62 protein-coding genes and 1 pseudogene (2 of these 63 only partly in view) are annotated in these 54,952 nt (G+C 62.5%); 45 read left to right on the plus strand and 18 right to left on the minus strand.

The window, feature by feature from the left end:
- On the plus strand, nt 1-352 hold the 3' portion of the coding sequence (locus EDC31_RS06940) for a DUF2493 domain-containing protein (RefSeq protein WP_010517762.1). 578 nt of this gene lie to the left of the window's left edge; 352 of the gene's 930 nt are visible here — the last part of the coding sequence; its start codon lies beyond the left edge, outside the window; its stop codon occupies nt 350-352.
- Between the two features lie 30 nt (nt 353-382).
- Here EDC31_RS06940 and EDC31_RS06945 read toward each other — a convergent pair whose 3' ends face one another.
- Together EDC31_RS06945 and EDC31_RS06950 are read right to left on the minus strand one after the other, a co-directional pair.
- A complete protein-coding gene (locus tag EDC31_RS06945; RefSeq protein ID WP_018308131.1) occupies nt 383-712 on the minus strand; it encodes a helix-turn-helix domain-containing protein in 330 nt (109 codons plus the stop codon).
- A complete protein-coding gene (locus tag EDC31_RS06950) occupies nt 690-1,076 on the minus strand; it encodes a type II toxin-antitoxin system RelE/ParE family toxin (RefSeq protein ID WP_010517758.1) in 387 nt (128 codons plus the stop codon). Before EDC31_RS06950 ends, EDC31_RS06945 begins: the two co-directional genes overlap by 23 nt.
- Nucleotides 1,077-1,343: 267 nt before the next feature.
- Here EDC31_RS06950 and EDC31_RS06955 point away from each other — a divergent pair, with 267 nt between their 5' ends.
- The 23 genes and pseudogenes from EDC31_RS06955 (at nt 1,344) to EDC31_RS07070 (ending at nt 16,865) form a co-directional block, all read left to right on the plus strand.
- A complete protein-coding gene (locus EDC31_RS06955; RefSeq protein ID WP_023979781.1) occupies nt 1,344-1,784 on the plus strand; it encodes a hypothetical protein in 441 nt (146 codons plus the stop codon).
- A gap of 596 nt (nt 1,785-2,380) precedes the next feature.
- A complete protein-coding gene (locus EDC31_RS06970; RefSeq protein WP_018308129.1) occupies nt 2,381-2,707 on the plus strand; it encodes a DUF736 domain-containing protein in 327 nt (108 codons plus the stop codon).
- Nucleotides 2,708-3,047: 340 nt separating this feature from the next.
- Nucleotides 3,048-3,200, plus strand: coding sequence for a hypothetical protein (locus EDC31_RS17675; protein WP_010518334.1), 153 nt, complete (start codon nt 3,048-3,050; stop codon nt 3,198-3,200).
- A gap of 180 nt (nt 3,201-3,380) precedes the next feature.
- Nucleotides 3,381-3,665, plus strand: a complete 285-nt coding sequence (locus EDC31_RS06980; RefSeq protein WP_018308128.1) for a helix-turn-helix domain-containing protein — start codon at nt 3,381-3,383, stop codon at nt 3,663-3,665.
- 130 nt (nt 3,666-3,795) lie between these two features.
- Complete coding sequence (locus tag EDC31_RS06985) at nt 3,796-4,059, plus strand: DNA -binding domain-containing protein (RefSeq protein ID WP_010518332.1); 264 nt, start codon at nt 3,796-3,798, stop codon at nt 4,057-4,059.
- Nucleotides 4,060-4,197: 138 nt separating this feature from the next.
- Nucleotides 4,198-4,416 carry a transcriptional regulator domain-containing protein gene (locus EDC31_RS06990; protein WP_010518331.1) on the plus strand — a complete coding sequence of 73 codons (219 nt, stop codon included), beginning with the start codon at nt 4,198-4,200 and terminating at the stop codon, nt 4,414-4,416.
- A 19-nt stretch (nt 4,417-4,435) separates the two neighbouring features.
- The gene (locus EDC31_RS06995) at nt 4,436-4,984 is read left to right on the plus strand and encodes a DUF2285 domain-containing protein (RefSeq protein ID WP_018308127.1); all 549 of its coding nucleotides are present in this window, start codon (nt 4,436-4,438) and stop codon (nt 4,982-4,984) included.
- Between the two features lie 222 nt (nt 4,985-5,206).
- Entirely contained in the window at nt 5,207-5,458 is a 252-nt protein-coding gene (locus tag EDC31_RS07000) for a helix-turn-helix transcriptional regulator (protein ID WP_010668883.1), read from the plus strand.
- A complete protein-coding gene (locus EDC31_RS07005; RefSeq protein ID WP_018308126.1) occupies nt 5,455-6,546 on the plus strand; it encodes a replication initiator protein A in 1,092 nt (363 codons plus the stop codon). The genes EDC31_RS07000 and EDC31_RS07005 overlap by 4 nt, the downstream gene beginning before the upstream one ends.
- Nucleotides 6,543-7,181 (plus strand): ParA family partition ATPase, encoded by a 639-nt coding sequence (parA, locus tag EDC31_RS07010; protein ID WP_018308125.1) that lies wholly within the window; start codon nt 6,543-6,545, stop codon nt 7,179-7,181. Before EDC31_RS07005 ends, parA begins: the two co-directional genes overlap by 4 nt.
- Nucleotides 7,178-7,921 (plus strand): DNA-methyltransferase, encoded by a 744-nt coding sequence (locus EDC31_RS07015; protein ID WP_018308124.1) that lies wholly within the window; start codon nt 7,178-7,180, stop codon nt 7,919-7,921. The genes parA and EDC31_RS07015 overlap by 4 nt, the downstream gene beginning before the upstream one ends.
- Nucleotides 7,918-8,160, plus strand: a complete 243-nt coding sequence (locus EDC31_RS07020; protein ID WP_018308123.1) for a ribbon-helix-helix protein — start codon at nt 7,918-7,920, stop codon at nt 8,158-8,160. The genes EDC31_RS07015 and EDC31_RS07020 overlap by 4 nt, the downstream gene beginning before the upstream one ends.
- Nucleotides 8,157-8,657 carry a DUF2840 domain-containing protein gene (locus EDC31_RS07025; protein WP_023979783.1) on the plus strand — a complete coding sequence of 167 codons (501 nt, stop codon included), beginning with the start codon at nt 8,157-8,159 and terminating at the stop codon, nt 8,655-8,657. The genes EDC31_RS07020 and EDC31_RS07025 overlap by 4 nt, the downstream gene beginning before the upstream one ends.
- Entirely contained in the window at nt 8,654-9,211 is a 558-nt protein-coding gene (locus tag EDC31_RS07030) for a S26 family signal peptidase (protein WP_023979784.1), read from the plus strand. Before EDC31_RS07025 ends, EDC31_RS07030 begins: the two co-directional genes overlap by 4 nt.
- 1 nt (nt 9,212) lies before the next feature.
- Nucleotides 9,213-9,551 (plus strand): DUF736 domain-containing protein, encoded by a 339-nt coding sequence (locus EDC31_RS07035; protein WP_023979785.1) that lies wholly within the window; start codon nt 9,213-9,215, stop codon nt 9,549-9,551.
- A gap of 4 nt (nt 9,552-9,555) precedes the next feature.
- Nucleotides 9,556-10,227 (plus strand): lytic transglycosylase domain-containing protein, encoded by a 672-nt coding sequence (locus tag EDC31_RS07040; protein ID WP_023979786.1) that lies wholly within the window; start codon nt 9,556-9,558, stop codon nt 10,225-10,227.
- Between the two features lie 294 nt (nt 10,228-10,521).
- Nucleotides 10,522-12,261 carry a relaxase/mobilization nuclease domain-containing protein gene (locus EDC31_RS07045; protein WP_132126970.1) on the plus strand — a complete coding sequence of 580 codons (1,740 nt, stop codon included), beginning with the start codon at nt 10,522-10,524 and terminating at the stop codon, nt 12,259-12,261.
- Between the two features lie 242 nt (nt 12,262-12,503).
- Complete coding sequence (locus tag EDC31_RS07050) at nt 12,504-12,845, plus strand: ArsR/SmtB family transcription factor (protein ID WP_018308121.1); 342 nt, start codon at nt 12,504-12,506, stop codon at nt 12,843-12,845.
- An 8-nt stretch (nt 12,846-12,853) separates the two neighbouring features.
- Nucleotides 12,854-13,144: pseudogene (locus tag EDC31_RS18590) on the plus strand (arsenate reductase ArsC); the annotation flags it as partial.
- A 189-nt stretch (nt 13,145-13,333) separates the two neighbouring features.
- Entirely contained in the window at nt 13,334-13,771 is a 438-nt protein-coding gene (gene arsC / locus EDC31_RS18075) for an arsenate reductase (glutaredoxin) (RefSeq protein WP_029604264.1), read from the plus strand.
- Nucleotides 13,771-15,066 carry an arsenic transporter gene (locus EDC31_RS07060; RefSeq protein ID WP_018308119.1) on the plus strand — a complete coding sequence of 432 codons (1,296 nt, stop codon included), beginning with the start codon at nt 13,771-13,773 and terminating at the stop codon, nt 15,064-15,066. The genes arsC and EDC31_RS07060 overlap by 1 nt, the downstream gene beginning before the upstream one ends.
- 21 nt (nt 15,067-15,087) lie before the next feature.
- Entirely contained in the window at nt 15,088-15,786 is a 699-nt protein-coding gene (gene arsH / locus EDC31_RS07065) for an arsenical resistance protein ArsH (RefSeq protein ID WP_018308118.1), read from the plus strand.
- Between the two features lie 8 nt (nt 15,787-15,794).
- A complete protein-coding gene (locus tag EDC31_RS07070; protein WP_018308117.1) occupies nt 15,795-16,865 on the plus strand; it encodes an ArsO family NAD(P)H-dependent flavin-containing monooxygenase in 1,071 nt (356 codons plus the stop codon).
- A 91-nt stretch (nt 16,866-16,956) separates the two neighbouring features.
- Here EDC31_RS07070 and EDC31_RS07075 read toward each other — a convergent pair whose 3' ends face one another.
- The 6 genes from EDC31_RS07075 to EDC31_RS07100 all read right to left on the minus strand — a co-directional run bounded on the left by EDC31_RS07075 (nt 16,957) and on the right by EDC31_RS07100 (nt 23,974).
- Complete coding sequence (locus EDC31_RS07075; protein WP_042060141.1) at nt 16,957-20,076, minus strand: efflux RND transporter permease subunit; 3,120 nt, start codon at nt 20,074-20,076, stop codon at nt 16,957-16,959.
- Nucleotides 20,073-21,173 (minus strand): efflux RND transporter periplasmic adaptor subunit, encoded by a 1,101-nt coding sequence (locus EDC31_RS07080; protein WP_243697795.1) that lies wholly within the window; start codon nt 21,171-21,173, stop codon nt 20,073-20,075. Before EDC31_RS07080 ends, EDC31_RS07075 begins: the two co-directional genes overlap by 4 nt.
- Before the next feature lie 272 nt (nt 21,174-21,445).
- Entirely contained in the window at nt 21,446-22,702 is a 1,257-nt protein-coding gene (locus tag EDC31_RS07085; protein ID WP_010667678.1) for a TolC family protein, read from the minus strand.
- A gap of 1 nt (nt 22,703) precedes the next feature.
- Entirely contained in the window at nt 22,704-23,114 is a 411-nt protein-coding gene (locus EDC31_RS07090; RefSeq protein WP_010667677.1) for a FixH family protein, read from the minus strand.
- Between the two features lie 137 nt (nt 23,115-23,251).
- On the minus strand, nt 23,252-23,623 hold the full coding sequence (locus tag EDC31_RS07095) for a hypothetical protein (RefSeq protein WP_018308115.1): 372 nt from the start codon (nt 23,621-23,623) through the stop codon (nt 23,252-23,254).
- A 111-nt stretch (nt 23,624-23,734) separates the two neighbouring features.
- The gene (locus EDC31_RS07100) at nt 23,735-23,974 is read right to left on the minus strand and encodes an SHOCT domain-containing protein (RefSeq protein WP_010667675.1); all 240 of its coding nucleotides are present in this window, start codon (nt 23,972-23,974) and stop codon (nt 23,735-23,737) included.
- 39 nt (nt 23,975-24,013) lie between these two features.
- Here EDC31_RS07100 and EDC31_RS07105 point away from each other — a divergent pair, with 39 nt between their 5' ends.
- Nucleotides 24,014-24,193, plus strand: a complete 180-nt coding sequence (locus EDC31_RS07105) for a MerR family DNA-binding protein (RefSeq protein ID WP_010667674.1) — start codon at nt 24,014-24,016, stop codon at nt 24,191-24,193.
- On the opposite strand, the gene EDC31_RS07110 is transcribed toward EDC31_RS07105, so the two are convergent.
- The 3 genes from EDC31_RS07110 to EDC31_RS07120 all read right to left on the minus strand — a co-directional run bounded on the left by EDC31_RS07110 (nt 24,187) and on the right by EDC31_RS07120 (nt 26,094).
- Nucleotides 24,187-25,236 (minus strand): DMT family transporter, encoded by a 1,050-nt coding sequence (locus EDC31_RS07110; protein ID WP_010667673.1) that lies wholly within the window; start codon nt 25,234-25,236, stop codon nt 24,187-24,189. The two genes, EDC31_RS07105 and EDC31_RS07110, sit on opposite strands and share 7 nt — an antisense overlap.
- 211 nt (nt 25,237-25,447) lie before the next feature.
- A complete protein-coding gene (locus EDC31_RS18370) occupies nt 25,448-25,672 on the minus strand; it encodes a GDCCVxC domain-containing (seleno)protein (RefSeq protein WP_035979039.1) in 225 nt (74 codons plus the stop codon).
- Entirely contained in the window at nt 25,669-26,094 is a 426-nt protein-coding gene (locus EDC31_RS07120; RefSeq protein WP_231367962.1) for a hypothetical protein, read from the minus strand. The genes EDC31_RS18370 and EDC31_RS07120 overlap by 4 nt, the downstream gene beginning before the upstream one ends.
- 76 nt (nt 26,095-26,170) lie before the next feature.
- Between EDC31_RS07120 and EDC31_RS07125 the strand changes: the two genes are divergently transcribed.
- The gene (locus EDC31_RS07125) at nt 26,171-26,593 is read left to right on the plus strand and encodes a MerR family transcriptional regulator (protein ID WP_018308113.1); all 423 of its coding nucleotides are present in this window, start codon (nt 26,171-26,173) and stop codon (nt 26,591-26,593) included.
- Between the two features lie 67 nt (nt 26,594-26,660).
- Here EDC31_RS07125 and EDC31_RS07130 read toward each other — a convergent pair whose 3' ends face one another.
- Nucleotides 26,661-27,017 carry a hypothetical protein gene (locus EDC31_RS07130; protein WP_010667494.1) on the minus strand — a complete coding sequence of 119 codons (357 nt, stop codon included), beginning with the start codon at nt 27,015-27,017 and terminating at the stop codon, nt 26,661-26,663.
- On the minus strand, nt 27,014-27,391 hold the full coding sequence (locus EDC31_RS07135) for a hypothetical protein (protein ID WP_010667495.1): 378 nt from the start codon (nt 27,389-27,391) through the stop codon (nt 27,014-27,016). The genes EDC31_RS07130 and EDC31_RS07135 overlap by 4 nt, the downstream gene beginning before the upstream one ends.
- Before the next feature lie 105 nt (nt 27,392-27,496).
- Between EDC31_RS07135 and EDC31_RS07140 the strand changes: the two genes are divergently transcribed.
- Complete coding sequence (locus EDC31_RS07140) at nt 27,497-27,946, plus strand: MerR family transcriptional regulator (RefSeq protein WP_010667496.1); 450 nt, start codon at nt 27,497-27,499, stop codon at nt 27,944-27,946.
- A gap of 85 nt (nt 27,947-28,031) precedes the next feature.
- Nucleotides 28,032-28,613: a cation transporter gene (locus EDC31_RS07145; RefSeq protein WP_026200112.1), complete on the plus strand. Its 582-nt coding sequence runs from the start codon at nt 28,032-28,034 to the stop codon at nt 28,611-28,613.
- Nucleotides 28,614-28,623: 10 nt separating this feature from the next.
- Here the strand turns inward: EDC31_RS07145 and EDC31_RS07150 are convergent, their stop codons facing one another.
- From EDC31_RS07150 to EDC31_RS07160, 3 genes are all read right to left on the minus strand, one after another.
- Nucleotides 28,624-28,956 carry a YnfA family protein gene (locus tag EDC31_RS07150; RefSeq protein ID WP_010667498.1) on the minus strand — a complete coding sequence of 111 codons (333 nt, stop codon included), beginning with the start codon at nt 28,954-28,956 and terminating at the stop codon, nt 28,624-28,626.
- Between the two features lie 354 nt (nt 28,957-29,310).
- Nucleotides 29,311-30,237, minus strand: coding sequence for a cation diffusion facilitator family transporter (locus tag EDC31_RS07155; RefSeq protein WP_018308112.1), 927 nt, complete (start codon nt 30,235-30,237; stop codon nt 29,311-29,313).
- Between the two features lie 50 nt (nt 30,238-30,287).
- A complete protein-coding gene (locus EDC31_RS07160; RefSeq protein ID WP_010666084.1) occupies nt 30,288-30,731 on the minus strand; it encodes a MerR family transcriptional regulator in 444 nt (147 codons plus the stop codon).
- A gap of 75 nt (nt 30,732-30,806) precedes the next feature.
- Between EDC31_RS07160 and EDC31_RS07165 the strand changes: the two genes are divergently transcribed.
- The 16 genes from EDC31_RS07165 to EDC31_RS07245 all read left to right on the plus strand — a co-directional run bounded on the left by EDC31_RS07165 (nt 30,807) and on the right by EDC31_RS07245 (nt 51,715).
- Nucleotides 30,807-32,966 (plus strand): heavy metal translocating P-type ATPase, encoded by a 2,160-nt coding sequence (locus tag EDC31_RS07165; protein WP_010666083.1) that lies wholly within the window; start codon nt 30,807-30,809, stop codon nt 32,964-32,966.
- A 78-nt stretch (nt 32,967-33,044) separates the two neighbouring features.
- Complete coding sequence (locus tag EDC31_RS07170) at nt 33,045-34,259, plus strand: TolC family protein (RefSeq protein WP_042060140.1); 1,215 nt, start codon at nt 33,045-33,047, stop codon at nt 34,257-34,259.
- A 95-nt stretch (nt 34,260-34,354) separates the two neighbouring features.
- Complete coding sequence (locus EDC31_RS07175) at nt 34,355-35,419, plus strand: efflux RND transporter periplasmic adaptor subunit (RefSeq protein WP_231867349.1); 1,065 nt, start codon at nt 34,355-34,357, stop codon at nt 35,417-35,419.
- A gap of 2 nt (nt 35,420-35,421) precedes the next feature.
- Nucleotides 35,422-38,478, plus strand: a complete 3,057-nt coding sequence (locus EDC31_RS07180) for an efflux RND transporter permease subunit (protein WP_042060139.1) — start codon at nt 35,422-35,424, stop codon at nt 38,476-38,478.
- 1,270 nt (nt 38,479-39,748) lie between these two features.
- Nucleotides 39,749-41,740 (plus strand): conjugal transfer protein TraG, encoded by a 1,992-nt coding sequence (locus tag EDC31_RS07190; protein ID WP_010666656.1) that lies wholly within the window; start codon nt 39,749-39,751, stop codon nt 41,738-41,740.
- A 7-nt stretch (nt 41,741-41,747) separates the two neighbouring features.
- A complete protein-coding gene (locus EDC31_RS07195; protein WP_026200111.1) occupies nt 41,748-42,194 on the plus strand; it encodes a hypothetical protein in 447 nt (148 codons plus the stop codon).
- Between the two features lie 194 nt (nt 42,195-42,388).
- Nucleotides 42,389-43,312 (plus strand): P-type conjugative transfer ATPase TrbB, encoded by a 924-nt coding sequence (gene trbB / locus EDC31_RS07200; RefSeq protein WP_018308109.1) that lies wholly within the window; start codon nt 42,389-42,391, stop codon nt 43,310-43,312.
- 2 nt (nt 43,313-43,314) lie between these two features.
- Nucleotides 43,315-43,647 (plus strand): TrbC/VirB2 family protein, encoded by a 333-nt coding sequence (locus EDC31_RS07205; RefSeq protein WP_018308108.1) that lies wholly within the window; start codon nt 43,315-43,317, stop codon nt 43,645-43,647.
- Entirely contained in the window at nt 43,647-43,922 is a 276-nt protein-coding gene (locus tag EDC31_RS07210; protein WP_010667264.1) for a VirB3 family type IV secretion system protein, read from the plus strand. The genes EDC31_RS07205 and EDC31_RS07210 overlap by 1 nt, the downstream gene beginning before the upstream one ends.
- A gap of 13 nt (nt 43,923-43,935) precedes the next feature.
- Complete coding sequence (gene trbE, locus EDC31_RS07215) at nt 43,936-46,368, plus strand: conjugal transfer protein TrbE (RefSeq protein ID WP_010667263.1); 2,433 nt, start codon at nt 43,936-43,938, stop codon at nt 46,366-46,368.
- Nucleotides 46,365-47,135 (plus strand): P-type conjugative transfer protein TrbJ, encoded by a 771-nt coding sequence (gene trbJ / locus EDC31_RS07220; protein ID WP_010667262.1) that lies wholly within the window; start codon nt 46,365-46,367, stop codon nt 47,133-47,135. Before trbE ends, trbJ begins: the two co-directional genes overlap by 4 nt.
- Before the next feature lie 3 nt (nt 47,136-47,138).
- Nucleotides 47,139-48,578 (plus strand): P-type conjugative transfer protein TrbL, encoded by a 1,440-nt coding sequence (trbL, locus tag EDC31_RS07225; protein WP_018308107.1) that lies wholly within the window; start codon nt 47,139-47,141, stop codon nt 48,576-48,578.
- Entirely contained in the window at nt 48,578-49,261 is a 684-nt protein-coding gene (trbF, locus tag EDC31_RS07230; RefSeq protein WP_018308106.1) for a conjugal transfer protein TrbF, read from the plus strand. The genes trbL and trbF overlap by 1 nt, the downstream gene beginning before the upstream one ends.
- Nucleotides 49,258-50,259 (plus strand): P-type conjugative transfer protein TrbG, encoded by a 1,002-nt coding sequence (trbG, locus tag EDC31_RS07235; RefSeq protein ID WP_018308105.1) that lies wholly within the window; start codon nt 49,258-49,260, stop codon nt 50,257-50,259. The genes trbF and trbG overlap by 4 nt, the downstream gene beginning before the upstream one ends.
- Complete coding sequence (locus EDC31_RS07240) at nt 50,256-51,458, plus strand: TrbI/VirB10 family protein (protein ID WP_010667184.1); 1,203 nt, start codon at nt 50,256-50,258, stop codon at nt 51,456-51,458. Before trbG ends, EDC31_RS07240 begins: the two co-directional genes overlap by 4 nt.
- Complete coding sequence (locus EDC31_RS07245; RefSeq protein WP_010667185.1) at nt 51,455-51,715, plus strand: DUF2274 domain-containing protein; 261 nt, start codon at nt 51,455-51,457, stop codon at nt 51,713-51,715. The genes EDC31_RS07240 and EDC31_RS07245 overlap by 4 nt, the downstream gene beginning before the upstream one ends.
- Here EDC31_RS07245 and EDC31_RS07250 read toward each other — a convergent pair.
- The gene (locus tag EDC31_RS07250; protein WP_010667186.1) at nt 51,678-52,604 is read right to left on the minus strand and encodes a LysR family transcriptional regulator; all 927 of its coding nucleotides are present in this window, start codon (nt 52,602-52,604) and stop codon (nt 51,678-51,680) included. The genes EDC31_RS07245 and EDC31_RS07250 overlap by 38 nt on opposite strands.
- A 214-nt stretch (nt 52,605-52,818) precedes the next feature.
- Between EDC31_RS07250 and EDC31_RS07255 the strand changes: the two genes are divergently transcribed.
- Nucleotides 52,819-53,388 (plus strand): hypothetical protein, encoded by a 570-nt coding sequence (locus tag EDC31_RS07255; RefSeq protein ID WP_010667187.1) that lies wholly within the window; start codon nt 52,819-52,821, stop codon nt 53,386-53,388.
- Between the two features lie 244 nt (nt 53,389-53,632).
- On the opposite strand, the gene EDC31_RS07265 is transcribed toward EDC31_RS07255, so the two are convergent.
- Nucleotides 53,633-54,952, minus strand: partial view of a site-specific integrase gene (locus EDC31_RS07265; protein WP_018308104.1) — the 3' portion only. The gene runs 138 nt beyond the window's last position; only the last 1,320 of its 1,458 coding nucleotides appear in the window; its start codon lies off the right edge, out of view; it ends in the stop codon at nt 53,633-53,635.

The following is a 54,952-nucleotide window of genomic DNA, read 5'->3' on the forward strand; positions in this document are numbered from 1 at the left end:
CAAGGTGGTCGTGACCGGGGGCCTGGACTTCGACGACCATATCCTGATCTGGGACCGGCTGGATAAGGTGCGGGCCAAGCATCCCGACATGGTGCTGCTCCACGGTGGCTCGCCCAAAGGTGCTGAGTTCATTGCCTCACGTTGGGCCGATCACCGCGATATCGTGCAGATCGCCTTCAAGCCGGACTGGACCAGGCATGCCAAGGCGGCGCCCTTCCGTCGTAACGATGCGCTGCTCGACACTATGCCGATCGGCGTCATCGTCTTCCCCGGTTCAGGCATCCAGGAAAATCTGGCCGACAAGGCAAAGCGGCTCGGTATCCCGGTCCTGCGGTTCGGAGGCGGCGCGTGAGCGCTCTCTCCTTCCCCGCAAGCCAGCGTCTCAGGCAAGAACCTCAAGACCGTGCTTCTGAATGACGCTCAACAGCTTGAGCGCCATCCCGCTCGGCCGTTTGGCGCCGCTCTCCCACTTCTCGACCGTGCTTTCGCTCGTGTTCAGATACCGCGCGAAGACCGGCTGGCTGACATTGTTCGCCTCGCGGAGACGCTTGATCTCGATCGGCTCGATCGCAGGGGGCACCACCAGATGGCGCGTGTCAAAATCACGCATCGTCGCCTTGTCGAGCGCGCCGACCTTGTGCAGCATTACCGCCCCGGAATGAATGGCCTCGGAAATGTCGCTCCGGAAGCTATTTTTTCTCTTCATCGCCATGGCATATCTCCGTCAGGTCTCGATCCTTCAAAAGCCGTTCGACCTGTTCCCCGGTCAGCACGGCATAGGCTTTGGCGAGGGTCCGGAAGTCTTCCAGTTCATCGCTATCGATATTGTCCCGGTCCTTCTTCGCGAACAGATAGGCGTAGATCCAGTATCGACCGCCTTTCGCAAGAATAATGCTGCGATGCAGGTTCTTGTTCAGGCGCTTCTTGAAGACACCACCACCCAGATCGACGGCCTGACCCTTCATGACCTCCCGGATCGCTTTGCAGAGTTCATCGTCTTTGATGCGAGCTTTCCGGGCCGCCCTGGCGAACCAGGCGGTCTTGAATGCCCGCTGGGATGGCTCGGCATTGGTCATGACCTCCTATGTAGCACCAGGTGCTATGGATCGCAAGGTTCTTCGCAACGCCACCGGATCACGGGGGAAGGCAATAACGCTCGACCTGATTGACCGCAACGTCCGCATACCAGCGATAGATTTCGATGATATCGTCACCGGCGGGACGTAAGCCGCGCGGATTTTCGTTCCGGTCACCGTATCATCTGCGCTATAATGCGGGTTGCGCCGTGGTGGTGGTGGCAGGCGCGACCGTCCGACATTGTCGGTTGCACGGAGACCGCCGCCATGTTCATCCTTGCTCCCTTCCTGCTCGTCGCCGGCATTGGCTTCCTGTGCTGGTTGTTCTTTACCGTGGCAGTCTTCGCCCTGCCCTGCGCCATGGGTCTGATGGCCGGGTTCTGGGCGTATGGTGCGGGTGCTGGTGTTGTCGGCGGGATCATCGTCGGTTTCGTCGCGGGCGCTGCAACCTTCGTTATTGGCCAAATCGCCTTCGCCTTGGTGCCGTGGATGTGGCTCAAGCTGCTGATCGTCCTGCTCTATACGGTGCCCGCCATTATCATGGGCTACAGCACGACACATGGGATCGCCCAGATGCTGATGCCGTCTCCGGCGTGGCAGCTCTTTTTCTCCATCATCGGCGCGATCGCGGTGGGCGTCACCGCTTTCATCCGCTTTACAACCGTGGCCCCACCCGGACCGTCCGGCGGCAATATCGCGCGGGTCTGACACCGCTCTGGCAACCGGCGAGGCAGGACAGGATCGGGGGCTTTCGCATCTGGCCGCCTCGCTGTCAGGAGGGTATGGCAGGAGCGATCGATGAGGCCCTGATTGCAGCATATTGGCTGAAGGTGCTCTTTCCCTGGAGCGTGGACGTCCAGCGCTTCCTGTCAGCATCGGCCGGTGGAATCCCGGAAGGCAGGGCGTGTCCGTGCGAAACGCAGTCCCGGAACGGGGCGTGTGCAGGGTCGGAAGCAGGGCATGACGATGCCTTCCCCTTCCTGGCCGACACTTGCGTGGGGCGCGGGTGGCCATAGTCTCCGTGATGTGTGCTCTGTCGGGCCGCGCACGCATGCCGCCTCTCAAGATGGCTGATCTAGCCGAAGGTCGGCTGCGCCTCGATCGGCCATGGCGCAACAGCGGTCCATAATTTTCTTCCCCTGACGGCTGCGCCGTCATTCCTCGCGAAACAAGAAAATTCCGTCCCGCCGTCCTCCGCTGCGCTTCGGTCCCTACGGGATGCGCCGCCGCTCGCCTCCGTCTGTCCGATCGCCATCGAGGCCGCAATGGTGCGGGCTCGGTAACAGAGATCACGGAGCAGTATCATGGCTACCATCGGCACCTTCAAGAAAGTCGGCAACGGATATAACGGCGAGATCGTCACCCTCTCGCTCCAGACCCCCAACGTCCGCATCGCCCCCGAGACCACGCGCCTGAACGAAAATGCCCCCAGCCACCGCGTCTTCGTCGGCCGGGTCGAGATCGGAGCGGCCTGGTCCCGGCGCTCCAACGAGGGGCGCGACTATCTGAGCCTCAAGCTCGACGATCCGAGCTTCAACGCCCCGATCTTCGCCAACCTCTTCGATGACGAGGACGGCGAGGGCTACAGCCTGATCTGGTCCCGCCCCAACGGCCGCCGCAACGGCGACTGAGGTGCCAGCGATCCCCCGCCCGGCCGGTCCGGGTGGGGCCTTCGCATGACCGATCGCGAACCGGCGGGTGGGCGCACCAGTCGCGCCGCGCCCAATCTGCCAATGTGTGGGCAAGAAAGGGGAACAGGGCTTCCCTCAGCCTTCCCATTGTACCATGCCCGGCGTGAACCGCCTCAAGGACGCGCGGTCCCCCCAATTTTGCCCGGCGCACCCTACGGGCACACCAGACAAAATCGGCTCCCCCGCGCGCCGCTGGGGCGGTCGCCTGCGGCGATCCTTGACCCGATTCACGCGCGCATGAGGCGACGGCCTGTCTTCGAAAAACGAAAGGAGCAGGACGATGACCACGCTACACGACCAGATCCAGATGCTGCGCGCCGAACTGACCAGCTTTCACCTCAGCCGTCGTGAGCGGGCCAAAATCGAGCGTGAACTGAACCAGGTATGCGCGCAATTCGCAGCAAAATGCCACGACGGGGAGGCCTCCGCGTAAGCGGGGGTCTTTTCGTCTGGTCGCCCGTACCGACGGCGGACCCCACTGACGGTCCTATCAGAAGCAGGACGCCGGTGTTTCCTCACTATCCAACTGAAAGAACGATATTGAATCTCCATTATACGACTATTATAGTCGTATTTCTGGTGTGCATGCCCTGCATGTCGGATGTGATCATGGATGATCACTGGCCGACAGGTAAGGGCGGCACGGGCACTCCTGAACTGGACACAGGAACGGCTCGCTGAAAAAGCCCTCGTAGCATTGACCGCGCTCAAGCGCCTTGAATCCGAGCGTGGCCTTGGTGTCCATGAGGGCACGATCGACCAGGTCCGCCGCGCGCTGGAAGCAGCGGGCATCCTGTTCATCGAGTCCGGGCAAGGGCGTGGTGTCATGTTTCTTCACGAGACTTCCGATCCACAGACGCGACAGGATGCGGGCCGTCGCAGACGCGCGCCGTCCTGATCGGCCTGGCCGCGCAGCCTTCCCACTCGGCCCCGCGTTGTTTTTTGCGTCAGCGCGGAACCGTCGAACGGTCGTCATTCCACGAATTTGTTATCGAACCGATCCAACAGCGCTATCACGAGGGATCGTCATGACCCACCCATCCTTCCAGGATCACCCGCCTCTGACGGCGCGTGTGAACGCCTATGACGAGCAGCATCTCGACCTTTATCTCCGCCTCCTGATCGCCGACGAGGAAGGTGCCGACTGGCGCGAAGTCGTTGCGGTGCTGTTCAAAATCGATCCTGTCTGTGAACCCGTGCGCGCCAGGGCTGTTTACGACAACCATCTTGCACGGGCGCGCTGGATGACCAAAGCCGGCTACCGGCATTTGCTGGAGCCGCGCCTGCAATAGCCGGGCTTCGCCGGCCCACGCGCTGGTCCCCCACGGCACTCTCCCCAATAGAAAATCAGGGTCTATGCGCTCGCGGTTCCGATCCGGCTAATTGAGGCTGCCCCCTTGCCGTATGAGGGGCCAGACAGGGAGGTCACCATGCCGACATCCTTCTGGCGTTCACAGGAAATACGCGACCGTATCAGCACTCTGGACCGTTCCGGTTTCGCCGTCGAGTTCCTGCGCCGCAACGCGACGTACCGTCGCGAGTATGCCCGCCTGCAACGACGCATCGCCCGCCGGGCAACGGACGCCGCCGCAGAGCGCGCGGCGTTCGCCGAACGCTGGGGGTTGGGCTTTTGTCCATGCTCCCGATGAACCCGCCCGCCGCGGCCGCATGGTCTGGAGGCCCGAGGTCTCCCCGGCCACGCTGATTCTCACGCCGGCACCCTCGGGTTTCGCGACGGTGACCCCGATCGAACCCGCCATGCTGGGGAATATCCTGGCCCGTCACGACGATGCGGATGGCGGGTGGCTTACGATCGGCGACGCGGTTGGCGATCTCTTTCTTCGGCTTCTGGACCCTTCGGCCTTGCAACGCCCCGCCGTGCTGCTGCCGCTGGACGCTGCCGGCGAGCTTCGTCTCGACGTGGCGTTGCGCTTTTTCCGGCATCTGCGTGGCAGCCGCGTTGCCCTGCTTCCACGCGCGCTCCAGCTCACGCCGCTCCAGCGTGCGCGGCAGATTCAGCTTCTGATCGCCTTCGACATTCAGGAAATTGGTGGCGGCCCACGTGAGGTCGCCATAGCCGCCGGCCGTTCATGGCAGGCGATTTTACCTTCCATCGAGTGGAAGAACACTGCGGCGCGGCGCTTTGCGGATCGCCTGATTCAGGACGCAGAGAACCGGGTAAACGGCGGTTACCTGGATTTCTTACACGGCAAATAGCATCAGCCGTTTTTCGCTCTCCTGCGCTGTTTCCCTCCATTTTTTCGACGCTGGCCTGCGCCCGGCTGCGCACGGTAACTCTTGCGCGCGTCATGGTCCGCCGAAGGTGGACACTGAGTCTGAAAAATCTTCGTCCACCCCCAACGCCTGCTTTCTTCGCCACCGTCATCCCGATCCGCCGCGACTTCGCCGCGACGCTTCAAAACCGGACGGAGGCATATCATGCTCAACAGACCCACGCCCTCACCGGCGCGCTATCTGCGCACCCATGAGGCTGCGCAAATTCTCGGACTTTCGCCGCGCACACTGGAAAAATATCGCTGCCACGGTACAGGACCGACGTTCCGCAAGCTTGGTGGTCGCGTCGTCTATCTGATCGATGACCTCGACGTATGGGCAGCCGCCGGTGCGTGCAAATCCACCTCCGACCCGAATTATGACGCGGCGCGTGCCGCCGGGCATGACCCACGATGAATGCCGCGCCGGGTATTCCGCGTTCCAGGCGCGCAAGCGAACGCAACAGGCTCGACCCGTTCGTGGTCTCCGGCGGGGATGCCAGCCCGCGCGATCAGCGCGACCTGATGGAGCGACCGTTCTTCTCGCTCGCGAAGACAAAGCGCACGGTGCCGATCTTCTATGAAGCCGGTGACGTCCGTGTCGAAGTCTTCGGCATGCCCGACCATGGCATGGCGACGATCTGGGACGCCGATGTGCTGATCTGGGCCGCCAGCCAGATCGTCGAGGCGGAAAATCTTGGTCTTACGACATCGCGCTTCCTGCGCTTCACGCCCTATCAGCTTCTGAGCAGTATCGGGCGTCAGACGGGAGCGCGGGATTATGGGCTACTCAAGGCGGCACTGACCCGGCTCCAGTCCACCGTGGTCGCCACTACGATCCGCAACGGCCAGAACTGGCGCCGTCAGCAGTTCTCCTGGATCACCGAATGGGAGATCTGTGCCAGCCAGACGGGCCGCGCCGCTGGTGTCGAGATCGTCATTCCCGAATGGTTCTATCGCGGCGTGATCGACCGCTCGCTCGTGCTTGCCATCGACCCGGCCTATTTCCGCCTCACCGGCGGCATCGAACGCTGGCTCTATCGCATCGCCCGCAAGCATGCTGGCCGCCAGCGTGCGGGCTGGACCTTCGAGATCGCCCATCTGCATGCGAAATCCGGCAGCCTGGTGCGTGTCTCGGATTTCGCCATCCAGATCCGGCATATCGCCGCCCGCCAGTCGTTGCCCGGCTATCGCCTGGGCATCGAGCGCGACGGCGCGCGCGAATTGCTCCGCATCCTGCCGGCCGACTTATCCACAATTCCTGTGGATAACCATGTGAATGGTATCGGGATTTCACACGCAACCCTTATCGGGACATCACACGCAGGACTATCGGGACTTCGCACGCACGAATCGCAGCTAAGTCTTTGGCCTGAAACGGCGATTCCGGCCCTTAACTTATCTAACTTAGAATCTAACTCTTATGTTGATGGGGCGGGCCGCCTTGCGGATAACGGCCCTGGTCCCTCCGTTTCCGGCCCAAAAGCACGCGGAGACGGGCCATGATCGTGGCCCTCCTCAACCAGAAGGGCGGCGTCGGCAAGACGACGCTGGCGCTGCATCTCGCGGGCCAATGGGCTCGGGAAGGCCGGCGCGTGACGGTCATCGATGCCGACCCGCAGGGCTCGGCGCTGGACTGGTCGGCGCAGCGCGCACGGGAGGGACTGCCCCGCCTGTTCGGCGTGATCGGCCTGGCGCGCGACACGCTGCATCACGAGGCGCCGGAACTGGCTCAGGGGGTGGATCACGTCGTCATCGACGGTCCGCCTCGGGTGGCGGCGCTGCTGCGCTCCGCCCTGCTGGCGGCCGATCTGGTGCTGATCCCGGTGCAGCCTTCGCCGTTCGACGGCTGGGCCTCGGCCGAAATGCTGCGGCTGCTGGCGGAAGCGCGGCTCTTCCGTCCCGGTCTGCTGGCCCGTTTCGTGCTGAACCGCTGCGCCGCGCGCACGGTGATCGCCCGCGAAACCCGGCTGGCGCTGGTGGGGCATGAGCCGGCGGCGCTGGCAGCGCGGATCGGCCAGCGGGTCGCGTTCGCCGACATGGCGCGCACCGGCCGCTTGGTCTGCGACTTGCGCCCGCAGGGGATTGCCGCCCGCGAAATCGCCGCACTGACAGCCGAGATTGGGGGGCTGGTGTCATGACCCTGCTGACCGGCGACAGCGCGCTCCTGATGCCCTGGCACGGCCCCTACGACATGATCCTGGTCGATCCCCCCTATGGCGATACGTCGCTCGCATGGGACCGGCGCATAGCGGATTGGCCCGGCAAGGCGCTCGCTGCCCTGAAACCCAGCGGCTCGCTCTGGGTTTTCGGCTCCCTGCGGAGTTTCCTTGCATCCAACGCGGCATTTCGGAATGCGGGCTGGAAATATGCCCAGGAACTGGTCTGGGAGAAGCAGAACGGTTCCAGCTTCCATGCCGATCGGTTCCGGCGCGTGCATGAACTGATCGTCCAGTTCTATCGCGACGATACGCCCTGGCGCGCCGTCTACAACGTGGTTCCGACCACGTCCGACGCACGGGCACGCACGGTACGACGGAAACACCGGCCGCCCCACATGGGTCGGATCGATGCCGGTCGTTACGTCAGCGAGGACGGTGGCCCGCGCCTGATGCGCTCCGTGATTCCGGTCCGTAATACGCATGGCCGGGCCATCCACCCGACCGAGAAGCCGGTGGCGTTGCTGGAGATCCTGATCCGCACGAGCTGCCCACCGGGTGGCCTGGTGGGCGACTGGTTCGCCGGCTCGGGGGCTGCTGGCGTCGCCTGTCGGCTCGCCGGTCGGCGCTATGTCGGCTGCGAGATCGATCCTGTCATGGCGCAGAAAGCGCGCGACCGTATCGCGTCCGTGCTGCCGCTCGGCGAGGGAATATCGCCATGACAGAGCGTCGCACGCTACCCGGCTTCGCGTCGCGCCCCGCCGACCCGGAACGCTGGGTCAAGGCGCCGGACAAGCCTGCGGCTGCCAACCACTTCACCGCCCGGCTGACCATCGACGTCACGCCGGCGCTGCGCGCCCGCATCAAGGTCGCGGCGTTCCAGCGCGGCATGACCGTCGCCGACATGCTGCGCGCGCTGCTCGCCCGTGAGTTCCCTGACAATCCCGGAGACGTGCCATGAACGGACGATTTTCTACGCCGCCGCATCGCCGCGCGGCGTCGCTGACCCATGTCGAACTGACCTGGATCGAGAAGCGTATCGAGCACTGGTTGCGCTTCGGCCACCGCGTTGACGAACAGATCCTTGATGGTCGCCGCCGCATTTCCAGTTTCGCGCCGGGCAGCATCTTCGCCTTCGTCCGCTGGGCGTCGAACGATCTGGGAGCCACGGTCTCCCGCGTGGACATCGTGCGGGCGGTGGAAGCAGGAAGTCCATTCCAGACTCTGCCATTTGTGCGTCCCGGTGGCGAAATCCTCCTGCGTGTCGATAGCTGGCCGAGGGTCGAGCGCGTGCTTCGGGCGATCGACGCTGTTGACGCGCTGGGCATCGACCCGGCGGATGCCGCGCCCGATTACTGGCGGCATCTCCACCATCGCATCACTGCCGGACATGAGCCCCGCAGCTACACGCGCGAGCAGCACGCAGCCTGGCTCAAGCGGCGGCAGGTGACGTCATGACCCGGCGTGGCTGGTTCTTCGCCACCTATTTCGCGGTGCTCGGTGTGGGCGTTTCGCTGGCCCTGCATCCTATGCCCCGGCTGATCTGGAACGAAACGGCGAGCGTGCCCGTCGGGCTTTATCGGCTGCACACGGACCCTGCGCCGCATGTCGGCGATCTGGCCGCTGTCCGTCTGCCCGAGCGCGAGGCGATGCTGCTGGCGACGCGCGGCTACCTCCCTCTCGGTGTGCCCCTGCTCAAACCTGTAGCGGCCATCGCAGGGCAGTTCGTGTGCCGTACCGGACAACGCATCACCATCGACGGAAAATTCGCTGGCGACGCGCGATCCGTCGATCATCGTGGTCGCCCGCTGCCCGTCTGGCGGGGTTGCCAACACCTCGATCCCGGCCAGGTCTTCGTCATGAATCCGGCCGAGCCACGCAGTCTCGATGGCCGATATTTTGGCGCGCTGCCCCTCTCCACCGTCATCGGCCGAGCCACTCCGGTCTGGCTTCCATCCGGGAGCGGCCAGGCCGTCGCCTTATCCTCCAATCCATCCGCGAAAGGACACTAAGATGGCACAGATCGGTCTTTTCACCCGCACCAAAACCGGCTTTGCCGGGCGTATTCGCACCCTTACCGTGACGCAGGATCTTATCCTCATTCCGGCCGATTTTTCCGACGCCGAACATGCACCGGATTATCGCATCCATCTCACCGATGCCGACGGTCCGGAGGTCGGCGCAGGCTGGAAACGCACCGGCGAGAGGGCCGGTGAATACGTCGCCGTAGCACTCGACGATCCCGCCTTCACGCAGCCCATCCGGGCCAATCTCTTCCGCACCGCCGACGACCGCGCGGTCTGGGTGCTGAACTGGACGCGCCCGTCAAAGCGCGCCGAAAGAGGAGATTGAGACGATGCGACCCGCGTTCTTCCTCGCTGTCGGCATCACCGCGATCGGCGTATTAGCTGCTGCCGACCAGACACGGGCGGCGTCGGTTTCGACACTCGCCGACACCGATTCTTTTGCTGCCCAAATCGCTGAGGCAGTCCGCCGTTTCGACGTTCCTACCACCTGGATACGGGCGGTGATGCGTGCTGAAAGCGGCGGTGATACCAGTGCGATTTCGTCGAAAGGCGCGCTCGGCCTCATGCAGATCATGCCCGCGACCTGGGCCGACCTGCGTGTCCGCTATGGGCTGGGAAGTGATCCATTCGATGTGCATGACAACATTCTCGCGGGTGCCGCGTATCTGCGCGAGATGCACGATCGCTACGGATCACCGGGGTTTCTCGCAGCCTATAATGCCGGACCGGGACGCTACGAGGACTTCCGCGATCGGCAACGTCCGCTGCCGCCCGAAACCCTCGCCTATGTCGCCGGTCTTCTGCCTCTTCTCGGCCAGAACGGTGACGCAATACCGCTTCCGGCGGCGCGTCCCGATCCCCTGGCCTGGAGACGCGCGCCGATCTTTTTCGCACGCGCGAACGATGCGTCTGCCAACATCACCGCACGCGATCTGTTGCCTATTGCACCGCACTCCGCTGGCCTGTTCGTGACGGTTTCTGACAGGGAGTCGGCACCATGACCATGCCGAATCCGCCTCTCCTTACCGCCCATTCGCAGCCGGTCGCAGGTCAGCGCATAATCGTGGTCCGGCGTGGTCCAGCGTTTCTCATGACGGATCGTAGCAGGGATCAGGGACCGCACTGGGTCTGGGCAAAGGAGAGGCGAGATAAAAGGGCGCACATTGCGCCTCGGTTGGGGTGTTGGTTTTCCAGCGTTTTTTCCTTTCCTACACAATGTTTCTCCCTCTCCGCCAATGTTTGCCGACCCTACTTTTCCTTGTTGCACCTGTCTTTTTCGCACATTGGGGGCGCCAATGGCCCGCGAGAATGATTTCCAGCCCCGTCTGGGCCGCATCCGCTCGCCCCGCGCCCAGCGGCTCAAGCCCTTCGTCGCCCAGGCCCTCGCCTCGGCCCAGCGTGCCGGAGGCGGTGGCTTCCGATCGGGCCGCAGCGGCGGCGGTTCCCGCTCGTCCTTCGGGCGTGGCCGCGTCGCAGCAGCCAGGGCCAATCGTCTGCTGACCAGCCGTGTCCGCCGCGTGACCGTCAAGGCCCGTGTCGTGCGCCACAGCGGGCGCAAGGCGCCGCTCGCCGCCCATCTGCGTTACCTGCGCCGGGACGGGGTGACGAAGGACGGCGAGAAGGCGCGGCTCTTCGGTCCTGGCATCGACGATGCCGACCCGAAGGCGTTCGCCGAGCGCTGCGAGGATGATCGCCACCATTTCCGTTTCATCATCTCACCCGAGGACGCGCCCGACATGGCCGACCTCAAGGGCTATGCCCGCGAACTGGTCGGGCAGATGGAAAAAGACCTCGGCACGAAGCTGGACTGGGTGGGGGTGGATCACTGGAACACCCAGCATCCCCATGTCCACATCCTCGTGCGGGGCGTAGCCGAGGATGGCAGCGACCTCGTGATCTCCCGCGATTATATCCGGGAGGGCCTGCGCGCCCGTGCCCAGGATCTGGTGACGCAGGAACTCGGGCTACGCAATGACGTCGAAATCCATCGTGCCCTCGAACGCCAGGTCGGCGCCGAGCACTGGACCCAGCTCGACCGGCAACTCGCCCGCGATGCGGGCCGCAACGGCATCATCGACATGGCGCCAGCGCCGGATCGGCAGCCTGATCCGTTCGAGGCCCTGAAGGTCGGGCGCCTGCGCCACCTGGAGGGGCTCGGTCTCGCCCATCAGGTCGGTCAGGGACAATGGATGCTGGATGAATCCGCCGAGGCGACGCTCCGCGAGTTCGGGGAGCGCGGCGACATCATCAAGCGTATCCACCGCTCGCTGACGGAGCGCGGGATCGAGCGGAGCACATCGAGCTACGTCCTGGCGGGTGAAAGCCTCGACGTTCCTGTCGTCGGCAGGCTGGTCGATCGGGGGCTGGACGACGAGCTGAAAGGCACGGCCTACGCCGTCATCGACGGCGTGGATGGCCGCACGCATCATATCCGTTTTCCCGATCTCGACGCGACCGGTGATGGCAGCATGGGGTCGGTCGTGGAGCTTCGCGCCTTCGATGACAGGAAGGGGCAGCGTCGCGTGGCGCTGGCCGTCCGTTCCGACCTGTCGATCGAGGATCAGGTGACGGCGCGCGGGGCTACCTGGCTCGACCGGCAGGCAGTGGCGCGCGACCCTGTTGCATTGGGGCAGGCGGGGTTCGGTGCCGAAGTGCATGAGGCGATGGAGCGGCGGACCGAGCAACTGATTGAGCAGGGTCTTGCCGAACGCCGGACGCAGGGGGTGATCCTGGCGCGCAACCTGATCGGGAAACTCAGGGACCGCGAGCTTCACGAAGTGGGAGAGCGGCTCGCCGCTGAGACGGGCCGGACGTTCAGTCAGTCGGCATCGGGCGAGTATGTCACCGGCACGTATCGGCAACGCATGGCCCTGGCCTCCGGCCGCTATGCGATGATCGATGACGGCCTCCAGTTCCAGCTCGTGCCATGGACGCCGTCGCTGGAGAAGCAGCGGGGCCAGCACGTCTCCGGCGTCGCACGCGACGATGGCGGGATCGACTGGAGCTTCACCCGGAACCGGGGGCTCGGGCTATAGTCGTCGTGGCGATAAGGACAGTTAAATTCCCCTGGATTGAAGATAGACCCGCCGAGGGAAAGGAAGTTGCCGACGCTCGGTTCGTCAGTGGATATAGAGAATGATGAACGACCGACACGGCCAATATGTCGGGAAAGCAGCCAATCGGAAATCGGCAATGACACTGCACAATCCGGCGACAGGAACGGCCCATCGGGCGAAAGGGAATTGACAATATTCTATATATCCACGAGTAAGGATATATGGATACCGAATCGACCCTGTTGGCCCTGAGCGCACTGTCGCAATCCACGCGGTTGGAGATATTCCGCCTGCTGGTGCGCCATGAACCGAACGGGCTGCCGGCCGGAGACGTCGCGCGGCATCTCGATGTCCCGCAGAACACGATCTCGGCCCACCTCGCCACTCTGACCCGTGCCGGCCTGCTGACCTCGCAGCGCCATAGCCGTGTGATTGTCTATCGTGCCTGCCTACCGCGCCTGCGGGAACTGATGCTGTTTCTCGTCAAGGACTGCTGCGGGCAAAGCCCTGAACTTTGTGAGCCACTGGTTGCAGAACTGTCGTCCTGCTGCCCATCCGAGTGAACCCCCCAATGACCGATCGCGTCTTCAATGTGTTGTTTCTGTGTACGGGTAATTCCGCACGTTCGATTTTGGCCGAGAGCATCCTTCGCAAGGATGGTGCTGGCCATTTCAGGGTCTTCTCCGCCGGTAGCCATCCCAAGGGGCAGGTCAATCCTCTCGCCTTGAAAGTGCTGGCGAGCTTCGACTACCCGACCGAGGGACTGCGTTCCAAGCCCTGGGATGAGTTTGCTGTTGCGAACGCTCCCGTTATGGATTTCGTTTTTACCGTCTGCGATGACGCTGCTGGAGAAGTCTGTCCGGTATGGCCGGGGAAACCCATCACGGCCCATTGGGGCATTCCCGATCCGAGTAATGTTTCGGGAACCGATGCCGACCGGGAGCGAGCGTTCGTCTCGGCGTTCAAGGGTCTGAAGAATCGTATTTCCCTGCTTGTCGCATTGCCGCTGGCCAAGCTTGAGACTGCCAGTTTGGTGACGAAATTGCGCGACATTGGCACCGAGCCAACTGGCGTCACAATCTATCATAACCCGAATTGCGGCACATCGCGCAATACGCTTGCCCTGATCCGAAATGCGGGGATCGAGCCAACCATCATCGAATATCTCAAAACACCGCCATCGCGCGCCGAACTGGTCAGTCTGATCACGCGCATGGGGATCTCGGTTCGCGATCTCCTGCGGCGCAAGGGCACGCCCTATGATGAGCTTGGCCTCGATAATCCGGCCCTGAGCGATGACGACCTAATCGACGCCATGATGGCGCATCCAATCCTGATCAACCGGCCCATCGTCGTCACCCCGCTGGGTGCGGCACTCTGCCGTCCGTCCGAGGCAGTTCTGGACATCCTGCCCAACCCGCAGCGAGGCGCTTTCGTCAAAGAAGACGGCGAGAAGATCGTCGATGAATCCGGCAAGCGGATCGTCTGATGCTGGCGCTTCTGATTTTCGTTGTCACGCTCGTTTTTGTCATCTGGCAGCCTCGGGGGCTGGGTATCGGCTGGAGCGCAATGGCAGGTGCCGCCGTGGCCCTGGCGGCTGGTGTGATCCACTGGCACGACATTCCTGTCGTGTGGCACATCGTCTGGGACGCGACCTTCACCTTCATCGCGCTGATCGTCATCTCGCTGTTGCTGGATGAGGCCGGATTCTTCCATTGGGCCGCCCTGCACGTCGTGCGCTGGGGCAAAGGGCGAGGCCGTACGCTGTTCCCGCTGATCGTGGTGCTGGGAGCGGCCATTGCGGCTGTGTTCGCCAATGACGGCGCGGCCCTGCTGCTGACGCCCATCGTCATCGCCATCCTCACGCAGCTTCGCCTCAGTCCTGCTGCGGCGCTGGCCTTTATTATCGCCACTGGCTTCGTCGCGGATACCACCAGCCTGCCGCTCGTCATCTCCAACCTGGTGAACATCGTCAGCGCCAATTTCTTTGGCATTGCGTTCGATCGCTATGCCGCGATCATGGTCCCTGTCGATCTGGTAGCACTTGGTGCAACGCTGGCCGTCTTGTGGCTGTGGTACCGGCGGCAGGTGCCTGCGACCTATCCCGTCGCCGAACTGCCCGCACCTGCCACGGCCATTCGTGACCCCCATGTGTTCCGGGCGGCATTTCCGCTACTGGCCCTCGTACTGGCGGCCTATTTCCTGACCGCGCCGTTTCATATCCCGGTCTGTGTCGTAGCCTGCCTGGCCGCCGGAACCCTGTTGCTCGTCGCCGGGTATGGCCGGGTGATCCCTGTTCGCAAGGTGCTGCGGGGTGCCCCGTGGCAGATCGTGATCTTCTCCCTGGGCATGTATCTGGTGGTCTACGGGCTGCGCAATGCCGGGCTGACTGACTACCTTGCGACCGCACTGGTCTGGCTCGGTCATCAAGGGACGTTCACGGCCACCATCGGCACCGGCTTTCTGGCGGCTGTTCTGTCGTCCATCATGAACAATATGCCGAGTGTGCTGGTCGGGGCGCTGGCGATCCAGCAGGCTCACGACATCACGCCGCTGACACGCGACCTGATGATCTATGCCAACGTCATCGGCTGCGACCTCGGGCCAAAATTCACGCCGATTGGTAGTCTCGCAACACTGCTGTGGCTGCATGTGCTGGCATCCAAGAACCATCGGGTCACATGGGGGCAGTATATGAAAGTTGGACTGGCGATTACGCCGCCCGTCCTGCTGGCAACACTCGCGGCGCTGGCCCTGTGGCTGCCCCTGATCAGCCACCCGTAATACAAGAAAGGACCGATATATATGACCGCTCCTGACCTGCCAGCCCTGCACCCCGAATATCTTGAACGGGTCGATCTCGCGCGGCTCGAACCGCAACCGCGTGTGGACCATCCGCCGCGTATCCTGCTGCTCTACGGCTCTTTGCGTCCCCGATCCTTCAGTCGGTTGCTGGTGCTTGAGGCGGAACGCATCCTGAAGGTGCTGGGGGCCGAGACACGGGTGTTCGACCCGACCGGCCTGCCGATAGCGGATTCCGTGCCTGCCACGCATCCGAAAGTGCAGGAACTGCGGGAACTGTCGATCTGGTCGGAAGGCCAGGTCTGGTGCAGCCCCGAACGGCACGGCAACATAACCGCTGTGTTCAAAAACCAGATCGACTGGTTGCCATTGTCCGAAGGCTCGATCCGTCCGACGCAGGGCCGCACGCTGGCGGTCATGCAGGTCTCAGGCGGATCGCAAAGCTTCAATTCCGTCAATGCCCTGCGGGTTCTGGGCCGATGGATGCGGATGTTCACCATCCCCAACCAGTCCAGCGTGCCAATGGCCTATACGCAGTTCGGTGACGATGACCGCATGAAGCCGTCCCCCCTCTATGACCGGATGGTAGATGTCATGGAGGAACTGATGAAGTTCACATGGCTGCTGCGCGACCGGGCCGACTACCTCGTGGACCGCTATAGCGAACGGAAGACGGAATTCCGTCTCCCGGAAAGCCTGTGAGCCGGGCAATGGGCGAGCAGTTCGATGTCGTGATCGTGGGGGGCGGTCAGGCGGCCCTCGCCGCGTCGTATTTTCTACGACGGACCGGACTGCGTTACGTCATTCTCGATAACGGGACCCAGGCAGGTGGTGCATGGGTGCATGGCTGGGACTCCCTGCATCTGTTCTCGCCCGCGTCCTACAGTTCTCTCCCCGGCTGGCCGATGCCCGACACGCCGGATGGCAGCTACCCCACCCGCGACGAGGTGCTTGACTATCTGCACCGCTACGAAGCGCGCTATGCGCCGCCGATCCACCGCCCCGTAATGGTCGGACGTGTGGAACGCACTGACCAGAAATTCCTGAATGTCAGCACCAGCGTGGGTGATTTCCTAAGCCGCGCGGTCATCGGCGCCACCGGCACATGGTCTGCGCCCTTCATCCCCGATTATCCGGGCCAAGGGTTGTTTGCGGGAGCGCAAATCCACTCCTCCCATTACCACAACGCGGTACCCTTTGCCGGTCGCCGTGTGCTCGTGCTGGGCGGGGGCAACTCCGGTGCGCAGATTATGGCGGAACTGTCGCTTGTCGCCCAGGCAACATGGGTCACGCTGCATGATCCCGTCTTCCTGCCCGATGACGTGGACGGACGAGTCCTGTTCGAGCGGGCGACCGCTCGCGTTCTCGGCGGCCCGTCGGCCATGCCCACTGGCGGCTTTGGCGATATCGTCATGGTACCACCCGTGCGCGCCGCCAGGGAGCGAGGCGCGCTCCACGCGGTGCGCCCGTTTGTGCGGATGACGGCTACGGGCGTCGTCTGGCCCGATGGCCAGGAAGAGGCCATTGACGCGATCATCTGGTGTACCGGCTTCCGACCCGCGCTTGGTGCATTTGCGCCGCTCGACGTGATCGAGCCGGACGGGCTGATCCGCGTTGACGGCCAGCAGGCCATCAGGGAGCCACGTCTCTGGCTGCTGGGTTATGGCTCCTGGTGCGGCCCCGCATGCGCCACCCTGCTGGGGGCGGGCCGTGTCGCGAGATCCATGGTCCGGCAACTGGCGGCCTGGCTTGCGTCGCCAACACAGGATGTCCGTTTGTAGAAAACTTGAAGGTCTTCATTCTATGATCAGGATGAGGGCGGAAGACGGCATGGAGATAATGCCCTATTATATGCCGACACGTCTGCCATGTTTACCCACGCGACAGCCGCCATCCCTTCACGAGAGCATAGAGCGCCGGAATAACCAGCAGGGTCAGCACGGTCGACGAGACCATGCCGCCCACCATGGGGGCCGCGATCCGGCGCATGACCTCGGACCCGGTGCCGGCGCTCCACAGGATGGGCACAAGGCCCGCCATGATCGCCGTGACCGTCATCATTTTCGGCCGCACGCGCTCCACCGCGCCGTGCATGATCGCAGCCCTCAAGTCCGCGCGCGTCAGTGCGCGCCCTTCGGCCTGGGCCCTGCCGCTGACGTCTGCCAAGGCATTGTCGAGATAGATCAGCATGATCACGCCCGTCTCGGACGCGACACCCGCGAGGGCGATGAACCCCACCACGACAGCGACACTGACATTGTAGCCCAACCACCAGGTCAGCCAGATCCCACCGACCAGCGCAAACGGCACCGACAGCAGCACGATCAGCGTCTCCGTGATCCGTCCGAAATTGAGATAGAGCAGCACGAAGATCAGAACCAGCGTTGCCGGCACGACCAGCTTCAGCCGCGCCATGGCGTGCTGCATATATTCAAACTGGCCGCTCCACGCGACGCGGTATCCCTGCGGGAGCGTAACCCGCTCGCGCACGGCGCGGGCCGCGTCGTTGACGTAGCCGCCGATATCGCGTCCGTTCAGGTCCACATAGACATAGGCGACAAGCTGGGCATCCTCGGTGCGGATCGAGGGCGGTCCCCCGGTGAGACGGATCACCGCCACCTGCCCCAGCGGGATCATCGCCCCGCCCGGCGTCGGCAGCAGCACCTGTTCGGCGATCGCCTGCGGGTCATCGCGCAGGTCACGCGGGTAGCGGACGCTCACGCCGTAACGCTCGCGCCCTTCCACGGTCGTCGTGACCGTCTGGCCGCCGAGCGCCGTGGCCACCACCTGCATCACATCGTCGACCGACAGGCCATAGCGCGCGATCGCGTTCCGGTCGGGTATAATCTCCAGATAGTGGCCACCCTCCAGGCGCTCGGCAAACGCACTGGTGGTTCCGGGAATGGTGCGCACGACCTGCTCGACCTGTTCCGCAATTCTGGCGAGCTGTCCCAGATCCGGCCCGAACACCTTCACCCCCACCGGGGTACGAATCCCCGTGGCGAGCATGTCGATGCGGGCGCGGATCGGCTGCGTCCACGCGTTGCTCACCCCCGGCAGGTCAAGCGCCCGGTTCATGTCGGCCTTCAGTTGGTCCGGGGTCATGCCGGCCGGCCATTCGCTTTGCGGCTTGAGAGTGATCACCGTCTCGAACATTTCCGTGGGCGCCGGATCGGTGGCCGTCGCCGCGCGCCCGGCCTTGCCGAACACCGACTGGACCTCGGGAAAGCTCTTGATGATGCGGTCCTGACCCTGCAGCAGCTCGACCGCCTTGGTGACCGAGAGACCTGGCGGCGTGACCGGCATGTAGAGCCATGTCCCCTCGTTCAGATCGGGCATGAACTCGCTGCCCAGATGGGCCGCCGGATAGATCGTACCGGCGCCAATCCCGATCGCAAGGAGGACGAGCAGGACCGGTCCCCGCAGCACGACGCGGATTACGGGACGATAGAGCGCGATCAGCACGCGATTGATCGGATTACGCGCTTCGGGAAGGATGCGGCCGCGCACGAAGGCCAGCATCAGGACCGGCACCAGCGTCACCGCGAGCAGCGCGCCGCCCGCCATGGAAAAGGTCTTTGTGTATGCGAGCGGCTTGAACAATCGTCCTTCCTGCCCCTCCAGGGCGAACACCGGCAGGAAGGACACGGTGATGATCAGCAGGCTGAAGAACAGCGACGGCCCGACCTCGTTCGCCGCCGCCAGCAGCGCCGGGCCACGCGCTTCACCGGGCGCCAGCCGCTCCACGTGCTTGTGCGCATTTTCGATCATCACGATCGCCGCATCCACCATCGCCCCGAGCGCGATGGCGATGCCGCCCAGACTCATGATGTTCGACCCGACACCGATCATGTGCATGGCCAGGAAAGCGAACAGGACGCCGACAGGCAGGGTCACGATCGCGACCAGCGCACTGCGGACGTGCAGCAGGAAGACGACGCAGACGAAGGAGACGATGAGACTCTCCTCGATCAGCGTGTGCCGGAGCGTGGCGATGGCACGCAGGATCAGGGCCGAGCGATCATAGACCGGCACAATGGAAACGCCCGGCGGCAGGCTAGGCAGCAGCTCGGCGATCCGCTGCCTGACGCTCCGGATCGTCGTCAAGGCATCCGCTCCGTCGCGCTTGACGACGATGCCGCCGACCGCCTCTCCCACACCGTCCAGTTCCGCGATGCCGCGCCGCTCGTCGGGGCCGAGTTCGACGCGCGCGACGTCTCCCACCGTGACTGGCGTTCCGACGGCGTCGACCTTCAGCACGATCCGCTCCAGATCGCGGACATCGCGCACATAGCCCCGACCGCGCACCATATATTCCGTTTCGGTCAGCTCGATGGTGCGACCGCCGACATCCTGATTGCCCTGCCGCACCGCATCGCCCACGCGCGACAGCGGGATACCGTAGGCCTGGAGCTTCCGGGGATCGACGACGATCTGATATTGCCGTTCGAACCCGCCAATGGCGGCCACCTCGGCGACGCCGGACGCCTTGGTCAATTGAAAGCGGATCACCCAATCCTGCAGGCTGCGCAATTCCGCCAGCGTGCGCTGTTTACCCTGGACGACATATTCGTAGACCCAGCCGACACCGGTTGCATCCGGCCCCAGCGACGGCGTGACACCCGCGGGCAGGCGCTTCTGCGCGAAATTGAGATATTCCAGCACGCGCGAACGCGCCCAGTAGAGATCGGTACCGTCGTCGAAGACGACGTAGACGAACGACGTGCCGAACGCCGAAAAACCGCGCACCACTTTCGAATGCGGCACCGCCAGCAACGCCGTGGTCAAGGGATAGGTGACCTGATCCTCGACGACCTGCGGCGCCTGGCCGGGATAGTCGGTATAGACGATCACCTGCGTGTCCGAGAGATCGGGAATGGCATCGAGCGGCGTGTTCATCAGCGCCCAGACACCAGCCCCCACGAGGAACAACGTTCCCAGTATCACCAGCAGCGGGTTACGCGCCGACACCGCAATGATTCTGGCAATCATCGACCGGCACTCCCTGCCCGGGCAGGCTTGCTGTCCGGCACGGTAAAGGCCTGTAGGGCGGCGCGCAGATTACTTTCGGAATCGATCAGAAAGTTGGCGCCGACCACCACGCTTTCCCCCGCCTTCAGGCCATCCAGGATCTGAGCCTCGTCATTGCCACGCGCGCCGACGCGCACCGAACGGGGTGCAAAACGGCCCTCCCCCGTTTCGACCAGCACAACCTGACGGGTGCCGCTGTCGATAACCGACGAGGACGGCACGACCAGCACCGGCCCCGCCATGGACGCAGGGACATCGATCGCGATATCGGCATACATGCCTGCCCGCAGCACACTATCCGCATTCGGCAACACGATCCGGATACGTCCGGTTCGCGTCTCGGTGGAGACGCTCGGATAGAGGAAATCGACGGTTCCGTCGAAGCGACGACCGGGAAAGGCGACAAGGCTGGCGTGCGCCTGCTGACCGACCCGCACCGCGCCCAGATCCTGCTCCTGCACTTCGGCAATCAGCCAGATCGGTGCGGTCGCCGCCGTCCGGTACAGCGGTTGATCCGGCCCGACGCGCGCGCCCTCCACCGCCATCTTTTCGGTCACGACCCCGTCCGCCGGCGCAACGACCGGGATGTGCCGCACGGCATGCCGGGTGCGTCGCAGCCGCGCGATTTCGGTCTCAGGCGCCCCAAGAGAGCGCAGGCGCTCCAGCGCGGCCGTTGCCATAGCCGGGTCCAAACTGGTGGCAATCAGATATTCCTGCTCGGATGCAACCAGATCCGGCGCGTAGATTTCGGCCATGACCTGGCCACGCCAGACAGGATCGCCTGTGGCAGCGATATCGAGATGCTCGACCCAGCCGCCGACCCTGCTTGTCACCAAGGCGATGCGCCGTTCATCGAACTGGGCAATGCCGGTGGCATGCACGCTGCGGTTCAGCACCGGCTGCACTGCGGCAACGGAAGTCCGCACGCCGAGGATCTGCAAACGACCGGGCGGCACAAAAACCGTTCCCGCATCCCGGATCTCGTTCTCATAGACAGGGAGGTACGCCATCCCCATGGCATCTTTCTTCGGCACCGGCGAAGTGTCGGGCAGCCCCATGGGATTGCGATAAAATAGCACCCGGCCACGATCCGCCGACCGGGCCGAGGGACCGGAGGATCGCGAGGACGCGGCACCAGACCCCTGTGACCCGTCAGCATAGACCGGAACATAATCCCGACCCTCCGACGTCTTCTTCGGATTGGCGGAATAGGCGGGCTTGCCGTCCGGATCCTGGTAATAGAGTGGCGTTCGGTCAGTCGCCGTCGCCGGTCCTGGCGTAGCGGTCGAAAGCGGGAGCAACGCCAGGACCAGGGACAGAAGACGCACCTTCACAGATCACCCCCGATCAGGCGCTCGATGGTGGCCAGTTCCGTCTGTTCGTCGGTCTCGGTCCGGAGAAGCTCCAGCTCGGTGTCGTGCATCTGATGTTCCGCCGCGATCGCTGCCGCGAGATCGCCATGCCCCTGGCTGTAGCTGGCCAGCGTCGTCCGCGAGAGCGCGTCCGCCTGCGGCATACGCTGGCGACGGAGGAGGCTCTCCACATCGCGCGCCGCCTTGAGGCGGGCCAAGGCTTCGGCCAAGGCTGCCTGGATGGTCGCCATCGTTCCGTCGCGACGGCGCTCGGCGGCATCAAGGCGCGCGGTCTGCGCGTCTTCGTCGGCGCGCTTGGCACCGAACTGCACGGGGATGCTCAGCGAGACCATGGCGCTGAACCCCGTCGGGGCATTGGTCTGCACGACCGGGCCGCCGCCGACCGTCACATCGGGATACCAGGCCCGCTCGGCCAGCCGTCTCCGGCTTTCCGCCTCGTCGATTGCCGCGCTGTTCGCATGGACGGCGCCATTCCCGCTGCGCGCCCGGTCGAGCAAGCTCTCCACGCGCGGCAGAACCGCTGGGATCGGACGTAGCCGCATGGGCTCGGCCAATGGGGCGCCCGGGGGGCGGGCCAGCAGCGCATTCAGTTGGGCGGCGGCGGACTCTCGCTCGGCCTCCAGCCGGCTCGCCTCGATGACGGTGTTCGTCTCCTCCTCCTGGGCCTGGATCACGCCCGATTGGGCACCGTCGCCCTGGCCGTAGCGCACCATGGTCGCCTGCCGCATCTTGCGGGCGAGCGTCTGGATCTGCCGGTTGACCACCAGCGCGCGGGTAAAAGCGTAATAGCGCGCGAAGGCAATTTTGATCTGCGCGTCGAGTTCGTCCTGGGCGGCCCGCTCCCGGCCGCGCGCCGCGTCCACCTCGGACAGCGCCGCACGATGACGCAGATCCCGCTTTCCCCAGAGCGGGAAAGTTTGCGAGATCGTGATGAAGTTCATGCTGAACAGGCCGCCGGAGTGATAATTCTGGTAATTCTCCGTCAGCACTGGATCGTCCAGCGCACCGGCCGCTTCCGCCTGGGCCGCAGCGGCGGTCGTATCGAGTCCGGCGGCCCGCACCGCGGGGTTCAGGCGCTCGCCGAGCGCGAGCAGGCTCTCTACGGTGGCACCCGGCGGCCCTTCAGCCGCACGAGCAGCCCCGGATGAAACGATAAGAGCAGCCGCAGCCAGGAGCAGGCGCCCCGCCGCGTCACGGTTCCGCCGGGTTGCCATGCTATTTCTCCAGCGTGACAACAACGGAACCGCGCACCGTCTCGGTTTCACCCTGCACCTTGGCCGCGAGCGTGATCGCCCACGGGCCGGGAGCACCGGCATCGAGGTCGATACGATAGAGCCCATCGCCTGACGCCGGCTCGATGGTCGTGGGCGAGGTCATCGTCGCCATGCCCATGGGGCTCATGTCGGCCTTGCTCTCGAAGATGACGGCGTCCATGACCGGCTTGCCGTCGGGCACATGCACAAGCCGCACGATCATGACAGCCTTGTCACCGCTCAGATGTGCCTGCTTGCCGGCAGCCTCGAAACGATAATCCGTCGCTGCCGCGAATGTCGGTGACACAAAGGCACCGGTCACGACGACGCAGGAGGCGAGCGCCAACGCACCCGCGATCAGATATGTACGCATGATAATGGAATCCTTCCCGCCCCGGAAATCCGGGGATAGAGCGCTGATCGACGTCCGGTTGCGGTCAGGACGCGCGAATACGCGCGCTCCTGAACGCAGGACGTGCGGAAACCAACGCCGTCACGGCGCCGGTGGGATCAGGCGGTTCTGGGAGGGAAGGAAAGCGGCTCGGGCGAGCGGCCGACAGGAACACGTTCGGCAAGGCTATAGGCGATCATGCTGTAGCGGACCGGGCTTCCGATCGCCGCGGCCTGCGTTGGGCGATCAGGCACGCCGAGGCACTGCATGGTTTTCAGGCACTCCGGCGTCATGCCCTTGAACGGTGCGGTCGTTCCGGCGGGATGCATCGAGACCGACCCATCACAGCATGGCATGGCCGCATCCAGGCTCGTGGCCTGCTCGGCATTCTGCGGCGGCATAGCCTGCACGGTGGCCGCGCCCATAAAGGCAAGACCAACGATAACGAATACCAGACGTCGGAGAAAGCACCACCGCATACCGGCCATCATCTCGCAAACAGGCAAAGGGGGCAATCTCTTATGCACGGAGCGGAAGTCATGCCGCGCTCTTGGGCCGGTCGTTTGGGCTGGGACATCCCTCGCCACGCGAGGCCGGGCAACTCACTTGAATGTCCGATCTGCGGAAGGGACTCGGCCGATCCGCGTCCTCCATCCCTCCGCGCACCACAGATACTTGACCAGTGCCGCGATCGCGAGCACGAGCACGATCAGCGTGAGCAGGCCGAACAGGCCCATGCCCCATCCCATGCCCTGCATGCAGTTTGTCATCATGACGGCCTCCCATGAGGCAATGATGCGGCCCGCCATGGCGATCCGCACGAACCATGACGACGTTGGCATTGTCCCGACTGTTTTCAATGCCAAGAAGGGCATTCCCGGATGCGTTCCCCGCACGTCGCGAAGAACGACGTCATCGCCCGCACGCATCTGGCGGAGATCGACGGCAAGATGCGTGACTTGCAGGCCCTGCGTCGGGAACTGGTCGCGATGATCGGGCAATGCCACCATGGCACCGTCGCCGACTGCCGTATCATTGAGGCGTTGGCACCGCGTCAGTGAGCGTGGCCGTGCCGATGATGCAGGTCGGGATAATGCGGATGCCGATGGACCATCGGCATGTGCCGGTGCCGATGCGTGTGCGGTTCGCCCGTCGGATCGCCAGGCCCGTGCGCATGCTGATGGTGTTCGTCATGGCGATGCCGGTGCTCATGTTCCATGGCCTCGTGCGCATGCTCGTGATCGTGGCGCTCCGACAGGTGGAGCCACAACCCGAAACCCATCAGGCCGCCGGCGATCAGCAACCTCAGCGACAAGGGATCGTGGAGCACCACAACCGCCAGCAGCGCGCCGACGAACGGCGCAAGCGAGAAATAGGCCCCCGTGCGCGCGGCACCGAGATGGCGCAGGGCCAGCACGAACAGGACAAGGCTCACCCCGTAACCCATGAACCCCACGGCTCCAGCGGCGCCGAGTCCCCCGACAGTCGGCAGGACACCGCCCCTCCCGAACGCCAGCAGAAGATTGACCGTCCCTGCGACCAGCCCCTTGAGCATTGCGATCTGCATCGGATCGGCCGCAGAAAGTTTGCCGGTCAAGTTGTTGTCGATCCCCCAGCACAGGCAGGCCGCTGCGATGAACAGGGCGCCCTGGTCAAGCATCGCATGCCCCTGCCATGATAATAACGCGGCGCCCGAGAGAATGGCGAAGGCGCCCAGCAGAAGCCGCCGGTCCACGTTCTCGCGGAATACGATCCAGGCAATCCCCATCGTCGCCAGCCCTTCGAGATTGAGCAACAGCGACGCGCTGGCCGCGTCGGTGCGCGCCAGCCCCAGCATCAACAGCAATGGGCCGGCAATCCCACCCGCCAGGATCACCAACGCCAACCAGGGCAAGTCCCCACGCCGCAACGGCGCTTCCGCAACGGGGCGTCCACGCATCCAGCGCAACAGATGCACCGCCGCCAGACCGATCCCGGAACCGAGATAGAGCAGCCCGGCCATCATCCACGGATCGACGGAGCCAAGGAGAAGCTTGGCGAACGGTGTGCTGGCTCCAAACAGGATCGCGGACAATAATGCGAAAAGGATGCCAATGCGGTTCATGGCCCGATCCTACCGCACGGTGGCTCAATCGAGAATGGGCCCCGCTGCAAGCGATGAGCAGACTACCGCCCGCGCTCTACGCTTCGATTTTGATGATAACGTGCCGGTTTTCCAAATGGATACACGATGCATGGACCGCACCGTCAAACGGCGATCGTCACATTACTGGCCAGGACGACACCATTACTTCATCGCCGCTGCCGCCCCAGGTCTATGTCGAACCGTCTCCGCAGCATGCCAGTCGCCCATGTTCCTGAACCGGCGGGCAAGGAACGTCGCCATAGGAGCAGAAGACGCAGCAATCCCCCGGCTTCGGTTTCAAGACGACGCCACAATGCGGGCAATCGTAAAAGAACTGGCAGGCATCGGTCGGCATGGTTTCCAGTGATTGCTGGCCACATGCGGGACAGGTCAGAAGCGAGGCAGGCCGAATCATCTTACAGACAGGCTCCTGAGCAGGACGGGTTCCAGGCGTGGCCACACCAATGCCGCCAGCACGATGAGCGCGGTGGCAAAGGATAGCATCTGGATAACCCCGATGCGTCGCCGGATAGACCCACTTTCCACACCCGCACAACAGACCCTGGCCTGCCGCCGATTGAGCGCCCAGGCGCTGACCAGCGCCGCGACCGCCAGCGCAATCAATGGCACGCGCCATGGCGCAAGTCTCGACAGAACACTGAAAACCCCCGCACCGGCGCCCAGAGAAGCGAAGGCGAGCGGAATGAGGCAGCAGGACGACGCGATCAGCGCACCCACACCGGCGGCCATACCGCCCGCGACACACAGGACTCCACCTCTTTCCATGCCCATGCGGCTACGTGATGTTCGTTGAGGCAGGTCCGCCGTCTCATCCATGATCGTCACTTTCCCATTGCGTCGCGCTTCATGCTACACCCCGTAGTGGCTACGGACTCAAGAGCAGGAGTGACGCATGGTCGCCATCACGATCGGCAAGCTGGCATCGGAAACCGGCGTTCATCTGGAGACGGTGCGCTACTATGAGCGCATCGGCCTCATTCCCGCGCCGCGAAGGGCGCGTAATGGCTATCGCCATTATCGGGCCGAGGATGTCAGGCGCCTGTCATTCGTCCGACGCGCGCGGGATCTTGGTTTCGACATCGAGGAAATCAGAACCCTGCTCGCCTTGGCAGAACCCGGCCTACCCTCCTGCGACGAGGTCAGAACACTCGCCATAGCTCATCTGGGCGACATCCAGAGCAAGATCTCCGACCTGCAACGGCTCGCATCGCTCCTGACAACAAGCATCGAACAATGCCGTGAGTCGGAGGCCCTGACTTGCCCGGTGCTCGATATGCTGGGTGCCTCTGCGATCGGAAGCACGCCCAACCCGTGACGTATCGTTCCGGGAGGCGGTTAAGGTCTTGGCGTGGGTCCAATAATGGCGTCCGATCCGCGGCAGGCTACCCGCGCAAGAACCCAATCGCCACCGGCTCGATCCGTGGCCAGAGCCATGCAAGACACCCCATGATCGTGGCGAACCCCATGATGCCGAGCGTCTGCCAGCCAGGCCTGTGTCCTGTCCGGTACGCCTGATAACCCACCCAGAACCAACCGACAGCAACCGCCAGGATCGCGACCGGCGTCAGCCAGCGATAGGCGTTGGCGAACCAGGCGAGAATACCGCCTACTGACCCGAGGATCGCGGCCGGCAGCGCGAGCGGCACGACGCAGCACACGCCGCAGGCCAGCGCCGCACTGGACGCCGTCATGGCAACCGCGCTGGCCGCCTTGTTTCCCGATGCGCTCGCCTCGCTCATGCGCCGCACTCCGCCGCGCACCCGCAGGTCTTTTTCATCGGCGCGGTTGCTGGCTGACTGCGCGACGCAAACTGCTCAAGCAGCGTTTCCGCAGCCTCACGCGCATACTCCGGGGCAGTAATCGTCAGAGTCAGCGCATCCATACGTTCAGCGATGTCAAACGCGAGGAACGCGCAACAGGTTCGTTCGCCTTCGACCATACGCGCGATATCGTCCCGTGCGGCAGGATCATAATCCAGCACGAGATGAAGACCATCTCGGTGCGCTGACCGAAGCGCCCTGGCGTTGAGACTGGCGATCCACTCCAGCCGCCTCGCCAGATCGCTGTTCTCCAGTGTGCAGGCAAGTGGGGCAGGCTCGTTTGGCTTCGTCACGATACTACTTCGATGCCGTTCCGCCCGTTCGCGTGACGGTCTGGCGCTTGTTTACGAGTTCAAGTAACTTGAGGTTCAAGATATTTTTTACGCGAGTTTCCCCCCATGCCCGGATACAAGATCGGCGAGTTGGCCGAGCGCACCCGTACCAATGCCCCCACGATCCGCTATTATGAAGAGATCGGCCTGCTTCCACGTCCGGAACGACAGGAAGGCAATCAGCGGCGTTATGCTGAAGACGATGTTCGACGGCTTACCTTCATTCGGCGCTGCCGGGCGTTTGGCTTTTCGATCGATCAGGTTCGGGCATTGGTCGAATTGGTACAGGACCGTACGCGATCCTGTGCGGAAGCCCGCGACCTCGCGCATACTCACCTGATGGACGTCCGGGCGAAGTTGCGCGAATTGAAGGCGCTCGAGAAAAGCATCGCCGGGTTCGTCGCGACCTGCGACGCACAATGCGCCGGCGGTCCCGGCTCCGAGTGCGTGATTCTTGACGAACTTGCCACCATCGAGCCGGCGGGGAACCGCGCATGCTGCGAAAGTGCGGTCTGATCTTCGCCTATAATCCATCTTCGGATGGGAGAAACCTGATAGAACGAAAGAGATAAAAACGATGAATTCCACACCACCGAACGACATGGCCGGCACCCTGCGACGGGTCATCTCTCTCGTGGGACTTCTGAATCTTGCCTATTTTGGCATCGAATTCACGGTAGCGCTTGCCATCGGCTCGGTCTCCCTGTTCGCGGATAGCGTCGATTTCCTGGAAGACGCCTCCGTCAATTTCCTGATCGTAGCGGCACTCGGCTGGACGGCGCGCAGCCGGGCGCGGGTCGGAATGGCCCTTGCCGCTATCCTGCTGGTTCCGGCGCTCGCGACGCTCTGGACCGCATGGCAAAAATTCAATCTTCCGACACCGCCCCAGCCGCTCGTCCTGTCGGTGACAGGATTGGGGGCGCTTGTGGTAAATTTCTCCTGTGCGCTCATGCTGACCCGCTATCGCTATCATGCAGGCAGTCTGACGCGCGCTGCCTTCCTGTCGGCGCGCAACGACGTGCTGGCCAATATCGCGATCATCGTCGCAGGCCTGGTCACGGCCTTTCTGTGGCACGCCGCATGGCCGGACCTACTTGTCGGGCTCGGTATCGCCGCGATGAACGCCGACGCCGCCCGCGAAGTCTGGCAGGCCGCGCGCAATGAGCACCGCGCGGCAGCATAGCCCCCTCAATTTACGTCCGGGGCGCGAACAGGATCAGGCTGGCCCCGCCGAGGCACACTAGGGCACCAACAATCTCCCACCGGTCCGGGGTGCGCCCCTCGACCAGTCGCATCCACATGAGCGAGGCGGTGATGTAGACGCCGCCATAGGCTGCATAGGCCCGCCCCGCCGTATCCGTATCGATACGGGTCAGCAGAAAGGCGAACAGGACCAGCGACACCATGCCCGGAACGAGAACCAGCGGCGAACGCCCCAGCCGGAGCCAGCTCCAGAAGGCGAAGCATCCGCCGATCTCTGCAAAACCCGCGACGACATAGATGATGAAAGGTAGCACAAACCCCACTGTTACATACTTTCCAGTCAGGATCGTGAAGCAGCCACTCCACGATCACCATATCCCGCCATTTGAATGGCCCCGGGTTTTCGGAGACGTTTTCTATCCGGTTTAAGCGGCCAATGCATGCGATTTCTGTTGTGCATGGAAACGTGCCTCAGCCACTTCTGGCGGGATGTTTCCAATGGATGACAGAAGGCAACGATTATTGATCCAATTGACCCATTTAGAGGTGGCCAGTTCGATGCCGCCACGGGGCAGACACCACAAGGTTTGGCAAACGCGGCTTTGGAGTGGATACGCTGCGGATCACGGAGCGGCTCCGCGCCCGGCGGTTCAGGCCGAGCGAAAGTCCTGCTGCGGCTAAATCAGTTCTTCGCGATTTTTGACGTGTGCGTGTCGGTCCAGAATGATGACGTCGCCATGCTTCGCCTTCTCCTCGGGCTCGATGTGAATGTTGATCACAGCCTGCCCGAGCTGTGTCCTGAGTGCGTGCTCGATGTGGTCGCAGATCTCATGCGCCCTGCCGACGGTCATCCCCGTCGGGACCACGAGATGAAATTCAATGAATGTCGTGTTGCCCGCGACACGCGCCCGCACGTCGTGGGCTTCGATCGCCCCTGATGCATTCCCTGCGATCGTCCGGTCCAGGCGTGAAATCAATTCGGGATCGGAGACTTCATCCATCAGCCCGGCGACGGCTTCCCGCACGACACCATAACCTGCCCAAAGGATATTGACTGCGACCAGGCCGCCGATGGCCGGGTCAAGCCGGAGCCAACCAGTCACCGGGATCAGCGCAAAAGCGATCAGGACCGCAATGGTCGTCCAGACGTCCGTCAGGATGTGCCGGCCGCCCGCGACGAGCGCGGGCGACTTCCACTGCTTGCCATTGCGGATCAGTAGCAGCGCCCAGAACAGGTTTATAACCCCGGCGCTGCCATTCAGGGCCAAGCCCAGAAGCGGCGTGTCCGGTGCTTTCGGGTGCTGCCAGCCGATCCAGGCTTCCTGGAAGATCAGAATTGCCGTTGCGAGCACGAGGCCACCCTCGATGATCGCGCTCAGATATTCCGCTTTCTGGTGGCCATAGGGATGGTTTGCGTCTGCGGGTTGTGCGCTGACCCACAGGGCGATAAGCGCGCCGACGGCGGCCGCTACATTGACGATTGTTTCCAGCGCATCCGAGTAAAGCGCGATGCTGCCCGTCATCCAGTAGGCGGCAAGCTTCAGGGCCAGAACGACCAGACTGACGGCAAGTGTGCCCCATGCGGTCTTTATGGTGCGGTTCATGGGGACTACTCCTGCATGCTGCGACCCGTTTGCGATACTCGATGATTTGTTTACGACGCTTTGCACCCTGCCTCCGTGCCGAGATGTTCTGACGTGCATAAAGAATGATCGCTCAGGACCTGAATGATCCGACAGGTCCCGATTGTGTTGCATGAACACTGATCCAACATGCGTTGCAATTCGCCCTGGAGAGCCGTCAGGCGGGCAATACGGTTCCTGACCTCGATCAATTGGCGTTTTGCTATCTCATATGCGGCCATACAGTTTTGATTGGGATCGTCAGCAAGATCTAGTAATTCACGGATTTCATCTAGTGAAAATCCAAGTTCCCGCGCATGGCGAATAAAACTCAGGCGCTCTTTTGCTTCCTCTCCATAGACACGCTGCCCTCCTTCACTTCGGTCGGGCTCCTCAAGGATGCCGATCTGCTCGTAATAGCGGATGGTCGGCACCTTGACGCCAGTTGACCCGGATAATTTTCCGATACTGAACATAAAAGCCCCCTTGAACCTCTAGCGACTAGAGGAAGTAGATAACGGATTCGCTGCTGGGTGAACAGGAGAATCCGGATGCCGGACAGGCGCGAGTGGGATGTCACGGGCATGGACTGTGCTGCTTGTGTCAGCAAGGTGAAGGGCGCGCTTGGTCAAATCGCAGGCGTCCAGAATGTAGAGATTTCCCTGGTGTCTCAGAAACTGCGACTGACCATGGATGAGAATGCGATTTCCGTGACCAAAGTCGAAGAGATGGTCAGGAGCCTGGGATATGGTATCCGGCGCCTCAATCCTGCCACTGTAGCTGACATTGTATTTGCTCAGGATGCGACGAATGACGCCGGCGCGCCTGATACGCCCTGGTATAAAACCGGAAAGGGACGACTTGTTGTCACGACCGGTATTTTGTTGGTGCTGGCCTGGGGTATCAGCCTGATCGCACCAAACGAGATGAAACCCTGGCCATTTGTCGGGGCCTGCCTGGTAGGGCTTTTTCCGGTTGCCCGCCGCGCCTTAGCCTCGCTCCGGGTTGCTCAGCCGTTTTCCATCGAAGCCCTGATGATGATCGCGGCGATCGGTGCGCTATTTATCGGCGCGGCCCAGGAGGCTGCACTCGTCGTCTTCCTCTTCGCGGTCGGGGAACTCCTTGAGGGCGTTGCCGTCAGTCATGCCCGTGATGGTATCCGCGCGCTCGGAGCGTTGGTACCGAAAATCGCCTTGCGCGAAGACACTGCCGGTATCCGGGAGGTTCCTGCTGTCGAACTCCGACTAGGCGATGTGGTCCTGGTCCGGCCGGGAGACCGCATTCCGGCGGATGGAGAGATTATTTCCGGCGTAAGTGGCATTGATGAAAGTCCGGTCACTGGTGAGAGCGTGCCAGTGTCGCGTGGGCCGACGGATGCCGTCTTCGCCGGCTCGGTCAACACGGAAGCTGCGTTGCGGGTTCGCGTGACCCGCACTGCGGCGGACAACACCATCTCCCGCATCATCCATCTTGTAGAGCAGGCCGAGGAGGCACGCGCACCGACTCAACGGTTCATCGACCGCTTCAGCCGTTGGTACATGCCGACGATCGTCGTGCTTTCGGCGGTCGTCGTATGCCTTCCCCCACTGGCGTTTGCTCAGGCTTGGTCGGTCTGGGTTTATCGCGGGTTGTCCCTTCTGCTGATTGGTTGCCCCTGCGCGCTCGTCATATCGGTTCCCGCAGCCATAGCGTCCGCGCTGGCCCTGGGGGCACATAACGGGCTGCTCATCAAGGGAGGAGCGGTCATCGAGGCCACTGCGCGGGTGAAGACAGTCGCACTCGACAAGACTGGAACCCTCACACTGGGACGGCCTGACGTCACCGACATCATCGTGCTGGACAGCTTGCCCGAAACTCAGGTTCTTGCTGTCGCCGCCGCCGTTGAAGGCGCGTCCAGCCATCCATTGGCCCAGGCTATCCTGCGCCGAGCCCAGAGTAACGGGCCGGGTATCGACATTCCCGTTGCACAGGAGAGCAGGGCAATTCCCGGAAGAGGGGTGACAGGCCGCATTGACGGAATGGATTTCACGATCTCCAGCCCCCTTCAGGCGGTACGCGACGGCGCGTTGTCAGCTACTGACACCGCACGTGCCACCGAACTTGAGGCGGAAGGAAAAACCGTTGCCGTCTTGTATGGTGACAAGGCACTCGCGTTGATTGCCCTCCGTGACGAGCCGCGCGCGGACGCGGCAGAAGCCATGCGCCAGTTACGCAACCTCGGTATTACGCCGGTCATCCTGACGGGCGACAATAGCCGGACAGCCGCCGCGATCGCCTCAATGCTGGGGGCGCATTACAAGGCCGAACTGCTGCCGGAGCAGAAGTTGGCCGAAATACGGGCTCTGGCCGCGCAGGGCGGTGTTATGATGGTCGGAGATGGCATCAACGACGCGCCTGCACTCAAACAGGCAACTGTCGGGGTCGCAATCGGCTCGGGGACCGATGTTGCCCTGGAGGCAGCCGACGCCGCCATCCTGCGGAACAGAGTCTCCGATATTCCAGCGCTGATCCGCCTCGCCCGTTCGACCATGCGAAATGTTCGTCAAAATGTCTCGATCGCTCTTGGGCTGAAAGGAGTGTTCCTGATTGCCACCATCGCGGGGCTGACAGGGCTCTGGATCGCCATTGCGGCCGATACCGGGGCAACCGTTCTCGTCACCCTCAACGCGCTGAGGCTGCTGCGCTCCCGCAGCCTCGATGCAACATCGTAAAATATTATGAGAATTTTCAGTCGAATGTCCGTGTGTTGTGTTCGGTGTCGGTGGAAATCTGTGGCGGCGAGCCTCGCAATGGCTTTGGTGTCGGGTGGCGTGGCCACAGCCGACGATACGACAGCGATTCCCGCCACCTTGCATGATGTCATCGCAGCAGCATGGACGAATGATCCTGCCCAGAATGATCTCGCGACTCAGGAAGCTGGGGCAAAGAAACGCCAGCGTGCCGCGAAATCCTGGTTCGCAGGTGGGCCATCGGTCGATGCTCAATATTATGACGACAGACCCAGCGGCCGTAACTATGCGTACCGCACGACACAGGTGGGTCTCTCCGTTCCTCTCTGGCTGCCAGGACAAGGAACGGCAACTGAGCATGTGGCTGAAGCCGATGCACAGGCCGCTGTAGTACAGAAGGATGTCGCCCATATGGCGGTGGCCATTCGTGCCACGGATGCCATCGGGGCTGTCCTGCTCGCCGAGCGACGGCGATCTGCCATGGATTCCACACTGGCTGCGTTGCGACGCATGGCCAGGGCCGTGCGGGCATCGAGCCATGCAGGAGAAAGCACATCGGCGGAACAGCAGGCGGTGGATGCGCAGATCGCTCTTTCGGAAAGCGATCGCAATGCCATCGACGAGGAAGTCGAGGCCGGCCAGGCCAATCTGGATATTCTGACCGGCCATCCGACGAAAGCCGGTCTGTCGGAAATCGACACGCACTGGCCGCTATTCCTGCGAGCGACCGCGCGGCCATGGAGCGAGGCGAACGACCCGCGCGTGCGTGCGGCTCACCAGAGCGTCACGGTCGCCACGGAACAGGATCATCTTGCCGCTCACAGTTATATGCCCAATCCGGAAATCGGCGTCGGCGTGATCAATCAGGGCCAGTACGGTTCGCCATGGGACACGCAGGTTGGGGTCAGTCTCAGGATGCCGATCCCAAGTGACGTCACATCGGTTCCCGTGAGAACGGCCGCTCAGAGTGCGCTTTCCACCGCCATCCGGCAGGAGATCGCCACCCAGAGGACCGTCAGGGCCGAGATGGCGCGCGTCCAGGCACATCTGAAAAACACATCGGCCTCGATCGTCAGTACGGCTCAGGCCGCGCACGAGATGCTTGCGCGCGCGGACGCCATGGAGCGGTCGTGGCGATCCGGTGAAACATCACTCATAGAGGCGCTTCGTGCCCGCATGGATGCCTATAACGCCCTGCTGACCTTCAGCCAGGCCGAAATCGATCATCGCATTGCGATCGTCAGAACTGTTATCGCCTTGGGGTACATACCATGAGATCGACCTGTATCCTCGTTGTCGCAGCCCTATTCGTGGCTTTACCTCACCTGGCTTTGGCGGAAGAAACAGAGGGGTGGCAGCAGACCGTGACCATGGATGCAGAAGCCCGGCAGGCCGAGGGTCTTGAAACCGTCAAGGTTAAAAAAGGCTCCGTAAGACCCCGAATTCAGGCGATGGCGAGTGTAACGGAGAACATCGCGCGTTCCGTGTCCATACGGCCGGCAGGCGATGGCAAAGTCCGCGCGGTCTACGTCCTGCCCGGCCAGCAAGTCACCGTCGGCCAGACGCTCGTCTCCTATATTGATCACTCATTGCATGTCGTCGATCTCCAGCTTGCCCAGGCGAAAGCTAGTCTGGCCAGCGCCCAGGCCAACCTCGCTGATACTGCACTGGCGTACCGTCGTGGTAAGTCATTGGCCGGGGCCACAGTCTCCGCGGGCGAAGTGTCGCGTCGCCTTGCCGTGATGCACGAGGCGCAGAACGCTGTCCACTTTCAGGACGCTGCGGTCAAAACCCTGACCCATCGTCTTGAGGAAGAATTCACCTCGCCAACGGAACGGATCGTGGACTTCGAAAATTCGGTCCTGATCGCGCCGGTTGATGGCATGGTCGAACAGGTCGGTACGGCTGTCGATAATGATATTTCGCCCACAGACGTCGTAATCAGGATTACGAGTCTGGAAACCGTATGGGTCGTGGCTAACGTCCGCCCCGAAGATGCATCAGACATTTCAATTGGCACTGAGATGACGTTCATGCCCGTGGGAGCCGATCCCGCGCAAGCCGCGATGGCAAAGGTTCAGACCATTGAAGGTACTGCCGATCCCGAAACTGGGCTGGTGAAGGTTGTCGCGACATTTTCGGATCCGCGTCGGAGATTCCGGCCCGGCACCCAGCTCAATGCCTGGCTTCCTGCGCAGGAGCAGGCCAGCGGTCTGATCGTGCCGTCCGCCGCCCCGCAGAATGTCGACGGGCATATGGTGGTGTACCGGCAGACCGGCGCCGATACGTTTCAACCTGTTCCCGTTCGTGTGCTCCTCGAAGGGCCAGAGCAGAGCGTGGTGTCCGGAGATCTCAAGCCTGATGACACTATCGTCGCAAAGGGGAGCTTTACGCTCAAGGCGATGGCGCTTCTGTCCGGTCTCGATGGAGACTGAAAATGCTCTTTGAATTCTTCCAGAAGCAACGCTTTTTTGTTTTCGGTCTGATTTTTGCCCTCCTGATAACCGGACTGGCCTGTGTCGAAGGGCTTCCTGTCGAGCCTGTTCCCGACATTTCACCCCGCCAGGTCATGGTGACGGTTACTGCTCCCGGGCTTGCGACCGAGGAAGTCGAAAAGTTGATTACCTTTCCGGTCGAGACCAGTCTGACTGCTCTTCCGGGTCTCATTGATTTGCGCTCGGTATCAAGGACGGGTGTATCTGCGGTCTATCTACAATTCGACGATGCGACAGACATCGACTTGGACCGCGCACGTGTCGCCGAACGTCTGCCGGCCGCTCGTGAGAGTGTCGCCGTTCCGGGTGTCAGCGTTCAGATGGGGCCGCGGACGACCGGCATGGGCGAGATCATGCAGTTCCAGATCCGCGGACCTGGCTATTCGCTCATGGACCTCAACCGCATCATGCACTGGACGGTCGCGCCTGAACTGAGACTTCTAGCGGGCGTGGCCGAGGTCAATATCAATGGTGGCGCGGAACAGACCTTTCAGGTCACGCTCGACCCGCTTCGGCTGCGTACCTACGGAGTCACGGTGACAGACGTCTATCAGGCAGTTGACCGTAATAACGCCTCGGCTGGTGGTGGCTGGATTGCCCACCAGGCCGAGCAGCAGGTGATTGTTGGCCGTGCCCTGGTCGGCGACCTGAATGATTTCGGTCTGATCCCGGTCAGAATCGGCCGGAACGGGCATGTCATCCGGGTCCAGGACGTGGGGAGTATCGCACTGGGTCCGCGGACGCGCCTCGGCGCGGCGACCCGGGACGGAAACGGAGAGATCGTCCGGGGCGCGGTAATGATGCAGGACGGAGCAAGCTCGAATGCCGTTATTGCAAATATCCGCAAAGCACTTCCTGGTATCCAGAAGTTGTTGCCAGCCGGCGTGACGCTTGACCCCTACTATATGCGCTCGACGCTAACGGGAGAAACCATTTCCACCGTCAAGGAAAATCTCCTGATCGGCGCGGCTCTGGTGCTTGTCGTTCTTATCGTGGTTCTGGGTGACTGGCGCGCGTCGCTGGTCATTGCCTCCGCCATCCCCGCCGCGCTGTTGTCAGCCTTCATCGGCATGAGGGTTTTCGGGGTCTCGGCCAACCTGCTGAGCCTCGGCGCAATTGATTTCGGTATGATTGTCGACAGCTCTCTCGTTGTCGTCGAGCACTTCATGACGTTGAGGGAGGCTGAAGGCACAAAGCGTTCCATGCGGGACACAGCTATTGAAGCGGCGAAGTCTGTCGTCAGGCCGGTGACATTTTCGATTTTCGTGATCATTATGGTCTACCTGCCGATCCTCACTCTGGAAGATATCGAGGGCAAGATGTTCCGCCCCATGGCGCAGACCGTCGCCATGGCGTTGCTGGCATCACTGATTTACTGCTTCATTTGCATCCCCGTCCTTGCAGCAGTACTCCTGCGTGATCCGAAGTCTCACCAGGAGACGAGGTTCGTGCAGTTTGTGCGACGCTATTACGAGCCGATGCTGGCCTGGAGCGAAAAGCATAGCAGGACAGTGATCATCGTCACGATCTCTGTGTTCCTCGTTTCGGTTGGCCTGGCCACGCGGTTGGGTGGGGAGTTTATACCGACGCTGGAAGAAGGCTCCCTGACGACAACGGTCACGCGCTGGCCGAGCGCCTCACTGCCTACCGTCATTGATGAAATCGGGAAACAGGAACGAATCATCCGTTCGTTCCCTGAAGTTCAGACGGTGGTAACAAATATTGGCACACCGGCTGTTCCGACAGATCCTATGGGCCCCAACGAGTCAGACAGTTTCATCATTCTGAAGCCCCTCTCGCAGTGGAAGACCGGGCGGACCCAGGATCAGTTGGTTCAGGCGATGGCCGACACCCTCAAGGCGAAGCTCCCCAGTGCCAATTACGAATGGTCACAGCCGATCCAGATGCGAATGGATGAATTGCTCTCAGGTGTTCGCACTCAAATAGCTATCTCCGTTTATGGCGATGACTTGGAGGAACTGGCGAAACTGGCCGATGAAGTGACCTCAGCCGTGGCGGCGGTTCCGGGGGCTGCGGATGTTGCCCCACAGGGCGACGGAACAGTGCCCTTCATGCATATCGACATCAATCGGGATGCCGCAGCCAGACGTGGGGTGGCCGTGTCCGACGCTCTTGCCCAGATCACGGCTATCGGTGGATTGATCGGAAAACCTGTTGTTGTGGGCAACGCGATCATACCAACTCAGATCCGCCTTGATCCGACTTCGACCCTGTCAGTTTCGATGATCGGAAATCTGCCCGTGCGCAGGTTGGACGGACAAGGGTGGGTCTTGCTGTCGGATATTGCGAAACTACAGGTGATAGACGGCCCTTCCCGGATTGATCGGGACCGTATTCATAGGCGCGTCATTGTTCAGGCCAATGTCCGGGGGCGGGACGTCAGTTCCTTTGTCGCAGCGGCGCAAAAAGCGGTTGCGGAGAAGGTCAGACTCCCGTCAGGCTATCGTCTTGAATGGGCCGGACAGTTCGAGAACCTGAAATCGGCAATGCAACGTCTGGGTCTGGTTCTACCCATCGCTCTCTTGTTGATATTTGCGCTCCTGATTGCAGCATTAGGATCATTCAGGGCGGCCTCCCTGGTATTCATCAATCTCCCTATAGCAGCGACGGGAGGAATTTTCGCACTGACCTTGCGTGGGTTGCCGTTTAGTATTGCTGCCAGCATCGGTTTCATTGCGCTGTTTGGTGTGGCCATTCTCAATGGCGTCGTTCTTGTAAGTCAGATCCGCGCGCTTCAGGAAGCCGGCATTGATGCGGCAACGGCGGCATTCGAGGCAGCACGCGCCCGATTCCGGCCTGTCATCGCGACCGCAAGCGTCGCTAGTCTGGGCTTCTTCCCGATGGCGTTTTCGGGAAGCATGGGCGCGGAGGTCGAGCGGCCGCTTGCGACTGTTGTGATTGGAGGTCTTGTGACATCGACCCTGCTCACTTTGCTTGTTCTACCAACCCTTTATGCTAGCCTGTTTCGGAAGCGCTGAATTCAGAGGACATACGAGCCTTTTGTGACTACTTCATTTCACCGTTGCCGCCAACCATGGCGTTTGCATCCCACACTAACCTTCCTGTGCGGTGGATGTCGGTCGGTTAGGATGCGGCCGATCATCAGGAATTTCAAAGTCTGTACACTCGTTCGATTCACGAAGAAGACCTAGAAGTGCATCAGGAACGGGCTCATTGATAATGCTACCAAACCGCGCACGAAAATGCTGTTTTATCCAGAATTTGACGATCTGGTCCTCAGACTCGATGTCCATCTCCGAATACCTTCCATGACCGATCAGTGAATTAAGTCACGGTCCTGCGGCCCCAACGTCATGAGGTGATCCACGATATTTCGTACATTCATCCAGAATTGCGCGCTGTCGCTCTGACCCGCGTCAACACATCGCAAGACATGCGTATGCGCTTTGTTCCGCGCTCCACTCCATCCGAAGGATCGGATCAAGGCGTCTGCCATGTCTGACGCAGAACACTTATCGGAAGTTTCGTCATCGTTTTCTATCGCCAAATCCGCTCTCCGTCTCGCACGACATGACGACGACGGAAGCGAATTGAGGGCGTGACTCCCCGTACCCGCCTGGCGTCGGGCGGGTCGAAAGGTGTTTTGCACTGGGCGTAGCCACCTCCTGCCTATTCCCCTGCTGAGAACAGCCAAAGCTGTTCACCGCAGGACCGTAGGTCCGGGTGTTCTATTCGGCAGGCCACCCGACATAGGAGGCCGCCCAGTTGCAAAAAAGCGTTTCGACACGCTGATTTCAGGATAGCACATGGGATATCCCCATGTCACCCTTACGTAAGCGCGCGTGCGCGCTGCACCTTCGCGATGCATATCCGTCAACTCGGCAAAAAGTTTGGAGATGAAGCGAGTATTGATTAATGAAGTCGTAGCATTCTCTGCTTTGACCAACACTGTATTCAGAAGTTCCTATACTCTGCCATTCTTCTAAAAAGAAATTCCATGTCTCTATATTTCCAATAATTCCTATTCTTTTTAACATATTTTCCATCCGATGCAGGCTGCGCTGCCGATCGTCCATTCCTCATTGTCATTGCCGTCACCGTAATTTTGAAGCTCAGCCCTATCTCCGAATCGCCTGCTACCGGTGTGTCCCAGGATCGGCTGGGCGGACCTTGTCCGCACAGCGCAAGTATTTTTTCGCTCTGGTTTGCCCGGCTGCGAACAACGCTTAAAAGCACTTGAACGCAGGAATCCGCCGTTCCTTCCTCCTCTAAAAGGGAGGGCTCCCGATGTCGGGCACCAAGATTCTTTGGGGGCAGATCATCGTCGTCTTGGCGATCGTCCTGCTGACCATGTGGACTGCGACCGAATGGATCGCTTGGAAGCTGGCCTTCCAGGCTGAACTCGGGCGACCCTGGTTCGTAATCCTGCGGTTCCCATTCTACTTTCCGCCCGCGTTCTTCTGGTGGTGGTATGCGTATGACGCCTATGCGCCGGAGGTCTTCGCACGGGGTGCCTATATCGCCGCGTCGGGCGGCATCCTGGCTGCGGTCACTGCGATCGGGCTATCGGTCTGGCGCGCGCGCGAGGCGAAGCGGATCGAGACATATGGCTCGGCCCGTTGGGCTGACGCCAAGGAGATCGCCCAGGCCGGCCTACTTGACCCCGACGGCGTGGTACTAGGCCGCTATCGTCAAGAGTACCTGCGGCATGACGGGCCAGAGCACGTCCTGACCTTCGCACCAACGCGCAGCGGCAAGGGTGTCGGCATGGTCATCCCCACGCTCCTGACCTGGCCCGGTTCGGCCATCGTCCACGACATCAAGGGTGAGAACTGGGAGCTGACGGCGGGATTCCGCGCCCGTTTCGGACGTGTCGTGTTGTTCGATCCCACCAACGCAGCCTCGTCCGCCTATAATCCTTTGCTGGAGATTCGGCGCGGGGAGTGGGAAGTCCGTGATGCCCAGAACGTCGCCGATATCCTCGTAGACCCGGAAGGCAGCCTGGAGAAGCGCAACCACTGGGAGAAGACTTCGCACTCCCTTCTCGTCGGCGCCATCCTGCATGTCCTCTATGCCGAGCCCGACAAGACTCTGGCCGGTGTCGCCAATTTCCTGTCGGACCCGAAGCGCCCGATCGCCACCACGCTGTCAGCGATGATGCGGACGAAGCATCTTGGCGATGCCGGCCCGCATCCCGTCGTGGCCTCGGCCGCGCGCGAACTGCTGAACAAGTCCCCCAACGAGCGCTCGGGCGTGTTGTCCACAGCCATGTCCTTCCTCGGCCTCTATCGCGACCCGGTGGTCGCGGAGGTGACGCGGCGCTGCGAATGGCGGATCGCCGACATCGTCGGCGCCGATCGCCCGGTGACGCTCTACCTTACCGTGCCACCGTCTGACATCAGCCGCACCAAGCCGCTGATCCGTCTGGTGCTGAACCAGATCGGCCGGAGGCTGACAGAAGATCTTGATGCTGCGGCGCGGCGGCGGCGTGTGCTGCTGATGCTCGACGAATTCCCGGCCCTCGGGCGTCTGGATTTCTTTGAATCGGCGCTGGCCTTCATGGCGGGCTACCGGATCAAGAGCTTCCTGATCGCCCAGTCCCTCAACCAGATCGAGCGGGCCTACGGGCCGAACAATTCGATCCTCGACAACTGCCATGTCCGCGTGAGCTTCGCCACCAACGACGAACGGACGGCCAAACGTGTCTCCGACGCGCTCGGAACCGCCACCGAGATGAAGGCGATGAAGAACTACGCGGGCCACCGTCTTTCGCCTTGGCTGGGCCATCTGATGGTTTCGCGCTCGGAGACGGCACGCCCGCTGCTGACGGCGGGAGAAGTCATGCAGCTCCCGCCAGCGGACGAGATCGTCATGGTCTCCGGGCTGTATCCGATCCGTGCGAAGAAGGCCCGTTACTTCGAGGATGCGCGCTTCCAGGAACGCATTCTGCCACCGCCAAAGCCTACGCCCCCGAAGGACGGGTGCCCGGACGACTGGAGCCGCCGCCCCCTCCCACCCAGGCCGCCGGCACCCGATGCGGCGGCCGAAACGCGGACAGTGGAGGACGAGGAAGAAGACCCGAAGCAGTCCGCCCGGCGCCATCAGCCCGAACTGGACGAAGGCACTGTCGAGAAAAAGGAGCCGATGGAGAACGAGTTCACGCCCGATCCGGTCGATGAATTCGACGACATCGCGCCCCGCAACAACCGGATGAATGATCTCATGCGCGGTGTCGCCCGGCAGGCGTCGCTCGACCGTGGCGATGAGCTTGAGTTGTGAGGCCGCAATGGCAATGCCGAAAAAGAAGGCCCAGATCTCCGTCTATCTCGATCCCGAGGTGATGAAGACTCTGTCCGCCTATGCCGCGCGACGCGCGCAGCCGATGTCGCTGATCGTCGAGGCCGCTGTCGCCTCCTTCCTTTCGCCCGATGGCGAGGAGCGCCGCGAGGCTGCCACATCGAAGCGTCTCGACCGGCAGGACCGGCGCCTCGCGCGGCTGGAGCGTGATATTGGCATCACGGTGGAGACCCTGGCGCTGTTCATCCGCTTTTGGCTGACCACGACCCCGCCACTTCCCGAACCGGCCGCCAAGGCAGCGCGGGCACAAGCCGGAGCGCGCTACGATAATTTCGTCGCGGCCCTCGGCCGCAGGCTGGCTCAGGGACCACGACTCCAGCAGGAAATTCCGGAGGACGTTTCGGACCCCGCCGCACAGGATGATCCGGAGTCGTAATTTTCGCACCCCGCAAGTATTTTTGCCCTCCGTCTCGCTGCGTTTCTACGACGCCTGAATTCTTGTTGAACCGCCCCGTTTCCTGCCTTTCCTAATGATCCCCGTCGCCGTGCGCCCATCGCGCTCGGCTTATACCGGGGAAGATCATGTCGGTTTCCGCCATCAACCAAGGGGCAAGGGTACGGAGCATTTCCATGCTGCGTACGGCGATGGGGCCTGCGATCGCCGGGCACCTTGCCGATGCGGCTGTGGTCGAGCTGATGCTCAACCCCGATGGGCGGCTGTGGGTCGACCGTCTGTCTGAGGGGCTGGCTGATACGGGTGATGTGATTGCACCAGCCGATGCCGAGCGCATCGTCCGCCTGGTCGCACACCATGTCGGGGCGGAGGTGCATGAGGCAGCCCCGCGCGTATCGGCGGAATTGCCGACTGGCGAACGGTTTGAGGGATTGCTGCCGCCCGTTGTGACCGCCCCAAGTTTCGCGATCCGCAAGCCCGCTGTCGCCGTGTTCACCCTCGACGACTATGTCGAGGCCGCGATCATGACAACGGACGAGGCGGCATTCCTGCGCCGCGCTGTCACGGAACGGAGGAACATTCTGGTCGCGGGCGGCACATCGACGGGCAAGACCACGCTGGTCAATGCCCTCCTGGCCGAGGTTGCGAAAACCGGCGATCGCATCGTGCTGATCGAGGACACGCGCGAACTGCAATGCACGGCGCCCAATCTCATCGCCCTGCGCACCCGTGAGGGCGTCATCACCCTGTCGGATCTCGTCCGGTCCGGTCTCCGCCTGCGTCCCGACCGTATCCCCATCGGTGAGGTACGTGGGGCCGAGGCCCTTGATCTGGTCAAGGCATGGGGTACTGGCCATCCGGGCGGTATCGGCACGCTGCACGCCGGATCGGTGCTGGCTGCCCTGTATCGTCTGGAACAACTGATCCAGGAAGCGGTGGTCACGGTGCCACGCGCCATGATCGCGGAAACCATTGACGTGATCGCTGTCCTGTCTGGACGCGGGACGGCCCGTCGCCTGTCCGAACTCGCCACCGTGGACGGGATTGATCCCGGCACTGGTGCCTATCGCATTCATTCAATCGATACCGATGGAGATTAGAAATGAACCTCACGCTGTTCCGTGTGCGTCGGCACGCGCCTGTCCTCTCCACCATGCTGCTGCTGTCCATCGCATGGTGCTCCTCGGCCCTGGCGTCGGGCTCCGACATGCCGTGGGAGGAGCCGCTCAACCAGATTCTGGAATCCGTGCAGGGACCGGTCGCCAAGATCATCTCGGTGATCATCATCACGGTCACGGGTCTGACCCTGGCGTTCGGGGAAACATCGGGTGGGTTCCGCCGCCTGATCCAGATCGTCTTCGGCCTGTCCATCGCTTTCGCCGCCAGCTCGTTCTTCCTGTCGTTCTTCTCGTTCTCCGGCGGAGCACTGATCTGATGGCGGGATATGACGATGACGCGTTGCCGGGGTTCCATGTCCCGGTGCATCGCTCGCTGACCGATCCCATCCTGCTGGGTGGTGCGCCCCGTGCCGTCGCCATCGCCAATGGCACGCTGGCCGCCGCGATCGCGCTGGGCCTGCGGCTCTGGCTGATCGGAGCCGCATTCTGGATCGTGGGCCACGGGCTCGCGGTCTGGGGGGCGAAGCGTGATCCGCTGTTCATCGAGGTCGGGCGGCGACATCTCCGTTACCCCGCCTGGCTGCGGGCGTAGGGAGGGCAGGGCGATGATGTCCCTTGGCGAATATCGCAATCGCGCCGCCCTCCTGTCGGATTTTCTCCCATGGGCCGCGCTCGTGGAGAAAGGCGTCGTCCTGAACAAGGACGGCAGCTTCCAGCGCACGGCGCGCATCCGTGGTCCCGATATGGATAGCGCCACGCCTGCCGAACTGGTCGGTGTCACCGCACGGCTCAACAGTAATCTCCGCCGTCTGGGCTCCGGATGGGCGGTGTTCGTCGAGGCGCAGCGCGTCCCGGCCACACTCTATCCCGAGAGCGATTTCCCGGATGCCGCCTCGCACATGGTCGATCTGGAACGGCGTGAGCAGTTCGAGGATGAGGGCGCGCATTTCGAGAGCCGGTATTTCCTGACCCTGGTCTGGCTGCCACCGGCGGAATCGTCCGACCGGGCTGCCCGGTTCCTGTTCGAGGGCAGGGAGCGCGAAGGGCCGGACCCACACGGCATACTCCATGCGTTCGTGGATCGCTCCGACCGGATGCTGGCGTTGCTGGACGGTTTCATGCCCGAGGCCACCTGGCTCAATGACGGTGAAACGCTGACCTATTTACATTCGACCATTTCGACGCGGAACCAGCGTGTCCGGGTGCCGGAAATCCCGATGCATCTTGACGCGCTGCTGGTCGATCAGCCGCTTTCGGGCGGGTTGGAGCCGAAACTCGGCGATGCCTTCCTGAAAACGCTGACGATCACCGGTTTCCCGTCGCGGACCTTTCCCGGAATCCTGGATGACCTGAACCGGCTGGCGATGCCCTATCGCTGGTCAACCCGTGCCATCCTGCTCGACAAGACCGACGCCACCAAGGTGCTGACGAAGATCCGCCGGCAGTGGTTTGCAAAGCGTAAGAGCATCGCAGCCATTGTCCGGGAGGTGATGACCAACGAGGCATCCGTTCTCGTGGACAACGACGCTGCCAATAAGGCTGCCGATGCTGACTTGGCCTTGCAGTCCCTCGGTGCCGACGATGTCGGACAGGCGTATCTTACCGCGACCATCACGGTCTGGGACGGTTCCGCCTCCATCGCGGCCGAAAAGCTTCGGCTGGTTGAGAAGATCATCCAGGGCCGCGATTTCACCTGCATGACGGAAAGCCTCAACGCGGTGGAGGCATGGCTGGGTTCGCTGCCCGGCCATGTCTACGCCAATGTTCGTCAGCCCCCGGTCTCGACGCTGAATCTGGCGCATATGATTCCGCTGTCGGCCGTCTGGGCAGGGCCGGAGCAGGACGGGCATTTCAAGGCAGCACCGCTGTTCTACGGCAGGACGGCGGGCGCCACACCATTCCGGTTCAGCCTTCATGTCGGCGATGTTGGCCACACGCTGATCGCAGGACCAACAGGGGCGGGCAAATCCGTGCTGCTGGCGCTGATGGCGCTCCAGTTTCGGCGTTATGCGGGATCGCAGATTTTCGCCTTCGATTTCGGCGGGTCCATGCGTGCGGCGACGATGGCGATGGACGGGGACTGGCACGATCTTGGAGGCGGGCTGACGGACGAGGGCGATGGGCATTCCGCCGTCTCCCTTCAGCCGCTGGCAAGGATTGACGATCCCGACGAGCGCAAATGGGCCACGGAATGGCTGGGGCAGATCCTTGTCGGTGAAGGGGTAACGCTGACCCCCGAGGTGAAGTCTCACCTCTGGTCGGCGCTGAACTCCCTGGCGTCGTCGCCCGTTCAGGAGCGGACCCTGTCAGGTATGGTAGCACTTCTCCAGTCCAACGCCCTGAAGCAGGCAATGGCGGCATATTGCCTGGGTGGTCCCTATGGCCGCCTGCTGGATGCGGACACCGAGCGGCTGGGTGACGCCGATGTCGTGGTGTTTGAAACGGAAGGGCTGATCGGGTCCGGGGCGGCATCGTCCGTGTTGTCCTACCTGTTTCATCGGATCGAAGGACGGCTGGATGGCCGTCCGACCCTGCTGGTCATTGATGAGGGCTGGCTGGTTCTGGATGACGGGGACTTTGCTGGCCAGCTTCGGGAGTGGCTGAAAACCCTGCGCAAGAAGAATGCGTCGGTGATTTTCGCCACCCAGTCCCTGTCGGACATCGCCAATTCCCGCATTGCCCCGGCTGTGGTGGAAAGTTGCCCGACGCGGATCTTCCTGCCCAATGAACGGGCCATTGAGCCGCAGATCGCGGCCATCTACCGCGATTTTGGGCTGAACGACCGACAGATCGCCATTATCGCCCGCGCGGCGTCGAAGCGGGAATATTACTGCCAGACCCAGCGGGGAAATCGCCTCTTCGAACTGGGGCTCGGGCCGGTGGCACTCGCCCTGTGCGCCGCCTCCGGCAAGGACGACCACCGGCTGATCGACGCGATGCTGGTGGAACATGGGCGGGCCGGCTTTCTCCCAGCCTGGTTCGAGGCGCGTGGCGTCATGTGGGCGGCCGATCTTCTTCGGGAAGGAGCGATGCCATGACGGAAGAACCTTTCCGTATTCGGGCAAAAGATTTCCGCCCCGGATGTGCCGTGGTCTTCGGCGCTGCTCTGGCTTTTGTCATGCCAGTCGTGTCAGCCCATGCCCAATGGGCGGTCTATGACGGCGCCAACCACGTCCAGAACGTGCTGATCGCGGCCCGCACGCTCCAGCAGATCGACAACCAGATCACGTCACTGGCCAATCAGGCGCAGATGCTGGTCAACCAAGGTCGCAATCTGGCGAGCCTACCACTTTCGACACTGTCGACGCTGCAATCGACGATTTCCCAAACCACAGCGTTGCTCGCGCAGGCGCAGAATATTGCCTACAGCGTCCAGTCCGTCGAGCAGCAGTACCAGCAGGCGTACACGTCCGTGTCCTCTGGCATGTCCGACGGTGCCCTGTTCAGCCAGGCACAGACACGCTGGCAGAATTCTGTGGGTGGGTTCGAGGACGCCCTGAAGCTTCAGGCGCGGGTGGTAGGAAACATCCCGAGCGACAGTTCGGCCATGACGCAACTGGTTTCGGCCAGCCAGACGTCAACCGGGGCGTTGCAGGCCGCGCAGGCCGGCAACCAGCTTATGGCCCTGCAATCCCGGCAACTGTTCGACATCCAGGCGGAACTGGCCGCCAATGGCCGGGCTGCGGACCTCGAACGGGCGCGACAGGCGGCGAACGAGGCAGGGGCGGAAGCCCAATATCAGCATTTTTCGCAGTATGACGCCTATGTTCCCCAGGCCGTCGCCATCCCAAGTTCTGGATATTGAGCAATGGCGAGCGACAATGTCGGCATCATCGACGGTTTCCTGAATACCTTCGAGACTACGATCGACAGCGGTTTCGGTCTGGTGAAGGGAAGTGTGGTGTCGCTGGCCGGCTCGCTCTCGGTGCTGGACATCGTGCTGGCCGGCCTGTTCTGGGCTTGGGCCGCCGATGAGGACATCATCCAGCGTCTGGTGAAGAGGACGCTGTATATCGGCTTCTTTGCCTTCGTCATTGACCATTTCAGCGGCCTGTCGGGGATCGTTTTCAACAGTTTCGCGGCCCTCGGGCTCAAAGCCGGGGGCGGCACGCTGGCGCTTGGGGATTTCATGCATCCCGGCCGACTGGCGGCGACCGGGCTCGATGCCGCGCAGCCGCTGCTGGATGCGGCGAGTAAACTGGCGTTTTCCTTCGGTGCGCTGGCCAGCATCGTGCAGATCCTCGTCCTGCTCCTGTGCTGGTTCATCGTGCTGGCGGCCTTCTTCATCCTCGCGGTGCAGCTCTTCGTGGCGATCGTCGAGTTCAAGCTGACCTCACTCGCGGGCTTCGTGCTGATCCCGTTTGCCCTGTTCAACCGCACGGCGTTCCTCGCCGAGAAGGTACTGGGCAATGTCGTGTCGTCCGGCGTGAAGATCATGGTGCTGGCGGTTATTTCCGCCATAGCTTCCGTGCTCTTCAGGCAGTTCACGACGTCCTACGGTGATAGTGCGCCCACCATCGGCCAGGCGCTGTCCGTCGTGCTGGCGTCACTCTGCATCGTGGGTCTCGCCATTTTCGGCGGCTCGCTCGCCAATGGGCTGATTTCCGGTGCCCCGCAGCTTGGTGCCGGGGCAGCAGCGGGAACCGCGATGGCGGTGGGCGCGATGGGGGCTGCGGCTGTTGCCGCGCCCGCCGCCGTGGCGTCTGGCGGAGCGGCGGCCCTCGGTGCGACGGCAGCGGCAGCGCGCGGAGGGGCTGCCGTCGCAGGTGCCGCCACGACAGCCTACTCCATGGGGGCGGCCGGACAGACTGGTGCGGCGGGCATGGCATCGGCGGCTGGCAATGTCGGTCGCGCCGCTGGGGGTGCTGCGATGAACGCCGTGAAGAGCAAGGTCGGCGCGGCAACATCCTCGTTGAAGGAAAGCTACTCTGCTGGCGGACGCTGGGCCGCCGGTGCGATGGGCGGCGCCGGAGAAGGCGATAGGCCATCGGGTGACGGTGGGTCTTCAGGCCCGTCCGGCGGCGGAGGTGATCCCGGTACCGGGCCTGCCGGTAGCGGTAACCCTGGTGGCGGCCCCTCGGGAGGCGACCCCGATAGCGGCGACGGCTCCGACGGCAAGCCGCCCCGCTGGGCGCGGAACATGAAGCGCCGCAACGCCGCCACCCATGCCGCCGAGGCCGCCCATATCATCCGCTCCGCCGATGGCGGGGGCGGGTCCACGTCCATCGATCTCTCGGAGAAAGAATGATGTTCCGTCGCTCCACAACACGCTACGGGACCACGCCCGAGCCCGTCACCCCATACCAGAAGGCAGCGCAGATCTGGGATGAGCGCATCGGCTCGGCCCGCGTGCAAGCCCGCAACTGGCGTCTCATGGCCTTTGGCTCCCTGTTCCTGTCCGCCGGTCTCGGGGGCGGGCTGGTCTGGCAGTCCGCGCGCGGCACCATCACGCCGTGGGTCGTGCAGGTGGACCGGCTGGGGCAGGCGCAGGTCGTTGCCCCGGCCACGTCCGGCTACATGCCCGCCGATCCGCAGATCGCCTGGTATCTGGCGCAGTTCGTCCATGACGTGCGGTCCCTGTCTTCGGATGCCGTGGTTGTCCGGCAGAACTGGCTGCGCGCCTATGATTTCACCACCACGTCCGGCGCTGTGGCCCTCAATGATTATGCCCGCCTGAATGATCCGTTTTCGCGGATCGGGCACGAGCAGGTCGAGGTGGACATCGCCTCGGTGATCCGGGCCTCTCCCGGAAGTTTCCGGGTGGCCTGGACGGAGCGCCATTACCGTGACGGCGCGTTCACCGGCACCGAACGCTGGACCGCCATCGTCTCGGTTGTTCTGCGCACCCCGCGCGACGCGGATCATCTGCGGAAAAACCCGCTCGGAATCTACGTCTCCGCCATTAACTGGTCGAAGGAGCTTGGCCAATGATCCGTCGTGCTCTTCGTGCTTTGCCGTTGCTGACCCTGCCCCTGGCGGGTTGCGCGCAACAGTACCATCCACCCGTCATACGATATGACGACGCGGCCCAGGCCATGCTCCTGCCTGATCCGCCGAAGCCTGTGCGGGTGGTGGAAGTCCCGCGGCTGCTTCCCCTGCCGGGTCAACTCAAGCCGCTTCCACCCTTGCGGCGTGCCCATGTCGTGCCCGAGGCGGCTGACCCTACCGTGCGCGTGACCCAGGCCAATCTTGCCGCCCGCATCCAGCCGACGCGGGCCGGTTATGTGAATGCGGTGCAGGTCTATCCCTACAGCGCGGGCGCGCTCTATCAGGTCTATGCCGCGCCCGGCGAGATCACCGACATCATGCTCCAGCAGGGCGAGAAGCTGGTCGGTACTGGCCCGGTCGCGGTGGGGGACACCGTGCGCTGGATTGTCGGCGATACCACCAGTGGCGCGGGTACGACCAGAAGGGTGCATATCCTGGTCAAGCCGACGCGACCGGACCTGACCACCAATCTGATCGTCAATACCGACCGGCGGACCTACCTTGCCGAACTGCGGGCGACACCCGCGACCTATATGGCGTCCGTCTCCTGGGACTATCCCGAGGATGAGCTGATTGCCCTGCATCGGCAGGACAGTAACGCCGACGAAGCGGCGCCCGTGGATGCGGGGCTGAATCTCGACGCGCTGAATTTCCGATACGCGATCGAGAGTGTGAAAGGCGGAACACCGCCCTGGCTGCCCAGCCGGGCGTTCGACGATGGCCACAAAGTCTATCTCGCGTTTCCGTCCGGTATCGGGCAGGGCGAACTGCCGCCGCTGTTCGTGCTGGGGGCCGATGGCGGCCCGGAACTGGTGAACTACCGGGTGAGGCAGAACTGGATGATCGTCGATCGCCTGTTTGCGGCGGCCGAATTGCGGCTTGGGGATAAACATTCCGAGCAGCGAGTACGGATCGTCCGCACGGATGGCAGGAAGTCATGAGCGGCGCGGAAGAGCGCCCGGAAGGGAATACGGGAGCCACCACAAGCGGAAGCGGAACAGGACCATCATCCCCGCCGCCCTCTCCCGATTTGCGGCTGCGCGTGCAGCGTCCGCCGGTGGTCCGGCTCTCGCGCCCCGTCATCTGGACGCTGGGTGGTGCGGGGATGCTCGCGATCGGTCTTGCGCTGGGCTACGCGCTGCAAAATGGTACACAGAAGGGGTCGGTCCAGGGGGCACAGGACACCGACACCCGTCCTTCGGCCGACGGGCTGGCCGCTCTCCCCAGTGATTATACCGCCACTCCAAAACTCGGGCCGCCTTTGCCCGGCGATCTCGGCAAGCCGATCCTCGACGCACAGCGGAACGGTCGCGCGGGACCGGTCTCGGGCATGGGAGACCGCCGTGGCGATCAGGAAATCGAGGCGGCCCGCACCAGCAGGCTCTTCGCCCAGATCGAGGCGCGGGACGGCCAGACTGCGCAGACGATTCCGGTCATGGCCACCGCTCCCGGAGCACAGGCATCACCGACCGGCCCCGACCAGCAGACCGGCAATCGCGCCTTCCTGGCGGGTCAGCCGGACCGCATGACCGTCAGCCCGGATCGGATCGTATCTCCCGCCTCGCCTTATATCCTCCAGGCTGGGACCGTCATTGCCGGCGCACTCAATACGAAGATCAGTTCCGATCTGCCCGGACAGATCGTAGGGCATGTCACCCAGAACGTCTATGACAGCCCGACCGGACGGTCCTTGCTTATCCCGCAGGGAAGCACCCTGTTCGGGGCCTATAACAGCGGCATTTCCTTCGGGCAGCAGCGCACCCAGATCATCTGGACCCGGCTGATCTATCCGAACGGCGAAAGCCTCGTCCTGGAAAAGCTGCCCGGCGGCGACGCCATCGGCCAGTCCGGCCTGTCCGACGAGGTGAACAATCATTGGGGCCAGCTCTTCAGGGCGGCGCTCGTCACGACCCTCCTCAGCGTGGGCTCCGAAGCGGGCACGTCATGGAACGAGAACAACCTGATGCAGGCCATCCGCTCCGGCGCGAGCAACGGGTTTTCCATGGTCGGCAACCGGCTGATTGATCGCAGCCTGAATATTCAGCCGACGCTGACAGACCGGCCGGGCCTGCCGTTCATGCTTATCCTGAATCGCGACCTGATCTTGAACCCCTGGCACCCAAAGGAACCGGCTCCATGACGAAGCTGCGCATCACCGAAATTCCCGACGAAAAGCCGGTCCGCGTCACCGTGGACCTGCCTGCGGACCTTCATCGCGATCTCGTCACTTATGCTGCCCTGGTCAGCCAGAACGGCCAGCCCGTCGAGCCTGCCCGTCTCGTGCCGCACATGATCCGTGGCTTTATCACATCCGACCGCGCGTTCCGAAAGCTCCGGCAGGGGCCACGGCGGGCAGCCGTTAAAACGCAGCCGCCTGCTGCTCCAGAAAACGAATGACTGTTCTCGCGGCCGGTGGGCAGCGCTCACGGTGCCAGGCCGCGCCATACGCGAAGTGGGAAAACCCGTCCCCGTCGATGACTTCCACTACAGCGATCCGCTCCCGGATGGCAGCGGGCAGAAAGCCCAGCCAGGCATCCGGCAATAGGGCAATGCCACTTCCATTTGCTGCCAATGCGACGACCCGCAGGCTTCTGACCGCCTCCTGACGTGTCACAGGAACAAATCCCGCCTGCCGCATCTTGCGCATCAGGAGCGCGAGCAGTTCGTCGCCGGTATCATCCTTCCCGATCAGAAAGATTCCGTCGTGCAACTCGGCCCATGACGCGGTTCCGACCTGTGCGATCGGATGTTCGACCGGCATGATCGCAACGACACGATCGCTCCAGAGCGGGATCGTGGCCGCCATGCTGCCGGGCAAGGGCAGCGTCATTATCGCGAGGTCGATCTCTTCCTGTTCCAGGGCCTGGAGCAGTTCTTTTTTCGCATTATCCCGATAAATGAAGGAGATACCGGGTTGCGCACGGCTGTACGACTCCAGTATCGCCGAGATCCGGCCGGGTGGGATGCTGCCCTGGACGCCCACGGAGATGACGCCGGTCTCGCCCCGGCTCCAACGCCGCGTGCGCTCGTACAGTCCGACAGTTCCATCGAGCAGCTTCTCAGCCTCTCGCAGAAAGGCAACTCCCGCCGGGGTCAGTCTGGCACCGCTCGACGTGCGTCGAAAGAGGGAGACGCCAAGTCGCTCTTCCAGTAATCGCAAAGACCGGCTTACGGCAGATTGTTTGCCTCCCAACGCCCGTGCGGCTCCGTGGATACTTCCCTCCCTCGCGATGACACGCACGAACAGCAATTCCCGCAGATCGAGAGGTGGTCGCCGAACCGACATTTTCTGTCTATCCCGATTTTTTGAAGACCTTCGGCATGACGTGCCAAAATCCAGTCATCGTGCTTTCAAGTCTGCAATCATATTTCGTTCACAATATATTATGGAATTACTGTCTGGCTTCGCCATGAAGCCATCGCAGTATCCGCACTACGGTGCGAAATGCTCTTGTGGCATAGTGCGCTAATGTACCACCTCGCCGGAGAGAAATGGAAGCATGATGAACCTATTGGACGAATTCATCCCGCGCTTCGATTTCAGCGAGCGACACAGTGTCGATATCTCCGCCCCGGCCAGTCGCATCATGAACGCGGTGGCTGCATGGCGGAATCAGGACGATCCGCTGGTTCGTGCCGCCATCTGCCTGCGCGAAATGCCCGCCCGGCTGTTAGGCCATGCGCGGCAACGGCATCTGGACCTCACCGACTTCACGGTGCTGGAACGGCGGGGCGATGCCGCCCTGGTCTATGGCCTCATCGGCGCGTTCTGGCGGACGGATTACGGATTGTGCGACATTCCTACGACCGGCGCTTTTCTCATCCCTCGCCAAGATGACGTCTGCAAGCTCGCTCTGGGCTTCTCCATCCAGCGGGGACCACACGGCACCCAGCGGCTGGTGACGGAAACCCGCGTGTTTTGCGTCACGGACCGGGCCAGGCGTCGCTTCGCCCCCTATTGGTATCTGATCCGCCCGGTCAGCGGCCTGATCCGCCGTCGCATGCTCACGGCTATCCGGGAACAGTCGGAGTCTCCGCCCTCTCACCACCCGCGCCCAGCATTGCCATGAAGCTTTATGATTGTCCGACCGCTCCTAATGTCGCGCGTGTATGCGCCTGCGTTCTGTGCCTTTAATCCAGCCTGCACCGTTCCCGTTCTGGAACTGAACGACCTCGCCGCGATCTGCGAGGCGGCCGTTATCTGGAGGAACTTCATCTTGATCCCAGTCTGACAGACGCGAAGAGAATACGGTGCGGCATCATCGGTATGTGGAACTAGTGTACGGAGATTAAAGAGCAAAATAACTCGGAGATTCATAGAGTACTAGAAATGCTGTCAGCTATAATTCCTAGAAGTCTTGCTGTATCTGCATTTTCTTTTGACAACCTTTTAGATAGCTCTCGGATCAAATCTGCATCCAATTCTTTAGGTTTTATCTCCTGCGCGGAATTTGTTTCCCCAATAACATTTCCCTCTAGTGCCATTGCAAGTAATTTTTCTACACGCTTGGCAGCCTCGAGCGAAGTATCGCGTTGGACATGGGCGTAAATGGCGGTCGATTTGAGGTTGGCGTGTCCTAAAAGAGCACCGGTCAGGGCCAATGCTTCGCCGCTTGACGTCGCAGTAGAGCCAAGAGTGTGCCGAAGGGTGTGAGGCGTTACGCCCGGTAGATCGGCAAGTTTGATAACTTCCGACCAGATATTGCGCGTGCCTTGGTAATGTCCTTCCTCGCCTCTCTCCGCCGGAAAAAGATAGCCTTTCTTGCGGTCCTTCAGGAGATTCTCGAGCATTGCTCTCGCCGTGGGGCCGATGGGGCGAATCGATCTCCCAGTCTTGCTATCCTCGAACTCGAAGAGGTTATCCTCTAGATTGACTTCCTCAACCTTGAGCGCCGCAATTTCGTTTCGACGACATCCGGTAAGCGCCCAAAGCCGGGCGATTGCGACCCCTTTAGGATTTGCCCCTCGTGTCTCGACCTTGTTGAACGCGTCGCCTAGTCGGGCTACTTCCTCCAACGTCAAAAAGCGCATGCGACGATTATCCGTCTTTCTGACGGAAGCCCCTTCGACGGGATTTTGGGCGATAAAGCCGTGCCGCCTGCCGAAACTGAATACGGCCGAAAGATCACGAACGACCTTCCGTGCTGCGCCCTCACCGCCCCGAACGATAAGACGTTTGCGCGGCCCAATCTTTATGTCTTTCGCGGTCTTGCCAGTTGTTACGTCGGCCACAAATCGCTCGACATCGCCCGAAGTGATCTCGCTCGCACGACGTCCCCCTAGAAGTGGTTCAACATGGTGACGAAGCCGTGACATGGTGTATTGCTTGGTGAGAGGTTTCATGGGCTTGCCCTTATGAATACCCCTTTGCACGATGCATCCATGCTCCTCGTAGAAGTCGAGTAAGTCCCGAATCGTTTTTTCGCGCCGCTTCTCCTGCACGTCACCCGCTGGGTCTTCGCCGTGTGCGACCGCGCCCAGCAGGCCCCTAGCCTTCCTTCTCGCCTGTTCGACGGTAAGTGCTCCGAATCGTCCAAGCGCCAGGAATCGCCTTGGTGCCGATCGGCCACCGCCCTCAATGCGATAGCGTATGATGAAAGTTTTCGTGCCGCTTTTCTCGATGCGTAGTCCAAA

Origin of the sequence: Acidomonas methanolica (genome assembly GCF_004346035.1) — a bacterium.
GTDB classification, from domain to species: Bacteria; Pseudomonadota; Alphaproteobacteria; order Acetobacterales; family Acetobacteraceae; genus Acidomonas; species Acidomonas methanolica.

Coding starts and splice junctions, on each gene's coding strand:
- EDC31_RS07080 (WP_243697795.1), bottom strand. CDS start 21,173: ATGGGGCTGCCCGACACTTCGCCGGTGCCGAAGAAAGATGCCATGGGG.
- EDC31_RS07130 (WP_010667494.1), bottom strand. CDS start 27,017: ATGAGCGAGGCGAGCGCATCGGGAAACAAGGCGGCCAGCGCGGTTGCC.
- EDC31_RS07190 (WP_010666656.1), top strand. CDS start 39,749: ATGTCGGGCACCAAGATTCTTTGGGGGCAGATCATCGTCGTCTTGGCG.
- EDC31_RS07105 (WP_010667674.1), top strand. CDS start 24,014: ATGCGTTCCCCGCACGTCGCGAAGAACGACGTCATCGCCCGCACGCAT.
- trbE (WP_010667263.1), top strand. CDS start 43,936: ATGATGTCCCTTGGCGAATATCGCAATCGCGCCGCCCTCCTGTCGGAT.
- EDC31_RS07070 (WP_018308117.1), top strand. CDS start 15,795: ATGGGCGAGCAGTTCGATGTCGTGATCGTGGGGGGCGGTCAGGCGGCC.
- EDC31_RS07180 (WP_042060139.1), top strand. CDS start 35,422: ATGCTCTTTGAATTCTTCCAGAAGCAACGCTTTTTTGTTTTCGGTCTG.
- EDC31_RS07060 (WP_018308119.1), top strand. CDS start 13,771: ATGCTGGCGCTTCTGATTTTCGTTGTCACGCTCGTTTTTGTCATCTGG.
- EDC31_RS07045 (WP_132126970.1), top strand. CDS start 10,522: ATGGCCCGCGAGAATGATTTCCAGCCCCGTCTGGGCCGCATCCGCTCG.
- trbB (WP_018308109.1), top strand. CDS start 42,389: ATGCTGCGTACGGCGATGGGGCCTGCGATCGCCGGGCACCTTGCCGAT.
- EDC31_RS07020 (WP_018308123.1), top strand. CDS start 7,918: ATGACAGAGCGTCGCACGCTACCCGGCTTCGCGTCGCGCCCCGCCGAC.
- EDC31_RS06995 (WP_018308127.1), top strand. CDS start 4,436: ATGGTCTGGAGGCCCGAGGTCTCCCCGGCCACGCTGATTCTCACGCCG.
- EDC31_RS07255 (WP_010667187.1), top strand. CDS start 52,819: ATGATGAACCTATTGGACGAATTCATCCCGCGCTTCGATTTCAGCGAG.
- EDC31_RS07035 (WP_023979785.1), top strand. CDS start 9,213: ATGGCACAGATCGGTCTTTTCACCCGCACCAAAACCGGCTTTGCCGGG.
- EDC31_RS07110 (WP_010667673.1), bottom strand. CDS start 25,236: ATGAACCGCATTGGCATCCTTTTCGCATTATTGTCCGCGATCCTGTTT.
- EDC31_RS07160 (WP_010666084.1), bottom strand. CDS start 30,731: ATGTTCAGTATCGGAAAATTATCCGGGTCAACTGGCGTCAAGGTGCCG.
- EDC31_RS06945 (WP_018308131.1), bottom strand. CDS start 712: ATGGCGATGAAGAGAAAAAATAGCTTCCGGAGCGACATTTCCGAGGCC.
- EDC31_RS06955 (WP_023979781.1), top strand. CDS start 1,344: ATGTTCATCCTTGCTCCCTTCCTGCTCGTCGCCGGCATTGGCTTCCTG.
- EDC31_RS18370 (WP_035979039.1), bottom strand. CDS start 25,672: ATGATTCGGCCTGCCTCGCTTCTGACCTGTCCCGCATGTGGCCAGCAA.
- EDC31_RS07095 (WP_018308115.1), bottom strand. CDS start 23,623: ATGATGGCCGGTATGCGGTGGTGCTTTCTCCGACGTCTGGTATTCGTT.
- EDC31_RS07090 (WP_010667677.1), bottom strand. CDS start 23,114: ATGCGTACATATCTGATCGCGGGTGCGTTGGCGCTCGCCTCCTGCGTC.
- EDC31_RS07165 (WP_010666083.1), top strand. CDS start 30,807: ATGCCGGACAGGCGCGAGTGGGATGTCACGGGCATGGACTGTGCTGCT.
- EDC31_RS06950 (WP_010517758.1), bottom strand. CDS start 1,076: ATGACCAATGCCGAGCCATCCCAGCGGGCATTCAAGACCGCCTGGTTC.
- EDC31_RS07030 (WP_023979784.1), top strand. CDS start 8,654: ATGACCCGGCGTGGCTGGTTCTTCGCCACCTATTTCGCGGTGCTCGGT.
- EDC31_RS07100 (WP_010667675.1), bottom strand. CDS start 23,974: ATGCCAACGTCGTCATGGTTCGTGCGGATCGCCATGGCGGGCCGCATC.
- EDC31_RS06970 (WP_018308129.1), top strand. CDS start 2,381: ATGGCTACCATCGGCACCTTCAAGAAAGTCGGCAACGGATATAACGGC.
- EDC31_RS06980 (WP_018308128.1), top strand. CDS start 3,381: ATGATCACTGGCCGACAGGTAAGGGCGGCACGGGCACTCCTGAACTGG.
- EDC31_RS07125 (WP_018308113.1), top strand. CDS start 26,171: ATGGTCGCCATCACGATCGGCAAGCTGGCATCGGAAACCGGCGTTCAT.
- EDC31_RS06990 (WP_010518331.1), top strand. CDS start 4,198: ATGCCGACATCCTTCTGGCGTTCACAGGAAATACGCGACCGTATCAGC.
- EDC31_RS07240 (WP_010667184.1), top strand. CDS start 50,256: ATGAGCGGCGCGGAAGAGCGCCCGGAAGGGAATACGGGAGCCACCACA.
- trbJ (WP_010667262.1), top strand. CDS start 46,365: ATGACGGAAGAACCTTTCCGTATTCGGGCAAAAGATTTCCGCCCCGGA.
- EDC31_RS07250 (WP_010667186.1), bottom strand. CDS start 52,604: ATGTCGGTTCGGCGACCACCTCTCGATCTGCGGGAATTGCTGTTCGTG.
- EDC31_RS07000 (WP_010668883.1), top strand. CDS start 5,207: ATGCTCAACAGACCCACGCCCTCACCGGCGCGCTATCTGCGCACCCAT.
- trbL (WP_018308107.1), top strand. CDS start 47,139: ATGGCGAGCGACAATGTCGGCATCATCGACGGTTTCCTGAATACCTTC.
- EDC31_RS07085 (WP_010667678.1), bottom strand. CDS start 22,702: ATGGCAACCCGGCGGAACCGTGACGCGGCGGGGCGCCTGCTCCTGGCT.
- trbF (WP_018308106.1), top strand. CDS start 48,578: ATGTTCCGTCGCTCCACAACACGCTACGGGACCACGCCCGAGCCCGTC.
- EDC31_RS07040 (WP_023979786.1), top strand. CDS start 9,556: ATGCGACCCGCGTTCTTCCTCGCTGTCGGCATCACCGCGATCGGCGTA.
- EDC31_RS07025 (WP_023979783.1), top strand. CDS start 8,157: ATGAACGGACGATTTTCTACGCCGCCGCATCGCCGCGCGGCGTCGCTG.
- EDC31_RS07245 (WP_010667185.1), top strand. CDS start 51,455: ATGACGAAGCTGCGCATCACCGAAATTCCCGACGAAAAGCCGGTCCGC.
- arsH (WP_018308118.1), top strand. CDS start 15,088: ATGACCGCTCCTGACCTGCCAGCCCTGCACCCCGAATATCTTGAACGG.
- EDC31_RS07140 (WP_010667496.1), top strand. CDS start 27,497: ATGCCCGGATACAAGATCGGCGAGTTGGCCGAGCGCACCCGTACCAAT.
- EDC31_RS07175 (WP_231867349.1), top strand. CDS start 34,355: ATGGATGCAGAAGCCCGGCAGGCCGAGGGTCTTGAAACCGTCAAGGTT.
- EDC31_RS07005 (WP_018308126.1), top strand. CDS start 5,455: ATGAATGCCGCGCCGGGTATTCCGCGTTCCAGGCGCGCAAGCGAACGC.
- EDC31_RS07195 (WP_026200111.1), top strand. CDS start 41,748: ATGGCAATGCCGAAAAAGAAGGCCCAGATCTCCGTCTATCTCGATCCC.
- EDC31_RS07120 (WP_231367962.1), bottom strand. CDS start 26,094: ATGGATGAGACGGCGGACCTGCCTCAACGAACATCACGTAGCCGCATG.
- EDC31_RS07210 (WP_010667264.1), top strand. CDS start 43,647: ATGGCGGGATATGACGATGACGCGTTGCCGGGGTTCCATGTCCCGGTG.
- EDC31_RS07170 (WP_042060140.1), top strand. CDS start 33,045: ATGGCTTTGGTGTCGGGTGGCGTGGCCACAGCCGACGATACGACAGCG.
- EDC31_RS07145 (WP_026200112.1), top strand. CDS start 28,032: ATGGCCGGCACCCTGCGACGGGTCATCTCTCTCGTGGGACTTCTGAAT.
- EDC31_RS07155 (WP_018308112.1), bottom strand. CDS start 30,237: ATGAACCGCACCATAAAGACCGCATGGGGCACACTTGCCGTCAGTCTG.
- EDC31_RS17675 (WP_010518334.1), top strand. CDS start 3,048: ATGACCACGCTACACGACCAGATCCAGATGCTGCGCGCCGAACTGACC.
- EDC31_RS06985 (WP_010518332.1), top strand. CDS start 3,796: ATGACCCACCCATCCTTCCAGGATCACCCGCCTCTGACGGCGCGTGTG.
- EDC31_RS07075 (WP_042060141.1), bottom strand. CDS start 20,076: ATGATTGCCAGAATCATTGCGGTGTCGGCGCGTAACCCGCTGCTGGTG.
- trbG (WP_018308105.1), top strand. CDS start 49,258: ATGATCCGTCGTGCTCTTCGTGCTTTGCCGTTGCTGACCCTGCCCCTG.
- EDC31_RS07205 (WP_018308108.1), top strand. CDS start 43,315: ATGAACCTCACGCTGTTCCGTGTGCGTCGGCACGCGCCTGTCCTCTCC.
- EDC31_RS07015 (WP_018308124.1), top strand. CDS start 7,178: ATGACCCTGCTGACCGGCGACAGCGCGCTCCTGATGCCCTGGCACGGC.
- EDC31_RS07050 (WP_018308121.1), top strand. CDS start 12,504: ATGGATACCGAATCGACCCTGTTGGCCCTGAGCGCACTGTCGCAATCC.
- parA (WP_018308125.1), top strand. CDS start 6,543: ATGATCGTGGCCCTCCTCAACCAGAAGGGCGGCGTCGGCAAGACGACG.